General features: G+C 34.0%; 57 protein-coding genes and 1 pseudogene (1 of these 58 only partly in view). 25 read left to right on the forward strand and 33 right to left on the reverse strand.

The window, feature by feature from the left end; genetic code table 11:
• Positions 1-1,003, reverse strand: partial view of an acyl-CoA dehydrogenase family protein gene (locus tag OH814_RS12940; RefSeq protein WP_201133039.1) — the 5' portion only. 356 nt of this gene lie to the left of the window's left edge; 1,003 of the gene's 1,359 nt are visible here — the first part of the coding sequence; its start codon is at positions 1,001-1,003; its stop codon lies off the left edge, out of view.
• A gap of 201 nt (positions 1,004-1,204) precedes the next feature.
• Here OH814_RS12940 and OH814_RS12945 point away from each other — a divergent pair, with 201 nt between their 5' ends.
• From OH814_RS12945 to OH814_RS12995, 11 genes are all read left to right on the forward strand, one after another.
• Positions 1,205-2,107, forward strand: a complete 903-nt coding sequence (locus tag OH814_RS12945; protein WP_308828432.1) for a DUF4349 domain-containing protein — start codon at positions 1,205-1,207, stop codon at positions 2,105-2,107.
• A gap of 148 nt (positions 2,108-2,255) precedes the next feature.
• Positions 2,256-3,122 carry a hypothetical protein gene (locus OH814_RS12950; RefSeq protein WP_308828433.1) on the forward strand — a complete coding sequence of 289 codons (867 nt, stop codon included), beginning with the start codon at positions 2,256-2,258 and terminating at the stop codon, positions 3,120-3,122.
• Positions 3,123-3,244: 122 nt separating this feature from the next.
• Positions 3,245-4,885 (forward strand): glucose-6-phosphate isomerase, encoded by a 1,641-nt coding sequence (gene pgi, locus OH814_RS12955; protein ID WP_308828434.1) that lies wholly within the window; start codon positions 3,245-3,247, stop codon positions 4,883-4,885.
• Positions 4,886-4,925: 40 nt separating this feature from the next.
• Positions 4,926-5,144 (forward strand): hypothetical protein, encoded by a 219-nt coding sequence (locus tag OH814_RS12960; RefSeq protein WP_308828435.1) that lies wholly within the window; start codon positions 4,926-4,928, stop codon positions 5,142-5,144.
• A complete protein-coding gene (locus OH814_RS12965; protein ID WP_308828436.1) occupies positions 5,134-5,424 on the forward strand; it encodes a type II toxin-antitoxin system RelE/ParE family toxin in 291 nt (96 codons plus the stop codon). Before OH814_RS12960 ends, OH814_RS12965 begins: the two co-directional genes overlap by 11 nt.
• Positions 5,425-5,455: 31 nt before the next feature.
• Positions 5,456-6,340 carry a bifunctional 5,10-methylenetetrahydrofolate dehydrogenase/5,10-methenyltetrahydrofolate cyclohydrolase gene (locus tag OH814_RS12970; RefSeq protein ID WP_076562016.1) on the forward strand — a complete coding sequence of 295 codons (885 nt, stop codon included), beginning with the start codon at positions 5,456-5,458 and terminating at the stop codon, positions 6,338-6,340.
• A gap of 7 nt (positions 6,341-6,347) precedes the next feature.
• Positions 6,348-6,977 (forward strand): 7-carboxy-7-deazaguanine synthase QueE, encoded by a 630-nt coding sequence (locus OH814_RS12975; protein ID WP_201135481.1) that lies wholly within the window; start codon positions 6,348-6,350, stop codon positions 6,975-6,977.
• A gap of 36 nt (positions 6,978-7,013) precedes the next feature.
• A complete protein-coding gene (locus OH814_RS12980) occupies positions 7,014-8,384 on the forward strand; it encodes an exopolysaccharide biosynthesis polyprenyl glycosylphosphotransferase (protein ID WP_308828437.1) in 1,371 nt (456 codons plus the stop codon).
• 107 nt (positions 8,385-8,491) lie between these two features.
• Positions 8,492-9,244 (forward strand): ABC transporter permease, encoded by a 753-nt coding sequence (locus OH814_RS12985; RefSeq protein ID WP_201133027.1) that lies wholly within the window; start codon positions 8,492-8,494, stop codon positions 9,242-9,244.
• Positions 9,244-10,059, forward strand: coding sequence for an ABC transporter ATP-binding protein (locus OH814_RS12990; protein ID WP_076562020.1), 816 nt, complete (start codon positions 9,244-9,246; stop codon positions 10,057-10,059). Before OH814_RS12985 ends, OH814_RS12990 begins: the two co-directional genes overlap by 1 nt.
• A complete protein-coding gene (locus OH814_RS12995; RefSeq protein ID WP_076562021.1) occupies positions 10,043-10,681 on the forward strand; it encodes an outer membrane beta-barrel protein in 639 nt (212 codons plus the stop codon). The genes OH814_RS12990 and OH814_RS12995 overlap by 17 nt, the downstream gene beginning before the upstream one ends.
• Positions 10,682-10,714: 33 nt before the next feature.
• Here OH814_RS12995 and OH814_RS13000 read toward each other — a convergent pair whose 3' ends face one another.
• The gene (locus OH814_RS13000; RefSeq protein WP_308828438.1) at positions 10,715-11,032 is read right to left on the reverse strand and encodes a hypothetical protein; all 318 of its coding nucleotides are present in this window, start codon (positions 11,030-11,032) and stop codon (positions 10,715-10,717) included.
• 107 nt (positions 11,033-11,139) lie between these two features.
• Positions 11,140-11,946: a M48 family metallopeptidase gene (locus OH814_RS13005; RefSeq protein WP_201133025.1), complete on the reverse strand. Its 807-nt coding sequence runs from the start codon at positions 11,944-11,946 to the stop codon at positions 11,140-11,142.
• Between the two features lie 104 nt (positions 11,947-12,050).
• On the opposite strand from OH814_RS13005, the gene OH814_RS13010 reads away from it, so the two are divergent.
• Positions 12,051-12,590, forward strand: a complete 540-nt coding sequence (locus tag OH814_RS13010) for a DUF4251 domain-containing protein (RefSeq protein WP_308828439.1) — start codon at positions 12,051-12,053, stop codon at positions 12,588-12,590.
• 42 nt (positions 12,591-12,632) lie between these two features.
• Here OH814_RS13010 and meaB read toward each other — a convergent pair whose 3' ends face one another.
• Entirely contained in the window at positions 12,633-13,646 is a 1,014-nt protein-coding gene (gene meaB, locus OH814_RS13015) for a methylmalonyl Co-A mutase-associated GTPase MeaB (protein WP_308828440.1), read from the reverse strand.
• A gap of 177 nt (positions 13,647-13,823) precedes the next feature.
• On the opposite strand from meaB, the gene OH814_RS13020 reads away from it, so the two are divergent.
• Positions 13,824-14,117, forward strand: coding sequence for a cytochrome C (locus tag OH814_RS13020; protein ID WP_279196999.1), 294 nt, complete (start codon positions 13,824-13,826; stop codon positions 14,115-14,117).
• Between the two features lie 28 nt (positions 14,118-14,145).
• Positions 14,146-14,433, forward strand: coding sequence for a cytochrome C (locus OH814_RS13025; protein ID WP_308828441.1), 288 nt, complete (start codon positions 14,146-14,148; stop codon positions 14,431-14,433).
• Between the two features lie 187 nt (positions 14,434-14,620).
• On the opposite strand, the gene OH814_RS13030 is transcribed toward OH814_RS13025, so the two are convergent.
• From OH814_RS13030 to OH814_RS13085, 12 genes and pseudogenes are all read right to left on the reverse strand, one after another.
• Positions 14,621-15,613 carry an enolase C-terminal domain-like protein gene (locus OH814_RS13030; RefSeq protein ID WP_308828442.1) on the reverse strand — a complete coding sequence of 331 codons (993 nt, stop codon included), beginning with the start codon at positions 15,611-15,613 and terminating at the stop codon, positions 14,621-14,623.
• A 107-nt stretch (positions 15,614-15,720) separates the two neighbouring features.
• Positions 15,721-18,288: a T9SS-dependent M36 family metallopeptidase gene (locus OH814_RS13035; RefSeq protein WP_308828443.1), complete on the reverse strand. Its 2,568-nt coding sequence runs from the start codon at positions 18,286-18,288 to the stop codon at positions 15,721-15,723.
• 180 nt (positions 18,289-18,468) lie between these two features.
• A complete protein-coding gene (locus tag OH814_RS13040; protein WP_308828444.1) occupies positions 18,469-18,690 on the reverse strand; it encodes a hypothetical protein in 222 nt (73 codons plus the stop codon).
• A gap of 4 nt (positions 18,691-18,694) precedes the next feature.
• A complete protein-coding gene (locus tag OH814_RS13045; RefSeq protein WP_308828445.1) occupies positions 18,695-19,318 on the reverse strand; it encodes a hypothetical protein in 624 nt (207 codons plus the stop codon).
• 26 nt (positions 19,319-19,344) lie between these two features.
• The gene (locus tag OH814_RS13050; protein ID WP_308828446.1) at positions 19,345-19,857 is read right to left on the reverse strand and encodes a hypothetical protein; all 513 of its coding nucleotides are present in this window, start codon (positions 19,855-19,857) and stop codon (positions 19,345-19,347) included.
• On the reverse strand, positions 19,844-20,542 hold the full coding sequence (prfH, locus tag OH814_RS13055; RefSeq protein ID WP_308828447.1) for a peptide chain release factor H: 699 nt from the start codon (positions 20,540-20,542) through the stop codon (positions 19,844-19,846). The genes OH814_RS13050 and prfH overlap by 14 nt, the downstream gene beginning before the upstream one ends.
• 416 nt (positions 20,543-20,958) lie before the next feature.
• Positions 20,959-22,350 carry an RtcB family protein gene (locus tag OH814_RS13060; protein ID WP_308828448.1) on the reverse strand — a complete coding sequence of 464 codons (1,392 nt, stop codon included), beginning with the start codon at positions 22,348-22,350 and terminating at the stop codon, positions 20,959-20,961.
• 599 nt (positions 22,351-22,949) lie between these two features.
• A complete protein-coding gene (locus tag OH814_RS13065; protein WP_308828449.1) occupies positions 22,950-23,450 on the reverse strand; it encodes a hypothetical protein in 501 nt (166 codons plus the stop codon).
• Between the two features lie 86 nt (positions 23,451-23,536).
• Positions 23,537-24,046, reverse strand: coding sequence for a hypothetical protein (locus OH814_RS13070; protein WP_201133004.1), 510 nt, complete (start codon positions 24,044-24,046; stop codon positions 23,537-23,539).
• A gap of 4 nt (positions 24,047-24,050) precedes the next feature.
• Positions 24,051-26,168, reverse strand: a complete 2,118-nt coding sequence (scpA, locus tag OH814_RS13075) for a methylmalonyl-CoA mutase (RefSeq protein ID WP_308828450.1) — start codon at positions 26,166-26,168, stop codon at positions 24,051-24,053.
• Positions 26,169-26,434: 266 nt separating this feature from the next.
• Positions 26,435-28,480 carry a prolyl oligopeptidase family protein gene (locus OH814_RS13080; protein WP_374990576.1) on the reverse strand — a complete coding sequence of 682 codons (2,046 nt, stop codon included), beginning with the start codon at positions 28,478-28,480 and terminating at the stop codon, positions 26,435-26,437.
• Positions 28,481-28,850: 370 nt separating this feature from the next.
• A pseudogene (locus tag OH814_RS13085) lies at positions 28,851-28,961 on the reverse strand (isopenicillin N synthase family oxygenase); the annotation flags it as partial.
• 129 nt (positions 28,962-29,090) lie between these two features.
• Between OH814_RS13085 and OH814_RS13090 the strand changes: the two are divergent.
• Both OH814_RS13090 and OH814_RS13095 read left to right on the forward strand, forming a co-directional pair.
• Positions 29,091-29,234 carry a hypothetical protein gene (locus OH814_RS13090; protein WP_164463152.1) on the forward strand — a complete coding sequence of 48 codons (144 nt, stop codon included), beginning with the start codon at positions 29,091-29,093 and terminating at the stop codon, positions 29,232-29,234.
• Between the two features lie 89 nt (positions 29,235-29,323).
• Positions 29,324-30,172, forward strand: a complete 849-nt coding sequence (locus OH814_RS13095; protein ID WP_308828452.1) for a GLPGLI family protein — start codon at positions 29,324-29,326, stop codon at positions 30,170-30,172.
• 178 nt (positions 30,173-30,350) lie between these two features.
• On the opposite strand, the gene OH814_RS13100 is transcribed toward OH814_RS13095, so the two are convergent.
• The 3 genes from OH814_RS13100 to OH814_RS13110 form a co-directional block, all read right to left on the reverse strand.
• On the reverse strand, positions 30,351-31,301 hold the full coding sequence (locus OH814_RS13100; protein WP_308828453.1) for a 2-oxoglutarate and iron-dependent oxygenase domain-containing protein: 951 nt from the start codon (positions 31,299-31,301) through the stop codon (positions 30,351-30,353).
• Between the two features lie 128 nt (positions 31,302-31,429).
• Positions 31,430-32,005 carry a hypothetical protein gene (locus tag OH814_RS13105; protein WP_308828454.1) on the reverse strand — a complete coding sequence of 192 codons (576 nt, stop codon included), beginning with the start codon at positions 32,003-32,005 and terminating at the stop codon, positions 31,430-31,432.
• A 1-nt stretch (position 32,006) separates the two neighbouring features.
• Positions 32,007-33,926 (reverse strand): hypothetical protein, encoded by a 1,920-nt coding sequence (locus tag OH814_RS13110; protein ID WP_308828455.1) that lies wholly within the window; start codon positions 33,924-33,926, stop codon positions 32,007-32,009.
• A 121-nt stretch (positions 33,927-34,047) separates the two neighbouring features.
• Between OH814_RS13110 and menD the strand changes: the two genes are divergently transcribed.
• Complete coding sequence (gene menD, locus OH814_RS13115; protein WP_308828456.1) at positions 34,048-35,724, forward strand: 2-succinyl-5-enolpyruvyl-6-hydroxy-3-cyclohexene-1-carboxylic-acid synthase; 1,677 nt, start codon at positions 34,048-34,050, stop codon at positions 35,722-35,724.
• Between the two features lie 148 nt (positions 35,725-35,872).
• Here the strand turns inward: menD and OH814_RS13120 are convergent, their stop codons facing one another.
• Positions 35,873-36,499 carry an aminotransferase class IV gene (locus OH814_RS13120; protein ID WP_279196981.1) on the reverse strand — a complete coding sequence of 209 codons (627 nt, stop codon included), beginning with the start codon at positions 36,497-36,499 and terminating at the stop codon, positions 35,873-35,875.
• Positions 36,483-37,427, reverse strand: coding sequence for an aminodeoxychorismate synthase component I (locus OH814_RS13125; RefSeq protein WP_374990573.1), 945 nt, complete (start codon positions 37,425-37,427; stop codon positions 36,483-36,485). The genes OH814_RS13120 and OH814_RS13125 overlap by 17 nt, the downstream gene beginning before the upstream one ends.
• 52 nt (positions 37,428-37,479) lie before the next feature.
• On the opposite strand from OH814_RS13125, the gene OH814_RS13130 reads away from it, so the two are divergent.
• The 3 genes from OH814_RS13130 to OH814_RS13140 all read left to right on the forward strand — a co-directional run bounded on the left by OH814_RS13130 (position 37,480) and on the right by OH814_RS13140 (position 39,675).
• Positions 37,480-38,241, forward strand: coding sequence for a hypothetical protein (locus tag OH814_RS13130; RefSeq protein ID WP_228421396.1), 762 nt, complete (start codon positions 37,480-37,482; stop codon positions 38,239-38,241).
• A gap of 68 nt (positions 38,242-38,309) precedes the next feature.
• Complete coding sequence (locus OH814_RS13135) at positions 38,310-39,404, forward strand: AI-2E family transporter (RefSeq protein WP_076561531.1); 1,095 nt, start codon at positions 38,310-38,312, stop codon at positions 39,402-39,404.
• 16 nt (positions 39,405-39,420) lie between these two features.
• Positions 39,421-39,675 carry a DUF3820 family protein gene (locus tag OH814_RS13140; RefSeq protein WP_076561530.1) on the forward strand — a complete coding sequence of 85 codons (255 nt, stop codon included), beginning with the start codon at positions 39,421-39,423 and terminating at the stop codon, positions 39,673-39,675.
• Between the two features lie 65 nt (positions 39,676-39,740).
• On the opposite strand, the gene OH814_RS13145 is transcribed toward OH814_RS13140, so the two are convergent.
• The 4 genes from OH814_RS13145 to OH814_RS13160 all read right to left on the reverse strand — a co-directional run bounded on the left by OH814_RS13145 (position 39,741) and on the right by OH814_RS13160 (position 44,105).
• Positions 39,741-40,115 (reverse strand): VOC family protein, encoded by a 375-nt coding sequence (locus tag OH814_RS13145; RefSeq protein WP_308828457.1) that lies wholly within the window; start codon positions 40,113-40,115, stop codon positions 39,741-39,743.
• A gap of 27 nt (positions 40,116-40,142) precedes the next feature.
• Positions 40,143-42,134: an excinuclease ABC subunit UvrB gene (gene uvrB, locus OH814_RS13150; protein WP_076561505.1), complete on the reverse strand. Its 1,992-nt coding sequence runs from the start codon at positions 42,132-42,134 to the stop codon at positions 40,143-40,145.
• 181 nt (positions 42,135-42,315) lie between these two features.
• On the reverse strand, positions 42,316-43,731 hold the full coding sequence (locus OH814_RS13155) for a M56 family metallopeptidase (RefSeq protein ID WP_308828458.1): 1,416 nt from the start codon (positions 43,729-43,731) through the stop codon (positions 42,316-42,318).
• A 2-nt stretch (positions 43,732-43,733) separates the two neighbouring features.
• A complete protein-coding gene (locus tag OH814_RS13160) occupies positions 43,734-44,105 on the reverse strand; it encodes a BlaI/MecI/CopY family transcriptional regulator (RefSeq protein WP_201132989.1) in 372 nt (123 codons plus the stop codon).
• 108 nt (positions 44,106-44,213) lie between these two features.
• On the opposite strand from OH814_RS13160, the gene OH814_RS13165 reads away from it, so the two are divergent.
• The gene (locus OH814_RS13165) at positions 44,214-45,413 is read left to right on the forward strand and encodes a PQQ-dependent sugar dehydrogenase (protein ID WP_374990574.1); all 1,200 of its coding nucleotides are present in this window, start codon (positions 44,214-44,216) and stop codon (positions 45,411-45,413) included.
• 142 nt (positions 45,414-45,555) lie between these two features.
• Here the strand turns inward: OH814_RS13165 and OH814_RS13170 are convergent, their stop codons facing one another.
• The 5 genes from OH814_RS13170 to OH814_RS13190 all read right to left on the reverse strand — a co-directional run bounded on the left by OH814_RS13170 (position 45,556) and on the right by OH814_RS13190 (position 50,532).
• A complete protein-coding gene (locus tag OH814_RS13170) occupies positions 45,556-46,932 on the reverse strand; it encodes a tryptophanase (protein WP_279196974.1) in 1,377 nt (458 codons plus the stop codon).
• Positions 46,933-47,161: 229 nt separating this feature from the next.
• On the reverse strand, positions 47,162-47,779 hold the full coding sequence (locus OH814_RS13175) for a DUF502 domain-containing protein (RefSeq protein ID WP_076561500.1): 618 nt from the start codon (positions 47,777-47,779) through the stop codon (positions 47,162-47,164).
• Positions 47,780-47,786: 7 nt separating this feature from the next.
• On the reverse strand, positions 47,787-48,368 hold the full coding sequence (locus tag OH814_RS13180; protein ID WP_308828459.1) for a tRNA-(ms[2]io[6]A)-hydroxylase: 582 nt from the start codon (positions 48,366-48,368) through the stop codon (positions 47,787-47,789).
• Positions 48,369-48,442: 74 nt separating this feature from the next.
• Positions 48,443-49,537, reverse strand: coding sequence for an acyltransferase family protein (locus tag OH814_RS13185; RefSeq protein WP_308828460.1), 1,095 nt, complete (start codon positions 49,535-49,537; stop codon positions 48,443-48,445).
• Positions 49,538-49,647: 110 nt separating this feature from the next.
• On the reverse strand, positions 49,648-50,532 hold the full coding sequence (locus OH814_RS13190; protein ID WP_308828461.1) for a metalloprotease: 885 nt from the start codon (positions 50,530-50,532) through the stop codon (positions 49,648-49,650).
• Positions 50,533-50,894: 362 nt separating this feature from the next.
• Here OH814_RS13190 and OH814_RS13195 point away from each other — a divergent pair, with 362 nt between their 5' ends.
• The 4 genes from OH814_RS13195 to OH814_RS13210 all read left to right on the forward strand — a co-directional run bounded on the left by OH814_RS13195 (position 50,895) and on the right by OH814_RS13210 (position 52,882).
• Complete coding sequence (locus tag OH814_RS13195) at positions 50,895-51,788, forward strand: GLPGLI family protein (RefSeq protein WP_308828462.1); 894 nt, start codon at positions 50,895-50,897, stop codon at positions 51,786-51,788.
• A gap of 79 nt (positions 51,789-51,867) precedes the next feature.
• Positions 51,868-52,245 (forward strand): 50S ribosomal protein L21, encoded by a 378-nt coding sequence (gene rplU, locus OH814_RS13200; RefSeq protein ID WP_076561496.1) that lies wholly within the window; start codon positions 51,868-51,870, stop codon positions 52,243-52,245.
• 28 nt (positions 52,246-52,273) lie between these two features.
• A complete protein-coding gene (gene rpmA / locus OH814_RS13205; RefSeq protein ID WP_028121647.1) occupies positions 52,274-52,531 on the forward strand; it encodes a 50S ribosomal protein L27 in 258 nt (85 codons plus the stop codon).
• Positions 52,532-52,720: 189 nt separating this feature from the next.
• Positions 52,721-52,882, forward strand: a complete 162-nt coding sequence (locus OH814_RS13210; RefSeq protein WP_308828463.1) for a bacteriocin — start codon at positions 52,721-52,723, stop codon at positions 52,880-52,882.
• Between the two features lie 143 nt (positions 52,883-53,025).
• On the opposite strand, the gene OH814_RS13215 is transcribed toward OH814_RS13210, so the two are convergent.
• From OH814_RS13215 to OH814_RS13225, 3 genes are all read right to left on the reverse strand, one after another.
• Positions 53,026-55,551 carry a DUF5686 family protein gene (locus OH814_RS13215; protein WP_308828464.1) on the reverse strand — a complete coding sequence of 842 codons (2,526 nt, stop codon included), beginning with the start codon at positions 55,549-55,551 and terminating at the stop codon, positions 53,026-53,028.
• 268 nt (positions 55,552-55,819) lie between these two features.
• The gene (locus tag OH814_RS13220; protein ID WP_308828465.1) at positions 55,820-56,128 is read right to left on the reverse strand and encodes a GIY-YIG nuclease family protein; all 309 of its coding nucleotides are present in this window, start codon (positions 56,126-56,128) and stop codon (positions 55,820-55,822) included.
• A gap of 67 nt (positions 56,129-56,195) precedes the next feature.
• Positions 56,196-56,463 (reverse strand): GIY-YIG nuclease family protein (locus OH814_RS13225; RefSeq protein ID WP_308828466.1); only part of this gene is annotated, 268 nt, incomplete at its 5' end.

Below are 56,463 nucleotides of genomic sequence, written 5' to 3' on the forward strand. Positions count from 1 at the left end.
TTCTGGTATATGCTAATGCACTTTCATACGCTCCTCTTGCACAGCCAGTCGCCATCCACGCTACTCCGGCTCTTGTCATTCTGAGAACTTTTGCCGTGTCTTTGAATGAATTGGCATTTTGAAGCCTGTTTTCTTCTGTGATTAAACAATCTTTTAGTGTAATCAAACCATTTTGAACGATTCTGAGCGCCATTTTTCCTTTGATTTTCTCCACTGAAAAACCCGGATTGTCTTTTTCAACAATAAAACCCTTTACTTCGCCATCATCAAGATCTCTTGCCCAGATAATAATTACGTCTGCAAAAGTGGCATTTCCTATCCATTTTTTTTCACCGTTTAAAATCCAACCTTCCGGAGTTTTTTTGCAAGTTGCCGTCAAGCCTCCTGCAGCTCCAGAACCAACTTCAGGTTCAGTTAAGCCGAATGCACCAATTTTTTCAAACTTCTGCATTTGAGGAAGCCATTTTTGTTTTTGCTCTTCCGAACCGCATATATAAATAGAGCCCATTGCCAAGCCGGACTGTACCCCGAAAAAAGTAGCAATCGAAGCATCAATTCGTGCCATTTCCATTGCAATAACTCCTTCCATTAAAAATGGCATGCCTTTACAACCATACCCTTCGTAAGTAACTCCGCAAATATCTAATTTTTGAAATTTTGGAATCAGCTCGTGTGGAAACTCGTCCCGCAACCAATAATGATTTACCAAAGGCTTTACTTCTTTTTCCATAAATGCTCTTACTTTCAGCTGAACTTCTCTTTGCTCAGGCGTCAGTGTATGATAAATATCGTAGAAATCTCCATCAATTGGCGGTAACTCCTTCTTTTTCTTATTGGGATCGAGCATTTTCATCATTCCGCTGAGCTGCTTGTCATCAAGCTTGGAAAAATTTTCCATGAGCTTTGGGAGATTTACTTTCTGCGAAATTTCGCTAAGCTGATCAAAATCAATGGATTTAAATAATTCTATGGCGTTTCTGATTTTGGAAAAAGTTTTAGACATATTATTTGAGATTTAATTTGTAAAACATCAGCAAAAATCAATCCGAAATACCACACAAACAGTGCCTGCTCTTTTACAAAAAACTGAAATTCAATATTTTAAATTTAAATAAATATTTACAAAATGTTTACCTGCAATATTCAAACATTACAAACGATTCTGCGTGAACTTTGACCTAAGCAAACAATAAAAAATTAAAATATGAAAACGACTTACATCAGACTATCGATCGCAACAGCACTCTTAGCTGGCATCTACTCTTGCAAAAAAGGTGAAGCCACAACAAGTGACTACCAAACGACAGAATATAATAACGAGATTTCCGCTGACAGCATTTCTTCCGTAGCCACCATGTCTGTGAAAGACAAACAATTTGTAAAAACCGCCAATGTAAATATGGAAGTAAAAGATGTATATGATGCAACAATTTCTATAGAAAAATCGGTACAGGAGCTCGGCGGATTTGTTACCCACAGCAATTTACAGAGCAGGGTAATTTCTGAAGATACTTACAACACTTCAAATGAAGAAGCTATGCTGGTAAAAAAATATCAGACAGAAAACACATTGCAGGTAAGAGTGCCGACCTCAAAACTGGGCGAGCTATTAACCTTAATCAATGATAAAAAACTTTTCCTGAATTCTAGAATTATTAATGCAGAAGATGTTACTTCAAGCATTAAATATGCAGAAATGGAAGGCAAAAGAATTAAAAAAACCAGTGAAAATATTTCTGAGCTTAAAACCACAAAAGATAAAGTAAAAATGAGCGATGAAAATATGTCTGAAGAAAACCTGCAGCAATTGGCAAATCTTGATGTTACCGATAATCTGAAATACAGCACTGTTGATATCTACATTAAAGAACCCAAGCTCCGAATCGCAGAAATTGCAGTAACTAATTCTGAAAACATTGATAATAAATATAAATTCGACTTTTTCTACAGTGCAAAAAATGCTTTTGTTGAAGGATATTATTTAATTCAAAGAATTCTTATAGGATTGGTAACGATCTGGCCAATTGTAATTATCGCAGCTATTGCATTTTACTTTTATCGAAGAAATAAGTCTACTAAGAAATCAATCCCAGTCGACAAAGAATAAACTTGGCATCCTAACCTTCTGGTTATTTATATAAACATTACGAACCTCTACATTTGTGGAGGTTTTCTGTTTAAAGGAAGTAATGCAAAATATTGTTTCATTTCTCTTATCTTTCAATGAACTTTTCAAAAACATAAACAATAACACAATGATCAAAATTTTTATTACAACACTGCTTATTAAAAGCATGTTTGTCTATTCTCAAAATAGAATCAGAGTTTTAGATGCAGAAAATCACAAACCTATTCCTTACGCTAAACTCATTTTAAAAGACAAAGATTACTATAAAAATACTGAAGAAGATGGCGGAACAGTTTTAGATGAGAATGAAGACCTGTCAGAAATCCAATTTTTTGGATACGAGAATTTGAAAGTTGAGAAATTTCAGCAAACTTATTTATTACAGCCTAAATTTAATGAAATTAAAACTGTCGAAATTACGAAACCAAAGTTTGAAAAATCTTTTACTATAGGCACAATAAAGAAAAACGACATAGGTTTTTCTGCGTTAAAAAGGAGCTGGCTTGTCGTTGACTTGTTTAAAAGCGAGATTACTGACGAAAAAATTTATATTAAAAAGATAAAAATACCAACGCAGGTTCACAAAACAATAAAAGAAGCCACTTTTAACCTTGTTTTTTACGAAAATATCAACGGAAAACCCTCAGAAGAAAGAAGAAAAAATATTGTTGTTACTTGTAAGTCCGGCAAAAACATTACCGAAATTGATTTAACAAAAAATCCTATTCCTTTTCCAAAAGAAGGCTTGTTTATTGGTTTCGAATGGATTGTAAATAAGCAAAATACATATTCTTATGTCACTGATATTCATTATCCAGACGGAACAAAAAAAGAAAACGTATCACAGAAAGGGACAGCACCTACGTTTAAAGGTTATGAGTCTATAATTTCAAATGTCATGGCAAATGATAATGTAAACTGGCATAGCATTTTTACTGCAAAAACAAGAAAAACTGCTTACAGTATTTCTATGCAACTTGAGTTGACCAATTGATTTTTAATTCTCAATTAACATCATTGTACGAAAATTCCGTAAATTTGCAGATTGAAATTTAATAAATACGATTTTAGTGGATTTATTCGAAAAATTCCTAAATCATATAATCAATTCTACCTATGTTATCAAAAATAAACCCTACACACACAAATAGCTGGAAAGCCCTCGACGAACACTTTGGCAATAATGATTTTGAGTTGAGAAGCCTTTTCCAGTACAATCCAGATCGTTTTGAAGAGTTTTCTATCAAAAAAGATAATTTTCTCTTCGATTATTCTAAAAATTTAATCGATTCTAAAGCTAAAGAACTTCTTTTGAATCTTGCAGAAGAATGTCAGTTAAAAGATGCTATTTCTAAAATGTTTTCGGGAGATAAAATAAACGAAACAGAAGGAAGAGCGGTTTTACATACGGCATTAAGAGATTTTTCTGATAAAGAAATTTTGGTTGACGGTGAAAATATTAAGCCTCAGATTAAAAGAGTTTTGGAGCACATGAAATCTTTCTCAGAAAAAATTATTTCAGGAGAGCACAAAGGTTTCAGCGGAAAAGAAATTACGGATGTGGTGAACATCGGAATCGGTGGTTCAGATTTGGGACCGGTAATGGTAGTTTCTGCTTTGAAGCATTTCAAAACAAGATTGGATGTTCATTTCGTTTCAAACGTAGACGGAAACCATATTGCAGAAGTTGTAAAGAACTTAAATCCTGAAACCACTTTATTCATTATTGCCTCGAAAACGTTTACAACGCAGGAAACAATGACGAATGCGAATTCTGCAAAAGACTGGTTTTTAAAAGCAGGAAAACAGGAAGATGTAGCAAAACACTTTGTAGCTTTATCCACTAATGTTCAATCAGTTAAAGACTTCGGAATCGCAGAAGATAACATTTTCGAATTCTGGGATTGGGTTGGCGGAAGATATTCATTGTGGAGTGCAATTGGTTTAAGCATTGTTCTTGCGGTTGGATATGAAAACTTTGAGGAATTATTAAAAGGTGCCGAAAATACAGACCAACATTTCCAAACTGCTGAATTTTCAGAAAATATTCCTGTTTTGATGGGACTTTTAGGAATTTGGTATCGTAATTTTTATGCTGCGACGACTTATGCTATTTTACCTTACTCACAATATTTAGACAGATTTGCAGCGTATCTTCAGCAAGGAGATATGGAAAGCAATGGAAAATGTGTCGATAGAAACGGAGAGTTCGTAGAATATGAAACAGGTCCTATTATTTGGGGAGAACCTGGAACAAATGGGCAACACGCATTCTATCAATTGATTCACCAGGGAACAGAATTGATTCCGGCAGATTTTATTGCGTATGCAAAAAGTTCGAACAAAGTTTCTGATCATCAGGATAAACTTTTAGCTAACTTTTTCGCTCAGACCGAAGCTTTAGCTTTTGGTAAAAACGAAGAAGAAGTTGAATCTGAATTACAAGCATCAGGAAAATCTGATGAAGAAATTGATTTCTTATTAAACTATAAAGTCTTCCACGGAAACACGCCTACTAACTCAATCATATTCAATGAATTAACTCCATTTTCGCTAGGACAATTAATTGCAATGTATGAGCATAAAATTTTTGTACAGGGTGTGATTTGGAATATTTTCAGTTTTGATCAGTTTGGGGTAGAATTAGGAAAAGTTTTAGCCAATAAAATTTTACCGGAACTTGAAAATAATGAGACAATTAGCTCTCACGACAGCTCGACAAATGGATTGATTAATTATTATAAAGGAAATAAATAATTGTTGAAGATTTTCATTAATTTTAATCAAAAATAAAAATATGACACAAATTATCATAAACCTAAACAATAAGGAAGAAGAAACCTTTGTGGAAACTTTTTTGAAAAAAATGAAAATCAGTTTTGAAAAAAATGAAGATGATTTTGAGTTGACGGATGAAATGAAAAAGGTGATTGATCAAAGGAAATCAAAAAGCCACAAAGAGTTTACTCCAGCAAGGGATTTTTTAAAAAAAATAAAAAAGGATCATGGTATTTGAGATATTCCAATATCCTGAAGCGGATCAAGATATTTTGGCTGCAGTAAATTACTATAAAGAAATTTCAAATTCTACAACATCTAATTTTGAAAAACAGCTTTCAAAAGCTTATGACCAATTAGAAAGAAATCCTTTTTTTCAAGTTCGATATGATGATGTAAGAGTACTTCCTCTCAAAAAATTCCCTTATATCATTTTATTTCACATAGATGAAATCAAGAAAATAGTTTTTGTAATTTCCGTTTTGTGTACTCATCAGAATCCGGAAAAATATCCTTAAAATCTAATAATAAAAAGTAATAAAAGTAAAAATGGCAGAAATTCTTGACGGATTAAAAGTATCCAAAGAAATAAAAGCAGAAATCAAGGTTGAAGTTGATAAAATCATCGCAAGCAAAAGAAGAGCTCCTCACTTGGTAGCTATTCTTGTTGGGAACAACGGAGCAAGCAAGGCGTATGTAAATGCTAAAGTGAAAGACTGTGAAGAAGTAGGATTTCAATCTAGCTTGGTTAAATTTCCAAGTACAGTTTCTGAGTCTGAATTATTGGAAAAAATTGACGAACTTAATAAAGATAAATCAGTAGACGGTTTTATCGTCCAGTTACCTTTACCCGACCAGATTGATCAGGAGAAAATTATCAACGCTATCGATCCGAGAAAAGATGTCGATGGTTTCCACCCTACAAATTTCGGAAAAATGGCTTTAGAAATGGATACATTCTTACCTGCAACCCCTTTCGGAATCTTGACATTACTTGAAAGATACAATATTGAAACAAAAGGAAAAGACTGTGTCATCATCGGAAGAAGTAAAATCGTAGGAAGACCGATGAGTATTTTGATGGGAAGAAAAGATTTTCCCGGAAATTCAACGGTTACTTTGACTCACTCTTACACGAAAGACATTGAAGAATATACCAAAAAAGCAGACATCGTAATTACCGCTTTGGGTGATCCACACTTCTTAAAAGGTGAAATGATCAAAGACGGAGCCGTAATTGTTGATGTTGGTATCACAAGAGTAGACAACGATTCTCCAAAAGGATATTATCTGGCAGGTGATGTAGATTTTGACAGTTGTGCAGCAAAAGCAAGCTGGATCACGCCGGTTCCGGGAGGAGTAGGTCCAATGACAAGAGCGATGTTGATGAAAAACACCATCATTGCTTACAAAACTTCAGTCTATAACGACTAATTTTGAAATGAATAAAGAAGAAGATATATTATTAAAAGAAGGTAAAATGCTCCCTGTGATGGAGCATTTTTACACTATTCAGGGTGAAGGTGCGCATACAGGAAAAGCAGCTTACTTTATCAGACTGGGAGGTTGCGACGTGGGTTGCCACTGGTGTGATGTGAAAGAAAGCTGGGATCCTACACTACACCCCTTGATGAATGCTGAAGAAATTGCAGAAACTGCCGCAAAACACTGTAAAATTGTTGTTTTGACGGGCGGCGAACCATTAATGTGGAATTTAGATATCTTGACTTCTAAATTAAAAGAATTAGGATGCACCATCCATATTGAAACTTCAGGGGCATATCCTTTGAGCGGACAAATCGACTGGATTACACTTTCACCAAAGAAAACAGGACTTCCAAAAGAAGAAATTTATGCTAAAGCTCACGAGCTTAAAATGATTGTTTTTAATAATAATGATTTTAAGTTTGCCGACGAACAGGCATCAAAAGTTTCTGAAAATTGCAGACTATATCTTCAGAGCGAATGGAGCAAACGTGACGAGATGTATCCTAAAATTACCGATTTTATCCTTGCAAATCCGCGGTGGCAAGCATCGGTTCAGACTCATAAATATCTTAATATTCCGTAAATTGTTTATATTAGCTTCTGCCTTTCATTAGAGAAGATGCAAAGAATCCGATATTCCCGTTATTTAAAGTCAATTATCATATTGCTTGACCTTCTGGTTCTTGCAGCAGTATTTGTATTGTATTTTTTAAATACTTCACGAGGTTTGTCAGACAATCAGGAATTATGGTCGGAATCTGCTTTTCCTTTACTTCTCGTTATGTCTTTCTGGGTTTTACTAAGCGGAAGAACCAGAATTTACAACATATCCAGAAACCTTACCTACATACTTTTTGTAGAGCGAATTATCATTCATTTTCTCTTATTTATAATAGGCTTGGTATTGATTCGAAAAGTGAGCGGCAATCAATTTTTTGGTTCCGAACTTACCTGGCTTTCACTTTACCTTTTCGTTTTTATATTTACATTAAAATCTGCTGTTTACTTCTTGATAAGATATATCAGAACAATGGGAGTCAACCACCGGAATGTGATGTTTCTAAGTGAGAATAAATCAACGGATGTTTTAAAGAAAATTATTGAAGACAGAAAAGATTTTGGGTACAAAATATTTAATTATACTTCATCTGAGCTAGATACTGAAAACCTGGTTGAATTTTGGAAAAAAAATGGAATTCACACCTTATTTATTCCGACAGAAAATTCATTCACCAATGAGATGGAAGACAAGATGTTCAAATTGGCAGAAGCCAACAAAGTTCATATTTCTTTGATCCCGAGTATTTCGAAGAACAATTTTTTCTTTTATGATTTAGGATATATTCAAACCCAGCCCATTTTAACTCAGGCAAAGTATCCTTTAGATTATTATTCTAATTTTTTTCTGAAGAGAACTTTTGATATTATTTTTTCGGTCTTGGTTTTGCTATTAATTTGTTCGTGGCTATTTCCCATTATTGCAATTTTAATTAAAAGAAATTCTAAAGGACCTGTATTTTTTGTTCAGAAAAGATATGGTTTTCATGAGGAAGTTTTTAATTGTATTAAATTCAGAACAATGGTTGTCAATGAAGATTCTACATCAAAAACCACAGGTGTAAATGATTCAAGAATTACCAAAATAGGAAAGTTTTTAAGGAAAACCAGTCTTGACGAAATGCCGCAGTTTATCAATGTTTTGAAAGGTGAAATGTCTATTGTAGGACCCAGACCGCACATGCTGGCGGTTGATAATTATTACAAACCCAAAATAGGAAGATACAGCTTGAGAAGTTTGGTAAATCCCGGAATTACGGGCTTAGCTCAAGTAAATGGTTTAAGAGGCGATGCGGGAAATGTAGAAATAGAAATGAACAAGAGAATTCTTGCCGACGCATTCTACATTAGAAACTGGAGTTTTACTCTGGATATAGTCATTATTTTAAAAACCATTTTATTGGTAATTATAGGAGATAAAAATGCAAAATAAGACGAGGTTTTTGTTACAATCAATTTTAGATTTTTAGCATCAAAACAAAGGCTCAGCCTTAACCTCAATCTTAAATAAATTAAATAAAAATAGTCTAATTTAGCAGAATGTTAAAAAAGTTTTTTACAGCCATAGGAGAATACATGATTCTTATCGGTAAATCTCTTCAAAAGCCTCAGAAAATGAGAGTTTTTTGGAAGCTTTTTATGCGAGAAATCAATGATTTGGGAGTCAACTCTTTTGGGTTGGTTATATTCACTTCTATTTTCGTCGGAGCCGTAGTTGCCATTCAGATGTTTAACAATTTTGATGCATCATCATTTCCAATTCCTCCATCTTTTGTAGGATACGCGACGAAAGCAGTTTTAGTACTGGAATTTGCTCCTACTATTATCAGCTTAATTTTGGCGGGAAAAGTAGGTTCATATATTGCCTCTACCATTGGTACGATGCGTGTATCTGAGCAGATTGATGCTCTAGACATTATGGGAGTTAACTCACCCAATTTTTTAATTTTACCTAAAATTATAGCCTGTCTTATATTTAATCCGCTTTTAATTGCAATCAGTATCGTTTTCGGTATTGGTGGAGGTTATATCGCAGGAGTATTGACAGGTAACTGGACGACTGCAGATTATATTTCAGGTATCCAAATGTACATGCCAAACCTTTTCATTATTTATGCATTTACCAAAACTATTGTTTTTGCATTTGTGATCGCAACCGTTCCTTCTTACTTCGGTTATTTTGTGAAAGGGGGTTCACTGGAAGTCGGTAGAGCAAGTACACAAGCGGTGGTTTGGACGATGGTATTTATCATTATTTCCGAATTAATTTTAACACAATTAATATTAAGCTAATGATTGAGGTAAAAGATCTTAAAAAGAGTTTTGGTGATGTTGAAGTGCTTAAAGGAATTTCAACCACTTTTGAAAAAGGAAAAACGAATCTTATTATCGGCCAGAGTGGATCGGGGAAAACCGTTTTCCTAAAAAGTTTATTGAATGTTTATCAACCGTCATCAGGAGAAATTTTGTTTGATGGCAGAGATATAAATGTAATGAACCGTGAAGAAAAACAGCATTTAAGATCTGAAATCGGCACCCTATTTCAGGGAAGTGCTTTGTTTGATTCTTTGACTGTTGAAGAAAATATCATGTTTCCACTTGATATGTTTACCAATTTGACCTTCAGAGAAAAGAAAAGAAGAGTTTTTGAGGTTATCGGAAGAGTACATTTAGATAAAGCCAACAGAAAGTTTCCGTCTGAAATTTCCGGAGGGATGCAAAAACGTGTGGCGATTGCCAGAGCGATTGTGAACCACCCAAAATATCTGTTTTGTGATGAGCCAAATTCAGGATTAGATCCTTATACATCCAACGTAATTGATGATTTATTGCTTGAAATCACCAAAGAATACAATACCACAACCATCATCAACACCCACGATATGAACTCGGTAATGACCATTGGCGAGAAAATTGTATATCTGAGATTGGGCATAAAAGAATGGGAAGGTAATAAAGATATTCTGATTACTGCAGGCAATAAAAATCTGATCGATTTCGTTTATTCATCAGAATTATTCAAAGAATTGAGAGAATATCTATTGGAGAATAATAAGACAATTGAAAATACTATTACAAAAATAGACGACAATGAAAAAATTAATTAGTGCAGCATTTATAGGATTTTCTGTTTTTGCATCGGCGCAAATTTCACTGGCAGGGAAAGCAAATGTATTGATTCCTACAAGCTCAGCTTCTTGGAAGAATCTTAAAACAGCAGCAACTAATGCTGTAGAACAAAAAGGGAAAAACATTACTGGTTTTAACGTAGGTTTATCTTTAAAAATCGATTTGCCAACAGCTTTATACGTAATGCCGGAGATTTATTATACCAATTTCAGCAATGAAGTTACCGTACAAAATGACGTGAATGCAGCTCAAACGACCATTAAGGCCAAAAACAGCAGAGTAGATATTCCTGTTTTGGTTGGGGTGAATGTATTGGGAGATTTACTAAGTGCTTATGCCGGACCTGTTGGAAGTTTCAATTTAGCTAAAAGCGACAATTTTGATAACTTCGTACAGAAAGTAGACGCTAAAGAGTTTACAGTAGGTTACCAATTGGGTGTACAAAGTGAAATTAAGAAAATCATTCTTTCAGCAAGATACGAAGGAGCTTTTTCTAAAGACCAAAGAAAATTCATCAACAACGTTGCAGGATCAAGTCAGGAAATTAATTATGACAACAGATCAAGCTTATTTCTGTTAGGTTTAGGATATAAATTCTAATTAGAAATCATTTACACATAAAAAATCCTCAAATTAAATTTGAGGATTTTCTTGTTTATTTTCTCTTTCTATTTCTTCTTGTTTTTTAACAATTTCTGCAGCCTTTTTTTCTAACTCTTCTTTTTCCTGTTGAAGACGTTTAAATTCTCTTCTTTTTTCCTCAGCTTTTATAGCAGATCCTTTGCTGATATAACCGGTCATACCACCGATAATCAAGCCAATTCCTATGCCAGCCATTACGCCCATCATATGAGATAATGTAATTTTTTCAGCTGTAAAATCTGTTGTCAGGTAAAAAAGCAGCACAGATACTGCAAGAAGAACTAAGCCTGTAATCGAAATACTTTTCATAATCGTGTTTTTTAATGGTAAATATTCATTTTTATAAATTTAATAATAAATTCTGATAAAATACTCCGTTTAAACCATTATTATAATGAAAACTTAAAGTATTTACATTAAATCTTTCCTCCAGCAGATTTGTAATATTCCAACGCTTTAGGTAAATCTTTCTGAATATCTCCAACTCTGGTTCCCGGACTTGGGTGAGTTGATAAAAATTCCGGTTGTCTTGCTCCTGAAGATGACGCTTCCATTCTCTGCCAGAACGGTATCGCCTGACGTGGATCATATCCTGCAATTGCCATCAAATTTAATCCCATTTCGTCTGCTTCAGATTCCTGCGTTCTTCCGTACTTTAAAAGAGCGACTTGAGACCCAACAGGATACACTTGTTGAAAAACACTCGACCATTGTGCATTTGAAATCGTACTTCCTAATAGAGCGCCTCCATATTGTGCAACCATAGCCTGTGAAATTCTTTCGTTCCCGTGACCTGCCAAAGCATGAGAAACCTCGTGGCCCATTACCACTGCAAGACCAGTTTCATCTTTAGTAATTGGTAGAATACCGGTATAAACAGCTACTTTCCCACCAGGCATACACCATGCATTCACCTGATTATCCTGAAGAAGATTAAATTCCCATTGATAACCTGACAAATCTGAACTTCTGCCAATACTTGCGTAATATTTTTCGGCTGCTGTTTTTATTTTACCTCCAACTTTTTTTACCATTTGAGCCTGAGATCCTGTCACAACTTTCGATTCTTTCAGAGTTTGTTGATACTGCTGAACAGCTGTTGACGTTATTTGAGGATTAAGTGTTCCAATTTGCAAAGATTTTCTTCCTGTCATCGGGTTTGTTGTACACGCTGCAACTGCAAAAGCCGCTGCTCCAATACCTAATAGATGAGTAATTTTCATAATTATGCTTATTATAAATGAACCTTAACAATTTCTATTCCAAAAAATAATCTGAAATTTGTATTTGCATACATTTTGATATATAAATTACTAAATTTAATCTTATGAAAAATTATATAAAAATAATATCTCTTTTTGCTTTCATATTTCTATTTCAGAATTGTGTTTCGCAAAAGGTTGATCCACAAATAGTAAACAATTTGGTAAGTACTGATGAATTTACTTTTCATGCTGAGAAAGCAAATCCTATGAATTATGATGTGATCAATGTTGTAAATTCAATTCCAAATGCAGCTCAACTGCGTACATTTCAGATTTCAGGAGATAATTATGGCATTGAGATAAAAAAAGGAGTGATGGAAGTTACACTTCCTTATTTTGGCAGAGCTTTTACTTCCAGCTATGGGAATTCTGATAACAGCTACAGATTTACCTCAAAAGATTACACAGTCACAAAAACTCAGAGTAAAAAAGGAAATTGGGTGTACAAAATCAAACCCAATGATGTGAAGAATGTTTCTGATATTAATATTGAAATCTTTAAGAATGGAAGAGCATCTACATCAATAAGAAGTAACGACAGACAGCCGATTTCTTACGATGGATATATTTCTAAAAATGAAGAAACAAAAGAAAAACTTTAATTGGCTTCGTGATGCGAAATTTAATTCTCAAAAAAATAATTATTAAATATTCTCAGAATCTTTGAACTCGGATTTTGAGTCTCTTAAAAACTTTTCAACAAATAATTTTGCTTCGGTACTTGGATTGGAAATCAGGTCTGAAGCATTTTTTTTATGCTGAATATAAGCCTCCTCCACAGAGTCATTTTTTTTCATCATGGCTAAAATATATTCCTGAACCCAATATTCAAAGCGTTTTTCAGATTGCATTGTCCGTACTTTATCAAAACGAGCGGTATTCTTTTTTAATGAAATAAAATCATCGATTTTCTGATAAACCTCCTTTAGCCCTTCATTCTGTAAAGCGGAACCTAGTAAAACAGGCACTTTCCAGTCTTTTTCTTTGGAAGGAAGAAAATCTAATGCCCGTTTCAGTTCGAGTTTGGTATTTTTAGCTTTCTGCAGATTGCTTTCTTCTACTTTATTAATAAAAATAATATCCACCATTTCCATGATTCCGCGCTTGATTCCTTGAAGTTCATCTCCACCACCAATAATTTTTAAGAATAAAAAAACGTCGGTAATATCTGAAACCAAAACTTCAGACTGCCCTACTCCAACGGTTTCAATTAAAATATAATCGTAACCTGCAGCTTCGCAAATCATCATCGTTTCAAAAGTAGTATTGGCAACGCCTCCCAAAAATCCGGAACTTGGCGAAGGACGAATGAATGCATTTTCTTCTTTTGCCAATTCTTCCATTCTGGTTTTGTCTCCCAGAATACTGCCTTTATTAATCGCTGAACTGGGATCAATGGCTAAAACCGCTACTTTTTTATTATTTGCAATTGCTAGCCTGCCAAAGTTTTCTATAAATGTAGATTTTCCTGCTCCCGGAACTCCTGTAATCCCTACACGAATAGATTTTCCTGTTAATGGAAGTATCTTTTTTAAAAGTTCTTCGGCCTGGCTTCTATGTTCAGGCTTATTACTTTCAACTAGAGTAATGGCTTTTGCAATCAAACGTTTATTGCCTGATTTAATGCCATCGATAAAGTCTTCTGTTGAAATTTTCATCTGAATATTCCATTTTTAAGGAAAGATGTAACCTTTCGGTTTCATTCATTCAAAAATATAAAAATAACCTGCAAAATCCGAGAAAAAGAGTACTAATTTTAATGCTTCTAAATTATAAAGCTATGAACCAATCACCTGTAAAATTCGTTATTTTTGTTTTAAACAATTAAAAAAAATATGAAAAGTCTATTTGCAGCAGCAACATTTACCCTTGTCTTATTAGCATCTTGTACGCCGAAAGCAACACCCGTAGCGCAAGCTCCAAAATCAGCAACCAGTACGGCAGAACAACTAGCACAGGGAAAAACAATCTTCGAAACTGCATGCAAAAGATGTCATGATTTGCCAGAACCCACCAAATTTACTTCTGTGCAATGGGTAGGAATTATGAATTCTATGGCACCTAAAGCGAAACTAAGCGACGAACAACATCAGTGGGTTTATGATTATGTAGTGTCTGTTAAAAAATAAAAGATTCAACCAACAAAAAAATATCATCATGAAAAAAATAATTGTAAGTATGATTTTAGGATCTGCTTTTATGGCTTCATGTGGACCAAAAAGTACAGCAGTAACCGGTCCTAAATTTACCACAGCAGAACATTTAGCACAAGGGAAAACAGTTTTTGAAAACTCTTGCAACAGATGTCATGCGCTTCCAAATCCGGAAAAACATGACGACCAAGGCTGGATTAAAACCTTAAGTAGAATGGCGCCAAAAGCAAAATTGAACGATGAACAACATCAAATGGTGTACGATTATTTGATTTCTGTAAATAAAAAATAGACTTTCTTTTGAGAGTCTTTTTGTGTTTAAATCTCACCTCAATTCGAGTTGAGATTAGCAAAAGTTCGCGATACACTTTTCTCATTTCATTAAGATAAACGCCCGAACTAACAAACTCCTCGCTCAGATTAAACTTATAAAAATTGACAAGCAAAGCGAATTTACAATTGACAATTAACCGTTTAAATCACTTTAAATCAATTCCCAAGCCTGGTTTTCCGGATAGAGTAATTTTACCATTTTCCACAAAATTTCCGGTTGCATAATCATTGGAAATAAGTGTTGCTCCGTCTAAATCGGCGTAGTCTACAAGGCCTGCTAATAGACATCCTGCCGAAATCCCAACTGTGGATTCTGTCATACAGCCGATCATAATTTTATAGTTTAATTCTCTTGCTTTTTTTATCATATCTAAAGCGGGCGTCAATCCTCCACATTTCATCAGCTTAATGTTGATACTTTTATAATATGGAATAAGTTCCTCAAGTGAATCGATATCCTGACAATCTTCATCTGCCATCCAATTTGCAAAGCCTTCTTTTTGTAAAACTTTATAATTGTCGATCGGTCGAGGCTGTTCCAGATAAGAGAATTTTTGAATTTCATTATTTTTCTGAAGCCAACTACAATCTTCATCGGTGAAGCTTGCGTTGGAATCTAATGCGATATTTTTATTTAATTGTAACAGTTTCTCAACCTGCATTTTGTCTAATCCTTTACATTTCACTTTAAACTTATTCCATTCACTTTGACGAATTTTTTTTATCTGTTCTTTAATAGGCGCTACAGAAATTGTGATCGAGCTTTCAACCAAATTGTCCGAAGGAATTTTATTTAATTCAATAAAACTTTTATTCTCCAACTTTCCGAACAGATCCCAATACGCACAATCCAAAGCAGAAAGCAAAAACGGATGTAGATTTAAACCCACTAAAAAAGCAAAAAAATCTTTGGGATGAATGATATTATGCCCCTCAATTTCACGCTGAATTTCTTTTAATTTTAAAACAAAATCATTAAGATTAATCTGATAATAATCAATCGCCACACACTCGCCATAGCCTTTACAATTTTGATGAGATAGTTCAATGAGCAATGCATCGCGATGATCATAGTTCCCGTAAGCGATGGAGAATGTTTCTTTTAACCGTAACTTTTTTGTTGTGAAATTAATCTTCATATAGTTTTTGCTCTTTATCAGTAAATATAATGACTGTTTTTCTAATAAAGCTATAAAAAAAGGAAGCCAAAACTGACTCCCTTTCTTAAATAATTGTTTTAGATATTTTATTTTACGATCAGCTTTTCGGTCTGAACTTTTTCTCCCTGTTTGATATTTACCATATAAACTCCTTTTTGTAATCCTTTTGTTGAAAAGGCTTTTTTAGAAGTATTCTCTCTTGTATCAGACATTATGAGTTTTCCCGTCATATCAAAAAGCTTCACTTTAACTTCTTCATTTGACTTATCTATATTTCCAACAAAAAATTCATCATATGTAGGATTAGGGAACAATACAAATTTTATTTCTGAAAATCCGGATTCCTGAGTTGCCAATATACTATCACATTCTGCCGGATAGGTGAAATCTTCTACCTGATCTGTCCCAACTGTCTTGCTTCCTGCAGTAGCCGCAACTCCTAAGCCTCTTTTTGCAAAAGTTTTCCAAATCATACATTTGTCGGCACCTCCGGTTTTCACCATATCTGCCTGAATAATAGCATCTCTTCCGTCAATAAAAGTAGGGCTGCAAATCTGAAGTTTCAATCCATCAACTACCAATTGCAAAATTTTAGCATTCCCAGAATTCGGATCTGCTAAAACATCATTATTGTACCCATATTTTTCTGCATATTTCCAAGTAAGATCCCAAAGCATTGTCGCCCATATAAAACCTACGGTATGAACACTAGTCGTTGTGTTTGTATTTCCATATGTATAGTTGTTCACCGAAAAATCAGGAGAATATTTTGTGGGTCTTATTCCCGTTCCAGTAGTTGGCTGAGACTGTGAATAACTTGCTATCCCTCTGGCTAAAGCAGAAGTATCTCCAGGTCTTGTCGTAAGCATTAAAGCAAAAAAATCTGACCAGCCTTCACCCATCTGCTCGGTAGAATTGGTTGTTGAAAGACAAGAATATCCTTGTCCTGTTAATCTGTTTGAAATACCATGTCCATATTCATGAGCGATAATTCCGTTATCTAAACTTGAATGTCTAAAACCAGTAAAGTCATTTGCCAAAGTAGCATTGATTGTGCTTCCATTGGTGATTTCATTAACTAAAAATTCTCCTTCTGCTTTACCTAACATAATTGTAGGAATTGTAATTGTGGCATCTGTTCCGCCCATATCTACTGGTGTATTGTTTGACGGATGATATTGGATAACTCCTATAGCTCCCGCTTTCTGTAAATTTTTAGTTTTAACAGGAAAAGCACACGTAGAAGCTATCACTAAACCAATTTTTCCGGTCATACTTCCTGCAGCTAGCGCCGAGCAAGCATCTGCAGGGGTAGATAGAGCTAGGTCTCCGGTTACAGATTGACCTTCAAACAACAGTTTTCCAAACGCTGCTGATCCTGCCAACAGCTTAGGTCTGGTTGCTAATGTAGCAGGTGAATTATACTGGTATCTTGAAATCGGGTCTTGAGCACTCTGTGATCTCTTAAAAAGATACATCTGCATTCTTGGTGCAGCAATATATGTTACACCACTAATTACTGTTTCATAGCCAGAATTAAAGTTAGCATTATTAGTACCACTTCCATCAAAAGCCTCAGCCTTTACAGCATCACCTTCCATTCCGCCTTTGTTAAAATTATTTGTCTGATAATTTCTGGCAACCTCATCGAAACCAAACTTATAGAATATATCATGCATCACATTATTCATATAGAACAAATTCGTAATTGCCGCATCTCTGTAAGCAAAAGGGCTGTCATATCTTCCATCTGCATGTGGAAAATTGAAATTCAATGAAGTCCCGCCATCCGGTGAATATCCCGCAGTGTTTGTATTATTCTGATCTGAATATGCATAAACATTATTACCTCTTGTGTTTGTATAGTTGTTTACACCATCCGAATGCCATCCTTCAGGTGATGCAATAAGATCCCACGGATTGTTGACTATTGCAAATGAGCCAAATGTAGGAGCTTCTGTAGGTAATGGAAGAACATTATACGAAGCATCAGACGGAACCAATAATGAAGTATTTTTCTGAGTATCGACGTTTACGGTCTCATGTTGCGCTGGTTCAGAATAATGTACATCTGATTCTATATCAGTGTGTTCAAAATTACAACTCACTGTCATATTGTCTTTTGAAAAAATCTCACCCGATGAGGCATCAGCGATTATATGCCACATATCCGAAGATTTTTTATCTGAAACAAAAAGCTCTTTTGCTAAAATAAATACATTGTTTTTTTCAAAATAGACGTTGGGCAGATATTCTACTCCTGAGATTTCCTGTAAATTTAGATTCTGTTTAAGTATTTCTTCAGAAAACTTCTCCTTAAGATTTCCCTGATTACCGATTACAATTTCTTTTTTGAAATCATTTTTTTCTGAGATAATTTTTTCATCTCTTATAATCACTTTTCCAAGTGCGTTATATACTCTCAGACCATTATATGTCTGTTGAACGTTTACAATATTTGCACCTAAACTTTTAGAATGATCTTCATTAAGGATGATAAAACTAAGTTTATTATCAAAACTATTTTTCTGAGAAAGCTGTGCGTTCTTTTTATAATAATCCTGAATTAATACTTTAGAATTTTGCCCGCTCATTGTATTGAAGGCAAATACTACCGCAACAGAAAGCGGAATAATAGATAATTTTTTTTTCATACTAGTGCTTTTAACAAATCTAATCTTTTTTCTGAATGTTCAATAAAAAAATATAATATGTTAAATACAAACCTGTTACGCTTGCATTTTGTTTTTATTATTCGGCTTTTTCGAGCACTTTTATTTTTTCTTTTTTTTAAATTAGGTTATATTTTAGACACAAACTGATTTTTTGACTTCTCAAAATGGCCTCAAAACTTCTTGCTTTTGTAAAGTATGTTGAATTTCGTTTAATTTTAAAACAAAATCATTAAGGTTAATCTGATAATAATCAATCGCCACAAACTTGCCATAGCCTTTACATTTTTGATGAGATAGTTCAATGAGCAATGCATTGCGGTGATTATAGTTCCCGTAAGCAATGGAGAATGTTTCTTTTAGGTGAAGTTTTTTTATTTTCATAATACTAACTTACCCATTGGTCAAATGTTCTTAAAACAACCCATTTTCCATTCACTTTTTTATAGATCGAAGTTGAACCTCCACCGTATAATCGTCCACAAGACATTGAATTTTGTACAATGCAAACCGTTTTATTCTTATTAAAGAAAGGAACAGAAAAAGTTTGAATGCATTTATCTCCATATTTTTTTCGAAACTGTTTCCAAAAATTTCGTTCATATTTTATGCTTAAATTCAAAATTTCGTCGGTGGTTACAAAATCTAATTTATTCTTGATTCTACTTTTTTGGAGATGAAAATTTATTAAGTTTCTATCTTGATTTTTATAGTAAGATGAATCTTTCATTGCAAAAATTGAATCATATGAGAAATTCAACGCTAAAACAGGCGGCGGCGGTGGTTCGTTCTCATTTAATTCTTCAAAAAAAATCCTCTTAACTGCAATATTATAAATGTTATCATGTAAAATATCATTAATGCTGTCTTCTCTAATTTGGTCAGTAATAAGTTGATTCAAAACTTCGTACTTCAAGTCCAAAGTTTCATCTTTTTGGATTATTTCTTTTCTCGCTTCGTTCTTTTTGCAGGAAATCAATAGCAATAGAATCAAAAATAAATAGTCTTTCATAAATTAAATTTACAAAAAAAGGAGACTTATTTTGTCTCCTTCTTGTTTTTAGATTTTTTCTTTGGCATTTTAGACTTTATAAACTTCTTGCGGTCTTTTACAACGTCGAAACTGTACGCTGTGAAACAATATTTCTCTGCTTCAGTTAAAAATTTTAAAGCATTGGGAAAGCTTCCTCTCTTCTCAGAAAGCAGGGATCTGTAAAACCATATAGTCGCTTTATCAATTCCTTTTATTTTCAAAGAATAGGTAATCAGCTTTTCGGCTTCCTGCAAATCTTCATTATCCAAAAGACATTTGATGTAATATTTCGGCGTATTGAGATTCGTTACATCACATTGCATTGCCTCTTCAAAATAGAGTTTTGATTTTTCGTAATCGATGAGCATTTCGCTGTAGATTCTTCCCATTAAACAAAGAGAATCTGCATCTTCAGGATCGTATGACAGCGCATAATTCAACGCTTCCAGACAATCCGGCAAGCTGTAAGGATAATTATCTAAAGCCTCGAAGTAATACTTACTTTTAGTTAAGGTCATTTTTATATTTTTTTAATTCGTTTTTCAGGGTATTTCTTTGTTTTTTGAAAGATTTTTCCTGATAATTCTTTTTAAAATCTGTTCCCGAAAAAGTCCGGACAGAGTTTCCTCTCTGCACCTGCAGATGATTGCTCCATGTTTCCTGCATTTGCTTTTGAAGTTGAATAATATTTTGCTCCAATACTTTTTCTTTCAGTCTTTCAATCGAAAGTTTTTTATTCTCCAATTGCGAACGAGAATCCTGCACAAAAACACTTTTTCCGGTCTGAATATGAGTCGCACGAACAGCAGTATTTACTTTATTTACATTTTGTCCGCCACTTCCCTGGCTTCTCGTCGTCTGAAACTGAATATCTTTTTCGTTGAAACTAATTTTCTTCAATCCTTCCAGTTCAAAAACCCCAATAAACCAATTGCTTCTTTTGTGCAGTTTTCGGAATGTACTTTTCCCTATCCAACAAATACTTCCTAACCAATTTTTTAAAAATTCATTTACATTTTTTGATTTTAAAAGTAGGGTTACAGATTTCAATGTCAGATTTTCATCACCATTTTCGCGGTGTATGATTTCGTAATCTATATTATTATTTTTTGCTTCCTCAAGGAAAACCTTCAGAACTTTGGCAACTATCCATTGGCATTCTAAAGGTCCTCTTCCTGAGGTGATTTGTATTATTTTGTCCATTGTTTTTTAGGAGCTTAATCCCGCTTTCCGCTATATCTTTTTTGCCCTCGTTTTTTTCAAGCCAATGCAAAAAAAGGATGCCGCTGCAATCGAGGCTATGGTTTTTCTCCTTGTTATTACTATTTGTTATTACATTGAGTTTGATTAAAAATCACTTATTAAAATATTGAATATTACAGTTGAAAATTTATCAATTGCTTCGGGCTTTAGCCCGATGTAGATGATGCAGAATCAAAGGCTTTAGCCGAAACTTGTTATATATTTTGGCTAAAGCCAACTCTTCATCATCCTCAATAAAATGGGCTAAAGCCCATTCCTATTGATGTTTTAAAACTATTTTAACTATCAAACTCAGTTTATTAATTATTTTTGGCAGGCTCGTTGCCAACAACCGACAACTATAACCATCAACCATTTTACTTATCCATCCTCACAATTCTAGGCTGGAAAGTTCCAAGAATATCTACCAATTCACTTTGTGCATTCATGACTTCGTTGATGTCTTTGTACGCCATTGGTGCTTCTTCGGCATTTCCGCCAATCAAAGTGACATTTTTGAGTTTTAATTCTTTTTTGATGTCATTTTGAGTGAAAAGATTTCTGCATTCTCCTCTTGAAAAAGCTCGTCCTGCTCCGTGTGAAGCTGAGTTCAATGAATCCGGATTTCCTTTTCCGCGAACAATAAAACCTTTTGCGGTCATCGATCCGGGAATCATTCCCAATTCATTTTCATTTGCCGGAGTAGCACCTTTTCGGTGAACAATCACTTCTTTACCGTTATGGATTTCTTTCCAGGCGAAATTGTGATGGTTTTCAATTCTGGCTTTTACTCTTCCTCCAACAGCTTTTACCAATCTTCTGTGAATATCGTCGTGACAAGCCGAAGCGTAATCGCCTGCAAGGTTCATTGCCGTCCAGTATTCTAAGCCGAGATGCGTATTCAAATCTAGCCAGGCGAAGTTTTGGGCTTCTTTTGGCAACGGACATTGCTCTGTTGCAACTCTCGAATAATACTGAGCTATTTCTGCTCCCAAACCACGCGAGCCGCTGTGTGAAAGAATTCCGAGGTATTTTCCTTTCGGAAGATTGATTTGTTTGTCTTCTTCCGTAATTTCGACTTCTCCGAATTCTACAAAGTGATTTCCGCCGCCGGAACTTCCCATTTGTTTGATGGCTTTTCCTTTTAATCGTCTCAAAATCGGAATCATATCGAACGTTTCTCTGTCGAAAATTTCGTGATCGACGTGAGATTTATGCGTTTCATACATCCCGAATTTGGTGTGCTCGGCAAGCGCTTTTTCATATTTATCTCTTGCTCCGTCAAGATATGAAATTGGCGTATCCAAAATACTGAGCGACATTCTACAGCCGATATCCATGCCGACTCCGTAAGGAATTACAGCATTTTCTACGGCGAGAACTCCACCAATCGGAAGCCCGTAACCGCTGTGTGCATCAGGCATTAAAGCTCCATGCGTTGCAATTGGAAGTTTCAATGCGGTGTACAATTGATTCTTTGCTTCATCCGAAATATTATTTCCGAAAATCTGAAAAGAAGTTCTGTTTGTGTTGAGCATTCTTTTTTCTGTTTTCTTGGATGAAAGTAAGGCTTCTGCGATTTGTCCGAAGGTTAAATCTTTCTCAAAATTTTCCGGATTGACCAGAATTTCCTTTAAAAGAGATTTTACATGATGAATATTTTTCGTTGCAAAATTTCTTTTCATGACTTCCAAAGCGATGTTTACGCTTTGATTATTTGGATAGCCTAATTTTAATATATCTTTTCCTTTAAGTTTTAAATTTCCCATTGTTTTTTTAATAAAATGTTTAGATATCAGACGCTAGATGAAAGACATTTTTGCATCTGACATTTCACCAACTGAAATTTTAGTTGATCTTGTTTTTGACATCTTTTTGAAAGAGATCTTCCTTCGTGAGAATGACAATGTTATTCAAACCTCATAGGTTTTTGAAACCTATGAGGTTTTGATTGACAGGAGTTTATTAGCCCCGATGGAAACGGCATCCTTTTTTGCGTTGGCTTGAAAAAGCGTTGGCAAAAAAGATACAGTGGACAGCGGGATTAAGCTCCTAAAAAAAATGATTTCGGGGAAACGTTTTGAGTTTGAAATATTGCGCAATAAAAAACCCGAAATCTTACGACTTCGGGTTTTGATATTTCAATATACTGTTGTTCTATGAATGTACCAAACCACGAAGCCTCGCCTTTGCAAAAGGCAATCCTACTGATGAATGTTGATTGTATTTGAACATTGCTTCGTTGTTTTTTTAATGGTTAAACTTGATTTTCAGATGCAAAGATATACAATTTTCTGAAAAACAAAATTTTTTCACAAAAAAACCTGAATAATTTCTTATCCAGGCATTCTTTATTTTTTTCTTAAACTTAATCTTTAGATCCTAAACTATCCATTGTATCGCCCATTCCGTTGCTGTTTGGGGAATACACTCTTTCTTTATCTAGGAAATATACATCGTGCTTTGCTTTTGCAATAATTCCGTTGTAAACATCTTCCGGTAAACCTGCAGTCTCTGACTCATTCTGATTAACAGAAGGCTTATTGTAAATTTTTAACGCTCCATATTGATCGAGAATTTTTTTTGCGTTTTGGGCATCTGTAAGATTGGAAGCATAAACTACCAAGTTGATTTTCCCTACACTTTCTTTGCTGTAAGCCGCTAAAATCTCGTTATCATTCACAAAAACATGATTCCAAAAACTTTTTGTTTTTTCATCATCTTCGTATTCATTATTTAAAGACTCCTGATCAAACCTTGATTTCGAAACAATAATGTCTGCATCAAGAAATCCGTTATTTTTTAATTCTGATTTTATTTCCTCGGTATTCACATTTTCCGGAAATACTGAAACTACTGTATAGGCCATAACATTTTATTTTTGGTTATGTCTTACAGTACAAAAGCTGTGCAATTTGAAGTCTAATGAAATGTTAAATTACATTTCTGGGAAATTTATTTTAGATTTTCGAAATTTGCAATCCAAATTTTTGCCTCTTTTAAAACCGTCTCGTTAAAATTGCTAAAAGTGACATTTTGATAGTGGAAACTCATCTTAAAATCTTCTAAATCTCCCCATGAATAATATAATAAGTAAAACGGATAAACATTTTTTTCATACTCTGATTCTACACAAATTCTGGATAGTTTTTCGAGACAAGAAAGCACATCGTTCTCACCATTAACAATCTTCTGTATATAATAATAAGATCGACTTTGAACTGCTTTTTCCCCTTCAAATTCTTCAAGATTAAATTCTTTTAAAACTTTACTTACAAAAGGTTTAATTTCCCAAGTATCTGTAGGTTTAGAAAATGCGGAAAGCATTTGAATGTTATCCGTCACAATTTCTTTCTGCAGTAGATCTATCGCCCAATCTACACAAATATCATAATTAAATGGAGAAAACCCTTTATGAGACTGAACCAGCCACGTAACATCAGATTTCTCAATTAAAACATTCACTTGATTACGCTAAAAATTTATTCAAAATATCAACCGCACATTTAGGAAGATTTGTTCCGGGACCGAAAATGAAATCAGCTCCGTTTGCATACAAAAATTCGTAATCCTGTTGTGGAATTACTCCTCCCACAACGATCGTAATATCTTCGGCACCCAATTTCTTTAACTCTTCAACAACCTGCGGAACCAAAGTCTTATGACCAGCCGCCAAACTTGACACTCCTAAAATATGAATATCATTCTCAACCGCCTGCTTTGCAACCTCTTCCGGAGTCTGGAATAACGGCGCAACATCGACATCAAATCCCATGTCTGCAAAGGCAGTTGCTACCACTTTTGCACCACGGTCATGACCATCCTGCCCCATTTTTGCCACCATAATTCTTGGACGACGACCTTCTGCTTCTTCAAATTTTTGGGTAAGCTCAAGTGCTTTTCCAAAGTATTCATTTTTACCTGCATTCATAGCGTAAACTCCTTGTATCGTTCTGATATTGGCTTTGTAACGTCCGAAACTTTCTTCCATTGCATCGCTCATCTCGCCTAAAGTCACTCTCCTTCTTGCCGCTTCGATGCATAATGCCAAAAGATTTCCGTTTCCTGTTTTCGCAGATTCTCGGATTTCATTTAAAATCTGCTCTACAGCTTCGCTGTTTCTGTTTGATTTAATTGAATCTAATCTTTCAATCTGCTTTCTACGAACTTCAGTATTATCAATATCTAAAATATCGATTGGTGTTTGCTTTAAGCTGGATTTAAATGAATTGACACCAATGATAAATTCTTCACTGCTGTCAATTTTAGCTTGTTTTTTTGCAGCAGCTTCTTCAATTCTCATTTTTGGAATTCCGGCTTCGATGGCTTTCGTCATTCCGCCTTCTTTTTCTACCTCATCGATGAATTTCATCGCTTCTTCGATCATTTGCTGCGTAAGGCTTTCAACCAAATTACTTCCCCCCATCGGATCTACAACATCGCAGATTCCGCTTTCCTGCTGAAGAATAATCTGTGTATTTCTTGCAATTTTTGCCGAATAATCCGTAGGTAAAGCAATCGCTTCATCCAAAGCATTGGTATGAAGAGACTGAGTTCCGCCTAAAGCTGAAGACAAAGCTTCAATCGCTGTTCTCGTAATATTATTAAATGGTTCTTGCTCTGTTAAAGACCAACCTGAAGTTTGTGAATGCGTTCTTAAAGCTAAAGATTTTGGATTTTGAGGATTAAACTGCTTTAAAAGCGTTGCCCAAATATATCTCGCGGCACGCATTTTAGCAATTTCCATGAAATGATTCATCCCGATTGCCCAGAAAAAAGATAATCTTGGTGCGAAATCATCCACATTCATTCCTGCTTTAATTCCAGTTCTTACATATTCTAAACCATCAGCTAAAGTATAAGCCATTTCTAAAACGGGAGTTGCTCCAGCTTCCTGCATATGATATCCGGAAATTGAAATCGAGTTGAATTTCGGAATATTTCTCGAAGTGTATTCAAAAATATCAGCAATAATTTTCATGGACGGTGTTGGTGGATAAATGTACGTATTACGCACCATAAATTCTTTCAAAATATCATTCTGAATGGTTCCTGAAAGCTTATCCTGAGAAACACCCTGCTCTTCTGCCGCTACAATATAGAATGAAAGAATCGGCAAAACCGCCCCATTCATCGTCATGGAAACCGATATTTCATCTAAAGGAATTTCGTTGAATAAAATTTTCATGTCCTCAACAGAATCAATCGCAACACCAGCTTTACCAACATCTCCAACAACTCGTGCATGATCGGAATCGTAACCTCTGTGTGTCGCCAAATCGAAGGCAACGGAAAGTCCTTTTTGTCCGGCAGCTAAATTTCTTCTATAAAACGCATTAGATTCTTCAGCTGTAGAAAATCCTGCATATTGACGAACGGTCCAAGGTTTTTGAACATACATCGTCGAATAAGGACCTCTTAGAAAAGGTGCAATTCCCGGAGAGGCATCAGCGATATCTTTATTTTTTACATCTTCTGCTGTGTATTTTGATTTCAGCTCAAGTCCATCCTTTTCAAATTGGTAGATTTCCTGCTGATTTTCAGATATATTAAATTGAGGAATTTTATTCTTTATTTCCCTTCTCATTTCTTCAGATTTAAGATTTTAAAAATAAGCATTTTTGAGAGAATGTTTTGCGATTGATTTTTAGGAAGGAAAAGTAAGATTAAATGCTTAAAATAAAGAATCTTTTAACGTATAGCTCTTTAGGCTTTATCAACTTGTTTAATTTAATAGGACTTCATCCTATTCTTCGTTAAATCGTCCTTTCAGGACTTCTTAGTAACATAAAATACAAAAGCGAGACTGTACTATTACAATCTCGCTTTCATTTAAACCTAAATAAGTTTTGATTATTTATTTAGCTTTTTAATGCCCATTTCATATAAAGCGAAAGAAATCAAGTCAGCATTTTCACTGATTACCTGATCCGTTGCTCTTCCGGCACCATGACCTGCATTTTTCTCAATTCTTAGCAAAATAGGGTTTGCACATTTTTGTTTTTCCTGTAATTCTGCACCAAATTTGAATGAATGCGCCGGAACTACTCTGTCATCGTGATCACTTGTAATAATCATTGTTGACGGATAACAAGTTCCTGCTTTTACATTATGAACCGGTGAATATGATTTTAAATAATCAAACATTTCTTTGTTGTCTTCGGCAGTTCCGTAATCGTAAGACCAACCTGCTCCAGCAGTAAATTTGTTGTATCTCAACATATCTAAAACGCCCACTCCCGGGAAGGCAACTTTAGCCAAATCAGGACGCATCGTCATCGTTGCTCCAACTAACAGACCTCCGTTTGATCTTCCTGAAAGCGCCATATATTCTTTTGATGTATAACCTTTACTTTGCAAATATTCTCCAGCTGCGATGAAATCTTCAAATACATTCTTCTTCTGCATTTTCGTGCCTGCATCGTGCCATTTTTTACCGTATTCACCTCCGCCACGAATGTTTGGAACAGCGTAAATTCCGCCATTTTCCATCCAAATCGCATTAACTACGGAGAAAGATGGTTGTAAACTGATGTTGAAGCCACCGTAAGAATAAAGAATCGTAGGGTTTTTACCATTCAGTTTGATCCCCTTTTTATAATTGATCATCATCGGAACTTTGGTGCCGTCTTCTGATGTATAAAATACCTGCTCAGAAACATAATCTTCAGGATTAAATTTCACTTTCGGTTTTTGGTAAACTTCAGATTTTCCGGTATCTGCATTGAATTTGTACGTTGTTCCCGGAGTAATGTAATTGCTGAAAGAATAATACATTTCTTTCTCTGTTTCTTTACCTCCAAAACCACCGACATTACCTTTCCCAGGAAGAGAAATTTCTCTGATCAGCTTTCCTGTTTTGTCAAACTGTTTTACTTTATCAATCGCATCAACCATATAAGTAGCGAAGAAATAACCTCCGCCGCCGGAAATCCCCAACACATTTTCTGTTTCAGGAATAACATCTTGCCATGTTTCAGGAGATGGATTTTGAATGGTCGTTTTTACCAAACGCATATTCGGAGCATCTTTATCGGTAAAAATAAAAAGATTATCCCCTTCTGTATCAACAATATTTACATTGATATCAAAACCTTTGTTGACTTGAACGAAATCGCCTCCTTTCTTTAAATCTTTAACGTACAATTCATTTCCGTTGGTTGCATTTGCCGCTGAAATAATCAAATATCGTTGATCTTCAGAAACTCCAGCTCCCAAATATCGTCTTGGAGTTTTATCTCCACCAAAGATCAGTTGATCGGCAGATTGTTTTGTTCCTAATTTATGAAAGTACACTTTGTGCTTATCGGTCATTCCGGAAAGTACCGTTCCTTCTTTCGGCTTGTCGTAGCTTGAATAATAGAAACCTTCATCACCCTGCCAAGAAATTCCGCTGAACTTTACATCAACCAAAGTTTCATCGATCGGCTTTTTGGTAATGGCATCAATGATGATGATTTTATTCCAATCGCTTCCTCCTTCTGAAATTGAGTATGCTGCTAAATTTCCTTTTTTGTTGAAAGATAAGCTGGAAAGTGAAGTTGTTCCTTTGTCTGAAAACTTATTCGGGTCTAAGAAAACTTCTGTTGTTTTTGTTTTATTGTTGGTTCTATAGAGTACAGATTGCGCCTGCAAACCGTCATTTTTATAATAATATGTAAAATCTCCTTCTTTGAAAGGTGCACCAATCTTTTCGTAATTCCAAATATCTGTCAATTGCTTTTTAATCTGATCTCTGAAAGGAATTTTCGATAAATAATTTTGGCTGTAAGCAACCTCTTCATCTACCCATTTTTTGGTAGGGGCTGAATCATTTTCTAAATCTCTGTATGGATCTGCAACGCCTGTTCCGAAATAAGTATCTGTCTGATTTCCTTTGATCGCTTTAGGATAATTCATTTTTTGAGAATAAACTGTAGCCGAGAACAATACTCCGGCTGTTAAAAATATAGGTTTAAAATTCATTATGAAGGATTTTCTCAAAAATACGTAAAGTTGTGGGAATAAAAAAAGCTTCTGTATACCGACAGATTAAAGTCTCAGATTTTAAGCTAAATCAATCTTCACTAAGTTTAAAATACTGGTTTAAGCATTCTGTAAGTTTACAGAGAGTTTAAAATATCAGTTTAGATATTATGCAGATCTACGAAAAGTTTAATAGGATCGTATAGACTTTCTGTACGATGTATTTTTATCGCATCCAACTGTTTAGAGCAAAAAAACCTCTACGAATAGAGGTCTTTCTTAATTATATATTAGAATTTATAGATCAGATATATTTCTTGATTAATCCCAATTCAATTAATCTTTCATGCGAGAACTCTCCGGCTGTTGTATCTTCATACAACTTTGGATTGTTTTCGTCAACACAGTTTTCTAAAGAATATCGCTGAAACGATTCTAAATACTTTTAGTTTCTAGCAATTTATTTTCTAAAATTATCACAAGCTCTAAAAATAAGCAGAAAGAAATATTTTGATGAAAAAGAGCAGTTGTTTCTGAGAATTTATTGTCAAGTATTTCTGGCGGATTGGAAACTTCCTGTGGTGACGGAACAAGAAGTTTGCAGAATGATTTAAAAGATTTATCTTCAACACCTAGTGTTAATGTTCACAACCCTCCATCACCAGACAATAATACAGGTAAATTGTAATTTTTAAGAAATTATAGACTTTTACAAGATTAACCCATAGCTTTTTGGGGGTTAATGGTTTTTAATAAATGTAAATCAAATACTACTCAATGAAGAAATTTACTTATCTCGTCTTATTCCTGTTACCTTTTGTTTGTTATTCTCAAACTCATCGATTTATTTATTCATATAAATTTATTGCCGATTCAACAAAGATAGATAGTTTGCTATATGAAGAAACTAGGTTAGAAGTTTTTGATAACCATACTGAATTTGTTAGTAATATTGGCGCAAAGAGAGATTCAGCTATTGCGAACGCTATTAAAAATAATGAAAATCCAGCTAACATTAAACTCTCTAAAGGTCTATTTATTAATAATGTTTTTAAAAGTAAAAAAAGCACTTATTCTATTGAGTATGTTGGTATTCAACCATTTAAAGTTATACAGCAGCCGCTAACAAATTGGAAGCTTACAAAAGAAAAAAAAATAATACAAAACTACAATTGTCAAAAAGCTGAAATCAATTATGGCGGACGTACATGGGAAGCTTGGTTTACACAAGACATTTTAATACATGATGGTCCATATGTTTTTGCAAACCTTCCTGGTTTAATAGTTAAAATAAATGATTTACAAAACCAGCATTCTTTTTTATTAATAGCAAATTATAAAGTAGCAAACGCAGTAACAAATTTTATTTATAAACAGTATTTAACACCTATTCAAATAAATAAATCTGAATTTAATAAAATTTGGAATAATTTTAAAAGAAATCCAATGGGTGCCACCGAACAATTTATGAATATAAATCCTGGTCTTTTAAATGGTAAAAGTTTTGATAATAATGGAAATGAAATAGATTTTACGCAAAAGAAAAGAGAAGAAAAAAAGTATGTCGAAAAACAGATGTTAAAAAATAACAATTATATTGATTTACAATTATATAAAATAAATTAAATATTGCATATCAACAACTTACAAAGCATTACGAAATGGTTGAAAATCAACAAATAAAAGCTTAACTTAAAAAATCTGTGTCAATATGTGAAATCTGTGAAAAGTAATTCTTCCCACAGATAGACAAAAATGATACTGTTGAAAATAAAAAACCGAACTAAAAAGTTCGGTTTCAAAATTATTTTTTTATTAATCCTAATTCAATTAATCTTTCATGCAAGAACTCTCCGGCTGTTGTATCTTCATACAACTTTGGATTGTTTTCGTCAACACAGTTTTCTAAAGCATTCAGCGACATTTCGCTTACCGGATGCATAAAGAAAGGAATAGAATATCTTGAAGTTCCCCACAATTCTCTTGGCGGATTAACGACTCTGTGAATCGTAGATTTCAGTTTATTGTTGGTATGTCTCGAAAGCATATCTCCAACGTTGATCATTAATTCGTCGGGTTGTGCAATGGCATCGATCCATTCACCTTTGTGATTTTGTACCTGAAGACCTTTTCCCTGAGAACCCATCAAAAGAGTGATTAAGTTGATGTCTCCGTGAGCGGCAGCTCTTACTGCATCATCTGGTTCCTGAGTGATTGGAGGATAATGAATTGGTCGAAGAATGGAATTTCCTTCTGCAATTTTATCGTCAAAATAAAATTCATCAAGACCAAGATATAAAGCTAAAGCTCTCAAAACATATTTTCCTGTTTTTTCAAGCATTTGGTAGGATTCTTTACCTACCTCATTAAATTTTGGAAGCTCGTCAACGATTACATTGTCAGGATATTGGCTTTTGTATTTTGAGTCATCCGAAACATACTGTCCGAAATGCCAAAATTCTTTTAAATCACCTTTTTTAAAACCTTTTGCCGTTTCTTTACCAAAACCTACATACCCTCTTTGTCCCCCAATTCCTGGGATCTCATACTTTTGTTTGGTTTCTGTTGGAAGTTCAAAGAAGTTTTTTACTTCTCCATAAAGATCGTCTACGAGTTTATCATCAAGGAAATGTCCTTTTAAGGCTACAAAACCAATTTCTTCGTAAGCTTTTCCGATTTCATTTACAAATTTCTGTTTGCGTTCCGGGTTGTCCGAAAGGAAATCACGCAGGTCTACACTAGGTATTTTATCCATTTTATAGAAATTTTACGTGGGCTAATTTACAGATTTTTGTTATTAATTTATGCTTTTCCATTTCTTAAGTAGTAAAATTGGAAAAAGAGTTACTTGAAATTTTCTTGATAATAAAAATCGAAAAATTTTTAGATTGTTTTTATTTTCTCTTCTAACCAAGAAGATAATTCCTCTGGAGTATCTAATCGTTTTTTGCAACCATTCGTAATTAGACTTTGAGAATATTCTTTAAGTTCATTATATGAAATATTCCAAAAATCATCATACGTTTCCTTAAAAAAAGCTTCATCTTCAAAAAATAAACCAGAAAATTGAATTCCAAATTTAAAGCAATTTATTACGTGTTCTTTTGCAATTGTATCTTTTGCTTCAAATAACAATTCAAAGGGATTGATTTTTAAATATTTATTAAGTAGTTTTAAATCATCGAAACAATTAGTATTTATTAATTTAATATCAAAAGTTTCAAGGATATCTATTCTGTCAATACTTGTTAAAACTACTATCCAATCTGACTTATCAAAGTCTATCCATAATTCCTGATTTGATTGAAAAATAGACGTAATAATTCCTTCTTTTGTTGCATTAATAAAAGTTTCAATTTTAATACTCTTGGTTTCGTTTTTAAAATAATCTTTCAGAGTTTCGGTATAGTCAATTTTAGGATTTTCAATTATTGATTTTATATAATTTATTGTTTGCATATTATTTTATTTTTGTCGTTTTAAAAACAGGTTTATTATTTATTAACTCCATTGTTTCAAGGTATGCTTTTTCTAAATCTATACCTAAAGTTTTAAAAATTTCAGGAAACTGTGTAGCTTCATCAATTGATGGTGCATAATGTCCTGAAAAATTGCTTATGTTTAAGACTTTTCCTTTAACGATTTTTAAAGTTCCTGCTGCTAACACATCCTGAGCATTGCCTAAAAAATGATGTTTTTTTCCTAAAAGCAATTTTCCTTCTGTTGTAACTACAAAATCAACGGATCCATACTTTGGAATTATTTGTCCATCTATTTTAAGTAATCCGTTTTCCACTTCTACAATCCCATATAATTTACCATCTATTGGCATAGACTCATTTGGAACTGTGTTTTTTATTTTTGTAAACTTACGCAGTTTCTTTAGAAGTTCGCTTTCTTGTTTTAAATTTTTAAGAATGCTTCCAATTAATTTTGCCTCAATTTCAGGTAACAACCCTGCGGCAATATTATTCAAAACTATCCAAAACTCCTCATCTATTTTTTTATTAGTAAAATATTCAGCAACAAAACATGGGATATGTAAATCTTTTCCATCTAAAACCATTTTCATAGGACTAAAAGGCAACTCAATTTTATTTCCGATTTCCTTTTCATTATATGGCATTACAATAGAAGTGTTATCATACCCAAATAACGCTGTTCCAACTCTATACTTTTTTTCTTTTTCCAGATAATAAGCAAAACCAGTATACCTTATATATGGATCATTAACATCATCAGAAGGTTTATAATCTTTATAATCAACATCAAATTTCCATGCTTGTTCAAGTTCTTTAATTGCCCAGTTTTTATAGCCAATTCTCGAAAAAGTAGTAATTAATTCCTTAATATATTTATTATTAAATTTTTCAAATACTTTACGGACAGATTCAGGATTTTTATTAATTTGATTGTACCACCAATTTGGATTTTTTACTCCTTTCAATAAGTTAATAACCGAAAGATTCTCATTAGTACCATATACATTAATAGTTTTTTCAGAAAGGGAAATAAAATCTTTCCAAAGCATTTCATCAGTAAGAACTTCCAAAACAAAATCAGGAATATTTTCATATAAGCCATCAATAATATCAGGATTACCTTTTGCAGTTGCAAAGAAACCTTGATAATAATGGATAATAGATTTTCTCACTGATTCTACATTAGAATCTCCCTTAACAATTCGTAAAAACTCTAAAAGTGTATCAACACTTGATGTAAATAGCTTAATAGCTACGTATTCATCATTTAGCTTAAAGTCAGAAGGATTAGATGTTTGCTTAGTTTCTGCATCTTGAAATTTTTTATCTTCTCCATCTTTATAAATAAAGTTAAGATTATAAGTTATCTTATAGTTGTCAAAATAGATTCCAAAATTATAAGAACTGCTTAATAAATTCTTTCTGGTATTCAGCTTAGCTAAGTCAAAAGTTGCCTGAACTTTTTGCTCTCCTTTTTTATATACAAAAGATCTGTTGTTTTTAATACTACTGAATACAGGAATACCCATTGAAGACGAACCTGAATAAATAGCTTTGTCTCCTAAAAAGTAAATTTCCGGATCAAATAAAAATGCTTCTATCAACCCTAATTTCCCTTTTAAATGTTCTGCAAGAAGTTCATAATTAATTCCACCTGTGTAAAAATCTTCAGATAGTGTTTCGTAATCTTCAGTTGTGGGTTTATAAAAAGTACTTTTCTTTCCAAAAGGGGTGCTTAATGCATATTCGTTGGAAATTTCATCAAATGTTTTATTGGTTCTTATTCCTTCAAAAGGATCTTTTCCTTTCCCTAATATTCCTTTGCTTAAATCTTCTATGGAAATGATATTAAACTCCGAGAGATCATCGCTCCATTCGTCATTAAATAATTTTTTCATAAACTGTGCCTTAGTTAATATTTTAATTAAATGTTTCTAAAGCAAAACTAACCCTCAGTAACGCCAAAACTTGACGTATAAATTTATTTATCAAATCAATAAAAACCTTTAATTTTGCTATATGAAAAAATATTCTTCTAAAAGGAGTATTCAGGTACTTGCCAATATTCTTCATCAGTACAACATTGTAGACGTTGTGATATCTCCGGGATCAAGAAATGCTCCTCTGGCTATTCATTTTTCAGAAATGGATGATTTCAACTGTTTCAGCATTGTTGATGAAAGAAGCGCAGCTTTTGTTGCTCTCGGAATGGCAATGAGCGAGAAAAAACCTGTTGCAATTACCTGTACAAGCGGTTCTGCAGCAGCAAATTATTATCCTGCAGTTACCGAAGCTTTTTATCAGAATATTCCGTTATTGATTTTAACGGCAGACCGACCGACGGATTATGTCGATTTGTTTGATGGACAAACAATCAGACAAAACAATCTGTTTCATCAGCATTCTTACGGAGATTTTCAATTAGTTGAAGACAGTAAAGACGATGCCGAAAACATCAATTCAGACCTTATAAAAAAAGCAATTGAGCTTTGTTTTGAAAAACAAGGTCCGGTGCATATCAATATTCCGTTGGAAGAGCCTTTGTATGATTTGGTTTCAGAACTTCCAACTTTCCCTGAGGTGGAGAAAACCATTAAAAAGAAAGATTACGAGCTTCCTTCAAATTTAGTTGCAGACTGGAATACTTCACAGAGAATCATGATTCTTGTGGGCACCAAAGGCTACAGCGCAGAACTTGAAAACCAGCTCACGCAATTAGTTAAAAACCATTCGGTTGTCGTGTTAAGCGAAGCAAATTCGAATTTGTATCATGAGAAATTTTTCAGGCATATCGACCGATATATTTTTGCATTCACAGAAGAAGATTTTAAAACTTATGCTCCAGATTTATTAATTACTGTCGGGCAAAATGTGGTTTCTAAAAAGGTAAAGCAATTTTTAAGAAATGCACATCCGAAACAGCATTGGCATTTGGATGAGGTTTGGCAGCCCGATACTTATTTTTCTTTAACCCAGAAAATAGAAGTAAAGCCTGAACTATTCTTTTCTAAATTATTAAATTTCGTCAACTTAGAACCAAGGTCTTATTATAATCTTTGGGATGTTTTAAGAGATAAAAAAGATAAAAAACATAATGATTTCTTAAATCTAATTGAGTTTTCTGATTTTTATTTCTTTAATAAAGCTTCACAAAGCATTCCGGAGAATTACAATGTACACTTCAGTAATTCATCGGCGATACGCTACGCACAATTATTCGATTTTGGTAAAAGAAAAATGTACTGTAATCGCGGAACAAGCGGAATCGACGGTTGTACTTCCACGGCAATGGGCTTTGCTATTAAGAACAAAAACCCAACTTTATTGATTACAGGCGACTTAAGCTTTTTCTATGACATCAATGGTTTGTGGAATCAATACATTCCGCCGTTTACAAGAATTATCATTTTTAATAATGGTGAAGGAAATATTTTTAAAATAATTCCAGGCCCCGGAAATGCCAACTCAAATACGGTTGATGAATTCATTTCTACAAAGCATCATAAGAATGCTGAGTTTATGGCTAAACATTTTGGTTTTTCTTATGTAAAAGTAGATGATGACGGAACTTTGGACCGGGTTTTTGAAAATTTCTTCAAGCCGGATTTACAGCCTAAAATAATGGAAGTCAATACGCAAGGTCAAAATAATGCAGCTACACAAAAAGCTTATTTTAATTTTTTAAAGGAAGTTTAAAATAGATTTGAACCATTAAGAAGAATTAAGTTCTTGAGGAAGATTAAGAAAAAAGCCAAAACTTTAATGATAAAAAAGCAGATTTATTTAATTATAAATCTGCTTTTCTATTTAATCTCTGCGAAAAAGAATATTTTAAAGGAGTTATCTAAATATCTAGATAGTCATCATTCCCCGGGAGATTGGTGATTTTATGAATTGGGTAAATAAACATATCATCGAAGTCATTGAGTGCATTAATCAACTGAAAATGTGAAAATTCCTTAATATTCTGCAATGTAATTTCCGCTTCTTTTATTTTCTTTTTCTTTAAAAGATACTGTCTTTGAACTCCATTTAAAAGGTAAGTTGACGGTGTAAACCAGTCTTTTCCTTTCTGAAACAGAAGATTAGAAAAAGAAGTGTCTGTGATGTGATTATTTTTTACAATAATAATTTCCTCAGCTTTAGATTTCATTTTCATTTTCTCCAGCTCTTTGCGGTCTTCAAACTTAAAAGAGTAATCGTAGATGTTATTTTCTACCAACTGAAAATCCTGTATTTCGGGAATTGCGTAAGGAATCATCATCGTTCTGAATTTTTTATCCAAATCATACGTTAATCTTAATTTGTATAAACCATCTTCGTCATGATTGAGATTTTTAAAAATTTTCTCCAAATCGATAGAGCCTTCTTTCCCAAAATGGGCGAAAGTCTCGTTCACACGCTTCTGGTGAAATTCCAGCAGGAACATTTCCTGATCTTCTACTTTAATACTTTCAATGAATTGGGACATAAATTTTGTTTTTCATTTCCTGATACTCGTCTTCTAACCTGCTCATGTGGGTAATACCGCCACCGCTTTTGAAATACAGCTGATCGCCTTCTTTTTCGATAAAACGAATCATCACACAACTGTCTAGATTTTTACCATCAAACCAACCGCAAACTCCGGTATAAAAACCTCTTTCAAAGCCTTCCGCTTCAAGAATAATTTCTAAAGTTTTAGGTTTTGGAGCTCCTAAAATTGAGCCTGCAGGCAAAAGCTTTTGCATTATGCTTCCTACTTTTCCTTTAAATTCAGATTTTAAATTTCCCGAAATTTCAGAACTCATCGCATACAAATCTTTCTGTTTTGTTTTCAGAAAATCTATATGCTGAAATTTGTCAACCTTTACATCATCTGCCACCATGCTCAAATCATTTCTAAGCAAATCAACAACGGTATAATGTTCGGCTTTTTCTTTTTTATCGTTCTTCAAAACCTCTGCTGCATTCTCTACAGAAGCATCAATCGTGCCTTTCATCGGAAAAGTAAGGATTTTATCATTAACGATCTTCACAAAAGTTTCAGGAGAAAAAAATACGAAAAAATCTTTATATAAAACCTTATATTTTGCCTGAGAATGATGAAAAATTTCTTCTAAACTTAGATTGGTTTCAATTTTTGTTTTCCTTGTATAGTTGGTAAGATAAGAATTTCCCTGCCGAATATTTTTCTGAACGTGGTCAAAACCTTTTTTAAAGCTTTTCAATGATTCAGGAAATGACCTCCATTCTATTTCTTTTCTTAAAGCTTCCTGCTTCTTCACATTCGAAAAACCCTGATAATCAATCAATAAACCATTTTTACTAATTTCATCTTCTGTGAAAACCTCTACCTTATCAACCAGGAAGTCTATAATAAAGAAAAAGGGAACTTTCTGATGTGAAAGTTCGTCCATTTGAATAAATTTTTGATGATTCGCCAAAAACATTCCGCAAAAGTAGTTATTGATGTTTACTTTTGCACAAAATATTTTCATGCAGCAGCAATATCCACAAAAACCGGGAATCGATTTTATCTTAAAACAGGCTTTTTTTTATTGGAATAAGACTTTGATATACCAAATGATTTTTTCAGTTATTTATATGGCTTTATTTTCTACGGTATTCATGTACTTTTCGGGTCGATACGGAATTATGGATCAGTTTCTGGGTGCCATGTCTGATTATATGAAAATAGGACCTGCAGGGCTAGAAGCCTATAAAAATAATATTTCAACAATCATTTCTAGTGAAGGATTTCAGAACTTTTATCTTGGAATGGTAGGAACACTTATTTTTCTTTATCCTTTGAATTTAGGTTTTTTTCAGATTTTCAGAAAAATTGATCTTAAAGAGAATGTTGAGCTAAAAGATTTATTTGCAGGCTACAATGGTCTGAATTTCTTCAGATATGCAAGCTATTTTATATTCTGGTATTTTTTATATAGCATTATTGCTCAAACCCTCATCCTTCCTGTCATTTGGGTAATGATCACCTTGTTTGTAGCGCCACTAATGTTTTTTCAGAACAAAACTATTTTTGAGGGAATTGCATTAAACTGGAAAGCTTTAAAAATGTTTTTCATCGAAATATTAGTTTGTACAATCGTGGCAGTTTTATTTAAATACATTGGATTTGGAATCTTTTTGATCGGTGGATTATTCACCTTTCCATTTTGGAATGCGATGATTTATTCTCTTTATAAGACTATTTTCAAAGAGGAAGCATAATATGTAAGGCGTGGTATTGCTTTTGTTATGAGAAAGGTTAAATTTACTTCTAAATAAAAACTATGAAAATGCCACATAAAGAGAAACATATCAGCAGCATTGCCATCAAACAGGTCTTTTTGCTAACCATTATTTTAGTTTTAGGGGGTTTAATCTGTTTTAATCTTGCGCTTTTCATTCCTTCAGTTTTGGGAGCGATAACAATTTACGTAGTCTGCCGCAAATATAATTTTTACCTGCAAGAAGAGCGAAAATGGAAACCCTGGGCTTCATCTCTGGTGCTCATGCTGGCCAGTTTAATTATAATTATTCTTCCCGTCTATTTAATCGTTGATTTATTGATCGAAAAGCTTGGTAATGCACAGGCTTATATGGAAAAGTTTAACATTTTTATTGCTAAAATTCATGATTTCATTGATAAAGAAACAGGTATAAATATTCTTAGCAAAGAAAACATGGCAAAGGTCAAAGAATTTGCCGGAAAATATTCTACCTCAGCATTAAGCGGAACTTTTAATACTCTGACAGTGGTGATGTCGATGTATTTCATTCTTTACTTTATGTTTGAAAAACCAAGATTTTTTGAAAGAATTTTGGCATCAGCTGCTCCTTTAAAAAGAGCAAATGTTTCTTTAATTGGCGAAAAAATGCGCAAACTGATTATGGCCAATGCTATTGGTCTTCCAGTTGTTGCTTTAGGACAAGGTATTATCGCATTAATTGGTTACTTTATCTTTGGTGCACCAAGCCCTATTTTATTGTTTGCATTAACTGCTGCTGCATCGATGATTCCGATTGTGGGAGCGGCTATAGTATATGCCCCAATCTGTATTTTTATGATAGCTGAAGGCCAGACAGGACCCGGAATTGGTCTTGGATTGTATTGTGTAATTGTTGTGGGATTAACGGATAATGTACTTCGTTTCACATTGCTTAAGAAATTGGAAGATATTCACCCTTTAAATACCGTTTTCGGAATTATTATGGGGATGAATCTTTTTGGGTTTATGGGATTAATTTTCGGGCCCATTCTAGTATCATTTACATTACTGCTTATTCAGGTATATAGAAATGAGTTTTCTGATGATGAAACTCCTGAACTTCAACTTTCAGAAAAAGACCGTGAAGAAGAATTAGAAAATAAAATTGATTTAATAGTTTAAAAAAATGGAGCAGGGAATAAATCCTGAAATTTTACAGGAAATATGTGTTGTAAAAATGCCTTTCGGAAAATATAAAGACACCGTTTTGGCTGATCTTCCAATCAGTTATCTGGAATGGTTTCACCGTCAAGGTATGCCGCCAGGAAAATTGGGAATGCAGCTTTCTACGATTTACGAAATAAAACTAAATGGTTTGATGGATTTGCTTACACCTCTTCGTGGTGGAAAAGTAAGTTATGAAAAACCTAAAACTAAGATTTATAAGTTTTAAAAGACTTTGCAAAACTTCGGCGGTACTTTTGGTACCGCCGAAGTTTTAGTTATGTAATGATTAAATTATTTCGGTTCCCACAATTCAACTTTATTTCCTTCCAAATCGAGAATGTGAACAAATTTTCCAAAATCGTACACTGCAATTTCGTCAAGAATTGTTACTCCTTCTTTTTGTAATTCTTCAACCAATGTTTCTAAATTTTCAACAGTATAATTAATCATAAATTCTTTTGTAGAAGGCTCGAAATAATCTGTTGTTTCTTTAGTTGGGCTCCAAGTCAATGATCCTTTTGCATCAGAATCAGACATTTGTTTCCAATCGAAAGTTGCTCCGTAGTCATTGGTATCAATCCCTAAATGAATTTTGTACCATTCTTTCAATTTGATAGGATCTTTACATTTGAAGAAAATGCCTCCAATTCCTGTAACTCTTTTCATGATATAGTTTTAAAGTAATTTAACTTCTTACGCTCTTAAAGCAGCAATTTCGTCTCTAAGTTTTGCAGCTTTTATGAAATCTAGATTCTTTGCAGCAGCTTCCATCTCTTTTTGCTTCTGCCCAATCATTTTCTCGATATCTTCAGTTGCGTAAGATGCTTTTACTTCTGCAACTTTCTGAGTAATTTCTTTCTGAGTATATCTTTCATCAGGGAAATCTTTACTTCGTCCGACAAGGTTTTCTGAGATTTTCTTGTTCAATGCCATCGGAACTTTACCATGTTCTTCATTATACTGCATTTGTTTTGCACGACGATATTCGGTTTCATCTAAAGTTGCCTGCATTGATTTGGTGATTTTATCGGCATACATAATGGCTCTACCATTGATGTTTCTTGCTGCACGACCCACTGTTTGAATCATAGATCTTCTGCTTCTCAACATTCCCTCTTTATCGGCATCTAAAATAGCAACCAATGAAACTTCAGGTAAATCAAGACCTTCTCTCAATAAATTGACACCAATTAAGACATCAAAAACTCCAAGACGCAAATCCTGCATAATCTGAATACGCTCCAAAGTCTCAACATCCGAGTGAATATATCTCGTTCTGATTCCGAATTTTGTGAAATATTTTGTGAGTTCTTCCGCCATTTTCTTGGTTAAAGTGGTCACCAAAACTCTTTCGTCAATTTCAGCACGCTTATTTATTTCTTCCATTAAATCATCAATCTGATTTAAGGAAGGTCTTATTTCAATTATTGGATCTAAAAGTCCTGTCGGACGGATAATCTGTTCAATATATTCTCCACCGGTTTTTTCCAGTTCGTAATCTGCCGGGGTTGCCGAAACATAAATAACCTGATTTTGAATCGCCTCAAATTCTTCAAACTTTAAAGGTCTATTGTCCATCGCTGCGGGCAGTCGGAAACCATATTCCACCAAAGCTTCCTTTCGGCTTCTGTCACCACCATACATCGCATGAACCTGTGGAACCGTAACGTGGCTTTCATCAATTACCATTAAGAAATCTTTTGGAAAATAATCTAAAAGACAGAACGGGCGAGATCCCGGAAGCCTTCCGTCGAGATAACGTGAATAGTTTTCTATTCCTGAGCAATAACCGAGCTCTTTGATCATTTCAAGGTCTAGTTCTGTTCTTTCCTGTAGTCTTTTCGATTCTAAAGGCTTACCGATTTCGGAAAAGAAGTCGACCTGTTTTACCATATCATCCTGAATGTTTTTTATCGCACCATTCAATGTTTCTTTTGTGGTTACGAAAAGATTGGCAGGATAAATCTGAATCTGGTCAAAATTGGAAGTTACATTTCCGGAAACAGGATCAAAACTCTGAATTTTTTCGATTTCGTCCCCAAAAAACTGAACTCTTATTCCATTGTCTGCATACGCAGGAAATATATCGATGACATCCCCTTTTACACGAAACGTCCCACGCTGGAAGTCCGCCAACGTTCTTGAATACAACGCATTAACTAAAGAATGAAGTAACGCCGTTCGGGTAGTTTTTTCACCAATCTGAAGAGAAATTAAAGATTTATGGAACTCAGCAGGGTTTCCGACACCGTAAATACATGATACTGAGGCTACAATCAAAATATCTCTTCTTCCTGAAAGTAAACTTGCAATTGCCGAAAGACGTAATTTTTCTACCTCTTCGTTGATACTTAAATCTTTTTCTATGTAAGTTCCTGAACTTGCAATATAAGCTTCAGGTTGATAGTAATCATAGTAACTTACGAAATACTCCACAGCATTTTCAGGAAAAAATTCTTTAAATTCCATAAAAAGCTGAGCTGCCAGAGTCTTGTTGTGCGCTAAAACCAAAGTTGGTTTCTGAACATTGTTCACAACATTGGCAACGGTAAAAGTTTTACCGGAACCTGTTACACCAAGCAATGTTTGATATTTTTCGCCGATTTCTATTCCATCGGTCAATTTTTCAATTGCTTTGGGCTGATCTCCTGTAGGTTTATATTCTGATTGAAGTTTGAATTGCATGTAACAAATTTAGGAAATAAAAAAATGCGAAGATGAAGAGTGAAGTCATAAAATTATGATTTCTCAATTGAAGAAGCTTATTAAAAAATAACTATTCTGATAAATCATTAATGCATCAAAAAACCGCAAAGTATAATACTTTACGGTTGGTTGTAATATCACTAAGTGAGATTATTTATATTTATTGTGTTTTATCATTGGGCGCAAATTGCATTGCTAAAGGAATTTTATATCTATATCTTACGGCCAGTCCATCTTTTGTAGCGGGAGTCCATGTTACGTTTTCATTAGCCAATTTAGCTACTCTTATTGCCTCATTGTTGAATTTTTCGTTTTCACCGACTGCACTTATACCGCTTGCCTTCCCATTTTCATCGACTATAATAAAAACATCTCCTTTAATTATGCTATTTTGATGATCTAAAGTACTTGAATCAAAATTATAAGCCATTTTTTTCCTAAGTTCATTATTTCCTCCGGGATATTCAGCTGGCACCAAGTCTGCAGCAACTCCTTCCACTGCTGTCGAAATATCTTGAACAGGTTTTTCATCTAACTTACCATCTACGTTTTTTTTAATAGGAATTGTATCTTGTCCTATAGTGGAAGATCTTCCTTTAGAGCCCATAACTACACCTTCCCTTTCATTACTGTAATTGGTCATTAAATTGTCCTGGCCAGTTTCAGAGGGTGTCTTATTTATTACATTTTCCTTTTCCTGATTTAGGTTTTCAATACTTTCCTTTGCATATGTTTTTTCTGCAAAAACTATTGCTAAAACGGCAAATGCGGGAACTGCAAGATAATTTTTCATCTTCGCAAATTTTGAATTTTTATTGGTCATCATTATAAATCGTTTTTTTGTGTTATTAAAATTAAACTGATGTATCAATGCTAGATTCTGTTGTTTTAAAATCTCCTGCAGAATCAGTTCCTGATAACTTTTTATGTTTTTTTTCTTACGAATTACACGGTCATCAGCAATAAACTCATGATTATTAACCATCGCTTTCTTATAAAAATAAAGGAATGGATTAAGCCAAAAAACAGCTTTTAAAATCTCTACAAAAAGAATATCAGCAGAATATTTCTGTTTTACATGAATTTCTTCGTGCAGAAATACAGAGTCCTGAATCTTGGAATCTTTAAAATAAGTTTCAGAAAGATAAATTGTATTCCAAAAACTGAAAGGAGCGAGGTCTTGATTCAGCAGAAAAACAGTTCTGTTTTGATACCTAATTTTTCTTCCTTTTAATTTTTTGATTCTTATAACAGAATATCCAATTTTTAAAATTAAAATCCCTGAAACAATACAATATGCAATTAAAAGAGCCTGTGTATAATCAAAACTTTCTTGCTGAACAATTGGAGTTTGTAAAATAGGTTGTTGAATTTCCCCTACAAAAACAGTTTCCGGAATTTCTTTTTCAACCTGTTTTGTTTCTATTGTTGCAAATGGGATTGAAAATGAAAATAGTAAAGCTGAAATCAGGTAAAACCGATTGAAAATAAAAGTCCGTTCTTTTACCAGAACCAAATGATACAATGCGAGCAGAATTCCTGAGCACAGAATCATTTTTAAAACTATTGTTAACATGATTATTTTTTTATCTGTTGATCAATAATATCACGAAGTTCTTTCAATTGCTTTTGCGACAGTTTAGAATTTGAAGTAAAAAACGAAGCAAACTGCGTTACAGAGCTATTAAAAAAACGGTCAATCATAGAAGTCATTTCATCATTGAAATATTCTCCTTTTGCTACTTTTGGAAAATATTCTCGAGAATTTCCAAAAAGTTTAAAACCTACCAAATCTTTATTCTGCATTCTTTTAAGTACTGTTGCAACGGTAGTTGTTGCCGGTTTAGGATCAGGATAGGATTCTAAAATATCCTTCAAAAATGCTTTTTCTTTTTCCCAAAGAATTTCCATTACTATTTTTTCGGAATTCGTGAGTTTTATTTCATCCATATTCTACATAATTAAAATCTACTCTACAAATGTAGAATAAAATTTTAATTGTGCAACTTTTTTGTGGCATTATTTTTCCTCTCATCTCTGAACCACTAAATTTTAATTATGAAAAAACTACTATTACCCATTTTACTGGCATCCGCAACCACTATGATTTCTTGTCAGGGAAAAGGAAAGCCAAGCGAGCCTTCTGCAAAAGAAGAAAAACCAAATACCAGTTATAAGCCTGCATTTAAAGAACAAACACGTATTGCTCCAATAAAAACATCAACTCCATATAATGTTGAAGTTCTAACTAAAGACTTAGGTAAACCATGGGGAATCATTAATCTGCCTGACGGAAAATTCTTGATTACTGAAAAGTCAGGCTTTATCAATGTAGTTTCTACCGATGGAAAACAAATTTCTAAAATTGAAGGCTTTCCGAAGGTAGATTCAAAAGGACAAGGCGGAATGCTCGATGTTGCACTCGATCCTGATTTTAAAACCAATAATATTATCTATTTCAGTTATTCTGAACCTTATGAAGGGGGAAATCATACAGCCGTTGCCAAAGGAAAACTTTCTCCAGACTTGAAGAACATTTCAGAGGTAAAAGTGATTTTCCGTGCGACGCCAACTTATAATGGTGATAAACACTACGGAAGCCGATTGGTTTTTGATAAAGACGGAAATCTTTTTGTGAGCACCGGCGAAAGATCAGATAAGGAAACTCGTGTTTATGCTCAGAAAACCGATAATTATTTAGGTAAAATTTTAAAAATAACCAAAGACGGAAAACCCGCTCCGGGAAATCCTTTCATCGGTAAAACCGGTTACAAACCTGAAATTTATGCTTTCGGAATAAGAAATCCTCAAGGTTTAGCGATGGATGAAAAAGGCCAGCTTTGGGATATTGAAATGGGACCAAGAGGCGGAGATGAAATTAATTTAATTCAACCGGGGAAAAATTACGGTTGGGGTGATGTAACTTATGGAATTGAATATTCCGGAGATAAAATCAACAACGGAACGACGCAAAAAGAAGGAACCGAGCAGCCCGTTTATTATTGGGATCCTGTAGTTTCACCAAGTGGAGTAACTTTCTACACCGGAAATATTGACGAATGGAAAAATAATCTATTTATCGCCTGTTTGAGTGGTCAACACATCAACAGAATTGTGATGAAAGACAATAAAGTGGTTGGCGAAGAGCGTTTGCTTTTGGATCACAAAGAAAGATTCAGAGATGTTTTGAACGGTTCTGACGGTAATCTTTACGGAATTACCGACAGCGGAAAATTATATAAAATATCTAAGAAATAACTTTAAAAATAAAGAGTGCTGAAAGGACGATTTAACAAAGAATAGGATAAAATCCTATCAAAAAAACATTATTAAAAATGGTTTGGGCGCAAAATTGAAGATTTTGCGCCCAAACTTATCAATTATTCTAACAATTATTTTCTTAAGCCTCTTCTAAATGAACCGTAAAGTGTCTTAAAATTTCAGGTTCCCAAGTAATGTTATAACCTTTTGAGATTTCATTTCTTCTTTCGTAAACGTTTTTCACTGCAGCAGCGATGTAATCCATGTGATTATTGGTGTACGTTCTTCTAGGAATCGCCAAACGAACCAATTCCAGTTTCGGATAACGATTTTCTCTGGTTTCAGGATCTCTGTCTGCTAACAAAGTTCCGATTTCAACCGTTCTGATTCCTGCTTCTTTGTAGATCTCAAGGCCTAAAGTCTGTGCCGGATATTCTGCACGGGAAACATTTGGTAAGAAGTTCAACGAATCAATAAAAACCGCATGTCCGCCGATTGGCTTTTGTACAGGAATTCCGTATTCAATTAATTTATTTCCAAGATATTCTACCTGAGAAATTCTGCTTTCCAGATAAGCAAATTCAGTTGCTTCATCAAGACCAACAGCCAAAGCAGCCATATCTCTTCCTGCCATTCCACCATACGTGATGAATCCTTCATAAATAATTGTAAAGTTTGATGCTTTTCTGAAAACATCTTCATTATTTAAAGCAATAAATCCACCGATATTTACTAAACCGTCTTTTTTAGAACTCATCGTCATTCCTTCACCGTAAGAAAACATTTCTTTACAGATATCTTTAATGCTTCTGTTTTCCTGACCTGCTTCTCTTTTTTTGATGAAATAAGCATTTTCAGCAAATCTTGCTGAATCAAAAAATACTGGAATTCCGTATTGGTCTGAAAGCGCTTTTACCGCCTTCATGTTTTCAAGAGAAACTGGTTGACCTCCTGAAGAATTACAAGTAATAGTAACCAAACAGAAAGGAATTTGTTCTTTGGGATGAGATTTGTAAACTTCTTCTAATTTTTCAAGGTTGATATTTCCTTTGAAAGGATGAAGGTCATTAATGTCAAAAGCCTCATCAATCGTACAGTCGATTGCGTGTGCTTTTCTGATTTCGATGTGACCTTTTGTAGTGTCAAAATGTGAGTTTCCAGGAACCACATCACCATCTTTTACCAAAACCGAAAACAAAACATTTTCAGCAGCTCTTCCCTGATGTGTTGGCAATAGATATTTAAAACCTGTAATGCTTTGTACAGTATTGTGCAATTGCTCAAAGGAACGAGAACCGGCATAGCTTTCGTCTCCGGTCATCAAAGCGCCCCATTGTCTGTCTGACATTGCTCCAGTTCCGGAATCTGTCAAAAGATCGATATAAACCTGCGAAGATTTTAGATTAAATAAATTGAACTTAGCGTCTTTCAGCCATTGTTCTCTTTCTTCTCTTGTAGATTGACGGATTTCTTCCACCATTTTAATACGAAACGGTTCTGCATATGGTAATTCCATGTGATATTTTTTTAGATTTTATTAAAGAAAAATTAATTTGAAATTGATTTTCAAATCATCAGATGTATTTTTGATACTGTTTAAAATTTAACCATTAAGATTAAATTAAGATGTTGAGTTTAATTAAGAAAAACATTAAAAAATGTTATAAAGCGCTATGCTTTAACTTTTTGAAAGTGTCAAATTCTTAACGTTTAAAATCAGACAGTTTAAAGTGAGTAAAAGAAGTTTACTCGGGAGCTTTAAATATATTTTCATCTGAATGAAAACCTGCCACACCGCCGCTTACCGCAAATTTCATTGCCGTAGCTGCAGACATTCCTACAACAGGTTTTATATTTTTTTCTTCAGTTACAATCACCCAGCCAGAAATTGCATAAGAATGCGGAAGGTAAACTGCTACAAAATTATCTTTATGTACATCAGCCATCTCTCTTTGCGTAAGAAAACCAATTCTCCAAATTTCAGGATTTTCATTAGTTTTTACCCAGACCGGATCACTGAACTTTTTCTTATCTCCTACAAACGAAGACATTACATCTTTTGTAGGCGAATAAATATGCTTGATACCAGGCGTTTTTTCTAATAATCTATCGATAGAATCTACAAAGAATCTTCCGACCACAAATTTGTTACCCAGATAACCTAGTAATGCTGTAATAAGCAATGTTGAAATGAAAACCAACCCCGGAATTTGCCTTGCCACAGACGGAATAATATTGTCTATAGACGTAATAACAGACCAGATAACAAAAATGGTCAATCCGATGGGACCAATAATTAATAATCCCTGAAAAAAGTTTTTCAGGAAAAAATTAGTCAGATTTTCAAAAGTCGGCTTTTTCAATTTATTTTTATCCGTGTATAGTTTCTTTATTTCCGTAAGATTTTATAATGCCTGCTTCATATTCCAGCCATTCTTCCCATCTCTGGTTTACTTTTTCAGGGTCGCCAAGCTGTCTTGCAAACCCGATAAAGGTAGTGTAATGATTGGCTTCAGAAATCATCAATTCTTTATAGAAAGTTTTTAGTTCTTCGTCTTTTATATTTTCTGTTAAAACTTTAAATCTCTCACAACTTCTGGCTTCGATCATTGCTGCAAAAAGCATTTTATCGACAATTAAAGTATCTCTGTGCCCTCCTTTTTGAATAAAGCTGACCAATTCGTTGACGTAATCATCTTTTCTGGTTCGCCCAAAAGTGTAGCCCCGTTTTGTAATAATCTCAAGAACCTGCCCAAAATGTTCCAATTCTTCCTGAGCAATTGCTAAAAGTTCTTTTACAATATCCGGACGTTCCGGAAGCATTGTAATTAATCCAATCGCATTGGTAGCAGCTTTTTGTTCGCACCATGCATGATCGGTTAAAATTTCTTGAATGTTATCCTCCGCAATATTTGCCCACCTTGGATCGGTAGGAAGTTTCAATTTAAACATAATTTAAAAATTTCTGTAAATTTAAAATAAATTGCGATAAGAATTATCGTTTTGTTTCAAATTCCGTAGCTGATTTAGTTTGGAGAAGCGGTTTTCTTTCTTAAAACTTCTAAAACATTCCACCCAAAAGCATCAAATTTCTTTAAACCAGTTGCAATGATAAAAGCCAAAGCAACATTAATGATGTAAATAATGACCATTAAAACCCACCAAGGCATCAATTCTTTCATCGGAACAACAAGAAAATAAACCAATGAAGAGCTAATTCCCTGACCAAAATAAAAGAAGATTGCGTTTTTACCAATATGCGTTACAAAATTTTCTTTTGTAATTTTTAATCTGTTGTACAAAACGAACAAAGTCGTCAGAGAAAAGAAAGTCCAGATAATATATGGCGTTTGCGGCGGAAACTTTTGCTTATTGATTTTAAAAAATATTTCGTTTCCAAAGTACCAAAACATCCAAACTAACGCCAAGGCCACCAATCCGTAAAGAACAGGAATCATTTTTGTCGGTATTTTTTTACCTCTCATTCTGTTTCCGACAAGGAAAACTGTCATATAAAAAGCAACATATCCTACTTGCCCACTTGGATAAATTTCCGGGAAAATATTAAATATTAAAGTTAACGCAATGCAAAGTCCGATAAACCAATTGACATGTTTGGGGAAAAATTTTAAAATTAAAACTCCAAAAACGGTTAAAATAAAATAGACTTTAAGATACCAAAAACTTCCCATCACAACAGGGAAAGTATCGGCATTGCTGTATTCGTGAAGATACCAATTCCCTAAATTCTGCCATTGCGGAGCTGTTGAAATACTTGTTGCCGAATACTTTGAGCCAAATGTTGAGTAAAAACTTTGCAGCCATTCGAGCGAGAAAAAGGTGAGCCCGAATATTTTGAAAAAATAATCTAAAAAGAACAAAAGGGTTACAAAAATCATGTACGTTATCTGCAATTTTAGTAAACGGTAAAGCGTTTTCTCGATATTATTTCCCGAGGTAATCCCGCTTAAAGCATAAAAAAGTGCAACATCAAAAACCAAAGAAAACACCCGGATTTCCGGAATGATGTAAAACTGCCCCGACCAAAATGCCGTGTGAATAAATATAATGGAAAGTGTGGCTAAACCTTTCGCAAAATCAATGTAGAGATCTCTGTTCATCTAAATGTGGATTATTTTTCAAAAGTAATTAAACTTTATCAATATTCTATACAAAGAAAAAGAGGCAAGAACAATGTCTTACCTCTCATTAAAAATATTAAAATAAATGCTTATTTAAGTTCTTTAAACTCTTCAGCAGAAATTTCTCCTGACTGAATTTTTTTCAGCTCATCAAGATATTGGCTCATGTAAGCATCCAACTCAGGATATTTTGAGTTTTTTGCCATTTTGTAAGTTCCGTTTAAAACTCCCTGATAATAATAAAAGAAGTTGTAATCAAAATCTGCTGCAGAAAGGTCGTACTGTCCTAAAAGAAAACCTAAACGTACTGCAGATCTCCTTTGAGGCGGCGTTCCGTGATGTCCTGCACTGGTTGTCTGATAATCGCCAATACTTTGGGCAAACTCATATGCTGCTGCAATCTGGGCAAATGATGTTTGATTGTATCCATTGGGTCTTCTTAAATAATATCCTGCAAAACCGTCTGCTTCCAACTCGTTTGGTCTCGCCGTGGATTCGCTTACAGAAGGAAGTCCGAAAATATACTGCAACTGGTGACCATATTCATGAGCCAGAATCATTGCATTAACAATATTTCCGCCTTTGTTTTTTGCATCGGCATAAATTGCATATCCATAATAGATCTTTCCAGTGGAATACGAAATCGCATTATACGTAGAATTTGGACTGGACGGATCATTTACGAAACGTAATGTCGGATTACTCCTTCCCCATAAACTGGCGATTTTTGTCATCTGAGCATTCATAAAACTCGTGTCTGTAGAGCTCGGTAATGATGTCGTTAATACGGCACTTGAGCTCCAGTACTGGTCTACATAATAACAGATTTTTTCGAGATCGCCTGGTTGCTCAGGTTTTAAGTTTTCTTTTTGAGTTTCAGATACAGGAGTTTCCATTGTATCGTCGTTACATGCTGATAATGAGAATACAGCAAATGCTCCTGCTAGTAAGCAGAAATTAAAGTTTCTTTTCATATTGAAATATTTTGGTGAAAGCGAAGATATACAATAATGTGAAATAATTCACTAATTCATACCGAAAAAAAGCTATGCTATGCAGGTCGAAAATATTTTTTACTATTTGATAAAGATGCAGTTGTGTTTAAGCATCAAAAAATAAAGTACCAAAACCAAAAAATATGCACCTTTTTGGAAGGGTATAAAAACTCTTTGCTAAAGAGGCTTTATGAATAAGATCTGATGTGGAAATATTGCTCAATTTGTGGTAAAAATCATTGTAAAGAACTCACTTCATCTAAATGTGGAATATTTTTTAAAAGTAAGAATAAAACAAAAGCAATTTAATTTCTATATTTGAAACAACCAATCATAAAAATATGAAACTTAAATACGCTCTTATTTTGGCTATTTTTGCCATTCTCAATTTGTCTGCGCAAGGAAATCGTTTCACTTATGAATATCAGTTCAGAATTGACTCCACGAAAACAGACAGCCTGAAAAAAGAATTTGTGAATTTGGATATTTTCCCGACCAAATCTTACTTTTATGGTCAGGCTAAATTTGCGAGTGATTCTATCACGAACAATTCGATCATTGAGCAAAGAAAGTCTACTCCGAATAGTTTAAGCTATTCTTCCACCACAGAAGATTGGAATACCTCTTATTTAATAGAAAAGTCATATCCGAGTTTTAAAACTAATTGGTTTACAAATATTGAGCAGACCAATATGATCGTAGAGGAAACTCCTGTGATAAAATGGCAGATTCTTCCAGAAACACAAAAAATTGAAAACTACAATTGTCAGAAAGCGACAGCAAATTTTGGAGGAAGAATTTGGGAAGCATGGTTTTCAAAAGATCTGACTTTTCCCGACGGACCTTACAAGTTTCACGGTTTGCCCGGTTTGATTGTGAAATTAGAAGATAAAACCAAGTCACATCAGTTTTTATTAAAAGGAAACAAGAAACTGGAAGCTGAAGATCATTCTTGGGATTATATTTTAGCACTTCAAAAAGAAGCTAAACATGAATTTGAAGGAGTAAAAGTAAATCCGGCTCAATACAAAAAGTTATTTATGACGTACAAAAATGATCCTGCAAAAGATATTAAACTCGATTTGGCGAATCCTAATCATTCGATGACCGTTACTACAGGAGAAGGTAAAAAATTAACCAACAACGCAGAAATCATAAAGTTTTTCGAAGAATTATCAGCCAGGAAATATAAATCGAACAATAATCAGCTGGAATTAAATCTACACCGAAAGTAGAAAATTTCTCAAAATCATATTGTTACTAAAAAAATAATCAGTACATTTGCACCTCGAATTAACTAAAAATTTATAGACAATGTTTGCAATTGTAGAAATAGCAGGGCTTCAATATAAAGTTGAGCAAGACCAGAAGTTGTTTGTGAACCGTTTGAAAGGAGATAAAGGAGGAAAAGTATCTTTCGATAAAATCTTACTTACTGTAAACGGAGCAATCACTGTAGGCGCCCCAGCTGTAAGCGGTATCACTGTAGAGGCAGAGATCCTTGACCACGTAAAAGCTGATAAAGTAATCATCTTCAAGAAGAAAAGAAGAAAAGGTTATGAAGTTAAAAACGGTCACAGACAATCTTTAACTCAAATCAAAATCACTGGAATCACAGGATTTGAAGGAAAAAAAGCAGAGAAGCCTGCTAAAAAAACAACTAAAAAAGCTGACGCTGAAAGCGCAGAATAATTGTTTAACCAAAAAACCTTAAAATAAAATGGCACATAAGAAAGGAGTTGGTAGTTCCAAAAACGGTAGAGAATCTCATTCTAAAAGATTAGGTGTGAAGATTTTCGGTGGACAAGACGCTATTGCTGGTAACATTATTATCAGACAAAGAGGTACTCAACATCACCCAGGTGAAAATGTTGGTATGGGTAAAGATCACACTTTGCACGCTCTTGTTGACGGTAAAGTTGTTTTCAGAAAGAAAGCAAACAACAGATCATTCGTATCTATTGAACCAAACGCATAATTAAATTAGCGTTTTATAAAATAAAATCCTCAGCATTTTTGTTGAGGATTTTTTGCGCTTAAAATTAAATTATTAAAATCATTAAAAATATCTCCCCGGTTATAGAATTTTTTTATATTTGTTATAACCAAATAAAACTGCGATAGCCGAAAAGCATATAGAGTAGGCAACAAATTAAAACAAAATTCTATGAAAAATCTGAAAAAACTATCAAAAAAACAACTTAAATCAATTGAGGGTGGTGCAGCCTTTTGCCCACCTCCAGCAACTACATGTGCAGAATGGGCTACATGGACACCAAGACAACAACAAATATGTCAAAACTGGATTCTAGATCCAGATCCATGTTAATTGTACTAGTTGCAGTATAAAAAATAATCCTCAGCATTTTTGTTGAGGATTTTTATACTTATAATTTGAGCTTCTTTTTTTTCTCTCAAATAATTGAAGAAAAAACGTTCTACAGATTTACTTAATAAATAATATTGTTAAAATTAAAATCCAAACTGAAAACCAGCCTTAATTCCAAATTTGGAAACATCCGGACGGTCAAGATAATTTCCTCTCCAGTTGAAGTCTACACGGAAAATTCTGATGTTTCCGAAACCTATATTTTCAAGCCCAAATCCGTATTCATAATATATTTGCTGATCGGGTGCAGAATATTTTAAATTATCAACATTGATATTTTTTGAAGCATCGCTTAATGATCCGTAAGCACCTCTGATGAACGCAACTTCTCTTAACTTCAATTTTTTAATAAGTGGAATATAAGAAAGTATTTTACCATTGAAATGATGTTCTATATGAAGCGTAGAATAGGTATCTGCAACAAACTCATAGTAATTTAACTGAGCAAACGTATTCGGAACAATTCCGTACGACTGGTTTCCAGGAATAATATTCTGCAGTGCCAAAGGAACGGTATCAAAGTTTTTTCCGGCTTCAAAATTCAGCAATGTTTTTCCCCAACTTCCCAAAAGAATCGGCTTGTAAAACATAAACTGCAATTTGTTATAATTAAAATCCGCATTAAACAACCCTTCAATACCACGTGTATATTTTAAAACAATGGTCGGAGCCAAAGTTCCATGCTCATATCGGTCAACTCCGGTTTGAGAAAAAGTAGCGCCCGGTCTTGCAATCAAACTAATCGTAACATGCGAATCATTGGTCGTCTTTCTTAAGTCACCATTTCTGAAATACATCAAACTAAAACCTGAAGGATTGGCAGATTTAATGCTTTGCATCGTCCCGTCAACTCTTACCTGAAAGTTTTTCCAAGGCTCAATAGAAGTAAAAACACTCGTTTGATTGACCGAACTTAAAGAAGCATTTTCTCCTCTGGCAAAAACTGTCGAAGAAGCAAATGAACGCGACAGAATACCGTCTTCTGTTGTAAGCTGCACACCCAATTGTGTAATATCTCTTTTGGTTCCGGCTCCCACCATAAAACGATTGACTCTATTGAACATATATCGACCTTCAACCCCATATTTGAATTGTTGGTCTTTAAAACCATAGGCATTATAAAACTCAACTCTCCAAGGGTCATTTTGCGTAAAATAGGTTCTCGCCCCCAATCTTATTCTATCACCTTCCACTTCATTTTTCCCGTAGACTGAGGTTATCGGACCTAAATCGATGCCTTTAGTAACATTATAATATCGAGAAGCAAGCGTTTCTGTAAGTTTAAGAATTCTATTGAATTTTGGAGTCTGTTGTAATCTGTCAAGCATTTCGTAGACCCCTTTTTCTTCTTTTGATAGAGAGTCTGGCCTTGCTTTCACCCAAAAAGCATCATCCTTGTCTACAAAGCGATCGTCATATTCTTCTTTTCTCCTTGTGAAAACAGTATCTGCTAGAGGTTTATTAAAATCATAATCAGAATAATCTACAGACCGTTTTGCAATAATGCTTTTTGCTGTCTTCTTTTTGGAAAAAGGGGTCATTTCAATTTCTGTGACGTATTTTTTTGGCAAAAATGTTTCATCATCAGGATTGTCATATTCTAATTCTGTAGAAATAGCGTTGATGAAATTGACATTAATTTTATTTGTAGACTTTAAAGTAGCTTCTAAAACCGCATAAGAATCGGTGTCGATATAAAGATATCCTTGGAAAGCCAAAACCTCAGATCTTCTAGGCTGATAACGTATTTTATACGCCTGTTCTCCCCGAATGGAGACTGTATCAGTCAAATTATAATCATATGTGCTAAAACCATCCGTTCCTACTGGGCTCGGAAACCCGATATCAAAATAATTTAAGGTATTATCATAAATATTGATGTCACGGTAAAGGTTTTTAGCGGTAATTGCAATCACCTGATTATCCTGAAATCCAGATGTTTTCTGAGCAACTAAAAGCTTTTTAGTCTTTTTATTGGGTTTGTTTTCCCCGAAATGGTTGTAGATTGATTCATTTAAGAAAATAGGCAATGCCATTTTTCCTCTTGCAGTAGAATCGGCGTAATCAAAAATAAAGTCTAATTTATTGAAGATTTTCCTGTTCATAAAAGCACTGTCGAGATTATTGGCATCAAACTGAATCTTTTCGTATTCTTTATACGTGTAGGTATCAAATTTATCAAGACCATTATTTCTCTTGCGCTTCCACACTTCCTGCATAATTCTGTATGCCGGATTTTCTTTTTTATTTTTAAATTTTGTTTTCTCGTTGTGAATAACAACTTCTTCAATGCTGCTTACTTTTTCAGACGACAGTTTAATAAGAAGATTATTGCTGCTGTCGGGAGTAATATCTACACTTTCCAACGCATAGTTTTTTTTCTGAAATCTTAATTTGTAAATAATACTGTCAGATTGTATAGTAAAGCTTCCTGAAGCAGTGGTAAGAACAGGCGTATCGCTTTCATTAATGAAAACCTCAACAGCACTGACCTCTTTATTGGTTTTAGCATCTACAATCTTTCCGCTTGCTGTGTTTTGAGCATGAAAAAGACTGGTTATAAAAAGGGATATATATAGGAAACCGTATTTTAATTGATTGGTTGACATCATTCGTATCTTCGAGCAATAGCTTAAACAAAAACTATGCTGTTTTATTATTAAATTTTAAAAGTTTTTTACAGACTTTGATGTTTATCTGTAAACCTGCAAATGTAACGAAAATAAAGCTATGAATATTGCGCTCAGAGAAAGCTTAAAGCTGATATTTAATAAAAAACAAAAGTTATATTTTGAGAGGAAATAAAATAAAAAAAAGACCCACATTTCTGTAAGTCTTTTTGCTCCTCCTGCTGGGCTCGAACCAGCGACCCTCTGATTAATCCCGAAGATTCGGGACTCTAACCAACTGAGCTAAAATTCCAGACAGTTGGTGATTTTCATCACAAAGCATCTCTATAAATTTCCTTGATTTTTGTCTCTTAATAAACCTTTCGACAGCAATGACATTAGCTTTATCTTCCGAAACCTCAAAAAGAGCAACTATTTTCCACGGACGGAATTTTCGAGTGAATGTATTAAAGCTTTCTTGCTGATTATGTTTCAAAAGTCTTTCATTCGGAAATTGTGAATATCTGATGTAATATTTATCTGCTGATTCTGAAAACAAAATGTAAATATAATACATAAAAAAACCGTAATCTAAGTGACTACGGTTTGCTCCTCCTGCTGGGCTCGAACCAGCGACCCTCTGATTAATCCCGAAGGTTCGGGACTCTAACCAACTGAGCTAAAATTCCAGACAGTTGGTGATTTTCATCACAAAGCATCTCTATAAATTTCCTTGATTTTTGTCTTTTAATAAACCTTTCGACAGCAATGACATTAGCTTTATCTTCCGAAACCTCAAAAAGAGTAACTATTTTCCACGGACGAAATTTTCGAGTGAATGTATTAAAGTTTTCCTGCCGATTATGTTTCAAAAGTCTTTCATTCGGAAATTGTGAATATCCGACGTAGTAT

The organism is Chryseobacterium sp. CFS15, assembly GCF_031118795.1.
Classification (GTDB): domain Bacteria; phylum Bacteroidota; class Bacteroidia; order Flavobacteriales; family Weeksellaceae; genus Chryseobacterium; species Chryseobacterium indoltheticum.

What these genes read in the sequence shown, in the direction of transcription:
- OH814_RS12970 (WP_076562016.1), top strand. Translation starts at nt 5,456, where the DNA reads ATGGCAGAAATTCTTGACGGATTAAAAGTATCCAAAGAAATAAAAGCA.
- OH814_RS13105 (WP_308828454.1), bottom strand. Translation starts at nt 32,005, where the DNA reads ATGCAAACAATAAATTATATAAAATCAATAATTGAAAATCCTAAAATT.
- OH814_RS13210 (WP_308828463.1), top strand. Translation starts at nt 52,721, where the DNA reads ATGAAAAATCTGAAAAAACTATCAAAAAAACAACTTAAATCAATTGAG.
- pgi (WP_308828434.1), top strand. Translation starts at nt 3,245, where the DNA reads ATGTTATCAAAAATAAACCCTACACACACAAATAGCTGGAAAGCCCTC.
- OH814_RS13095 (WP_308828452.1), top strand. Translation starts at nt 29,324, where the DNA reads ATGAAGAAATTTACTTATCTCGTCTTATTCCTGTTACCTTTTGTTTGT.
- OH814_RS13120 (WP_279196981.1), bottom strand. Translation starts at nt 36,499, where the DNA reads ATGTCCCAATTCATTGAAAGTATTAAAGTAGAAGATCAGGAAATGTTC.
- rpmA (WP_028121647.1), top strand. Translation starts at nt 52,274, where the DNA reads ATGGCACATAAGAAAGGAGTTGGTAGTTCCAAAAACGGTAGAGAATCT.
- OH814_RS13065 (WP_308828449.1), bottom strand. Translation starts at nt 23,450, where the DNA reads ATGGCCTATACAGTAGTTTCAGTATTTCCGGAAAATGTGAATACCGAG.
- OH814_RS13110 (WP_308828455.1), bottom strand. Translation starts at nt 33,926, where the DNA reads ATGAAAAAATTATTTAATGACGAATGGAGCGATGATCTCTCGGAGTTT.
- OH814_RS13145 (WP_308828457.1), bottom strand. Translation starts at nt 40,115, where the DNA reads ATGAAAAGAGTTACAGGAATTGGAGGCATTTTCTTCAAATGTAAAGAT.
- OH814_RS13185 (WP_308828460.1), bottom strand. Translation starts at nt 49,537, where the DNA reads ATGAACAGAGATCTCTACATTGATTTTGCGAAAGGTTTAGCCACACTT.
- OH814_RS13130 (WP_228421396.1), top strand. Translation starts at nt 37,480, where the DNA reads ATGTTTACTTTTGCACAAAATATTTTCATGCAGCAGCAATATCCACAA.
- OH814_RS13135 (WP_076561531.1), top strand. Translation starts at nt 38,310, where the DNA reads ATGCCACATAAAGAGAAACATATCAGCAGCATTGCCATCAAACAGGTC.
- OH814_RS13040 (WP_308828444.1), bottom strand. Translation starts at nt 18,690, where the DNA reads ATGAAAATAAAAAAACTTCACCTAAAAGAAACATTCTCCATTGCTTAC.
- OH814_RS13190 (WP_308828461.1), bottom strand. Translation starts at nt 50,532, where the DNA reads ATGAAAAGAAACTTTAATTTCTGCTTACTAGCAGGAGCATTTGCTGTA.
- meaB (WP_308828440.1), bottom strand. Translation starts at nt 13,646, where the DNA reads ATGAAAATTTCAACAGAAGACTTTATCGATGGCATTAAATCAGGCAAT.
- OH814_RS13100 (WP_308828453.1), bottom strand. Translation starts at nt 31,301, where the DNA reads ATGGATAAAATACCTAGTGTAGACCTGCGTGATTTCCTTTCGGACAAC.
- OH814_RS13020 (WP_279196999.1), top strand. Translation starts at nt 13,824, where the DNA reads ATGAAAAGTCTATTTGCAGCAGCAACATTTACCCTTGTCTTATTAGCA.
- OH814_RS12965 (WP_308828436.1), top strand. Translation starts at nt 5,134, where the DNA reads ATGGTATTTGAGATATTCCAATATCCTGAAGCGGATCAAGATATTTTG.
- OH814_RS13025 (WP_308828441.1), top strand. Translation starts at nt 14,146, where the DNA reads ATGAAAAAAATAATTGTAAGTATGATTTTAGGATCTGCTTTTATGGCT.
- OH814_RS12975 (WP_201135481.1), top strand. Translation starts at nt 6,348, where the DNA reads ATGAATAAAGAAGAAGATATATTATTAAAAGAAGGTAAAATGCTCCCT.
- OH814_RS13160 (WP_201132989.1), bottom strand. Translation starts at nt 44,105, where the DNA reads ATGGATGAAATAAAACTCACGAATTCCGAAAAAATAGTAATGGAAATT.
- OH814_RS13165 (WP_374990574.1), top strand. Translation starts at nt 44,214, where the DNA reads ATGAAAAAACTACTATTACCCATTTTACTGGCATCCGCAACCACTATG.
- OH814_RS12985 (WP_201133027.1), top strand. Translation starts at nt 8,492, where the DNA reads ATGTTAAAAAAGTTTTTTACAGCCATAGGAGAATACATGATTCTTATC.
- prfH (WP_308828447.1), bottom strand. Translation starts at nt 20,542, where the DNA reads ATGGACAAAATAATACAAATCACCTCAGGAAGAGGACCTTTAGAATGC.
- uvrB (WP_076561505.1), bottom strand. Translation starts at nt 42,134, where the DNA reads ATGCAATTCAAACTTCAATCAGAATATAAACCTACAGGAGATCAGCCC.
- menD (WP_308828456.1), top strand. Translation starts at nt 34,048, where the DNA reads ATGAAAAAATATTCTTCTAAAAGGAGTATTCAGGTACTTGCCAATATT.
- OH814_RS13060 (WP_308828448.1), bottom strand. Translation starts at nt 22,350, where the DNA reads ATGGGAAATTTAAAACTTAAAGGAAAAGATATATTAAAATTAGGCTAT.
- OH814_RS13215 (WP_308828464.1), bottom strand. Translation starts at nt 55,551, where the DNA reads ATGTCAACCAATCAATTAAAATACGGTTTCCTATATATATCCCTTTTT.
- OH814_RS13195 (WP_308828462.1), top strand. Translation starts at nt 50,895, where the DNA reads ATGAAACTTAAATACGCTCTTATTTTGGCTATTTTTGCCATTCTCAAT.
- OH814_RS12950 (WP_308828433.1), top strand. Translation starts at nt 2,256, where the DNA reads ATGATCAAAATTTTTATTACAACACTGCTTATTAAAAGCATGTTTGTC.
- OH814_RS13220 (WP_308828465.1), bottom strand. Translation starts at nt 56,128, where the DNA reads ATGTATTATATTTACATTTTGTTTTCAGAATCAGCAGATAAATATTAC.
- OH814_RS13000 (WP_308828438.1), bottom strand. Translation starts at nt 11,032, where the DNA reads ATGAAAAGTATTTCGATTACAGGCTTAGTTCTTCTTGCAGTATCTGTG.
- OH814_RS13005 (WP_201133025.1), bottom strand. Translation starts at nt 11,946, where the DNA reads ATGAAAATTACTCATCTATTAGGTATTGGAGCAGCGGCTTTTGCAGTT.
- OH814_RS13045 (WP_308828445.1), bottom strand. Translation starts at nt 19,318, where the DNA reads ATGAAAGACTATTTATTTTTGATTCTATTGCTATTGATTTCCTGCAAA.
- OH814_RS13030 (WP_308828442.1), bottom strand. Translation starts at nt 15,613, where the DNA reads ATGAAGATTAATTTCACAACAAAAAAGTTACGGTTAAAAGAAACATTC.
- OH814_RS13080 (WP_374990576.1), bottom strand. Translation starts at nt 28,480, where the DNA reads ATGAATTATCCTAAAGCGATCAAAGGAAATCAGACAGATACTTATTTC.
- OH814_RS12960 (WP_308828435.1), top strand. Translation starts at nt 4,926, where the DNA reads ATGACACAAATTATCATAAACCTAAACAATAAGGAAGAAGAAACCTTT.
- OH814_RS13180 (WP_308828459.1), bottom strand. Translation starts at nt 48,368, where the DNA reads ATGTTTAAATTGAAACTTCCTACCGATCCAAGGTGGGCAAATATTGCG.
- scpA (WP_308828450.1), bottom strand. Translation starts at nt 26,168, where the DNA reads ATGAGAAGGGAAATAAAGAATAAAATTCCTCAATTTAATATATCTGAA.
- OH814_RS13035 (WP_308828443.1), bottom strand. Translation starts at nt 18,288, where the DNA reads ATGAAAAAAAAATTATCTATTATTCCGCTTTCTGTTGCGGTAGTATTT.
- OH814_RS13155 (WP_308828458.1), bottom strand. Translation starts at nt 43,731, where the DNA reads ATGTTAACAATAGTTTTAAAAATGATTCTGTGCTCAGGAATTCTGCTC.
- OH814_RS13170 (WP_279196974.1), bottom strand. Translation starts at nt 46,932, where the DNA reads ATGGAATTACCATATGCAGAACCGTTTCGTATTAAAATGGTGGAAGAA.
- OH814_RS12980 (WP_308828437.1), top strand. Translation starts at nt 7,014, where the DNA reads ATGCAAAGAATCCGATATTCCCGTTATTTAAAGTCAATTATCATATTG.
- OH814_RS12990 (WP_076562020.1), top strand. Translation starts at nt 9,244, where the DNA reads ATGATTGAGGTAAAAGATCTTAAAAAGAGTTTTGGTGATGTTGAAGTG.
- OH814_RS13050 (WP_308828446.1), bottom strand. Translation starts at nt 19,857, where the DNA reads ATGACCTTAACTAAAAGTAAGTATTACTTCGAGGCTTTAGATAATTAT.
- OH814_RS13010 (WP_308828439.1), top strand. Translation starts at nt 12,051, where the DNA reads ATGAAAAATTATATAAAAATAATATCTCTTTTTGCTTTCATATTTCTA.
- OH814_RS13125 (WP_374990573.1), bottom strand. Translation starts at nt 37,427, where the DNA reads ATGGACGAACTTTCACATCAGAAAGTTCCCTTTTTCTTTATTATAGAC.
- rplU (WP_076561496.1), top strand. Translation starts at nt 51,868, where the DNA reads ATGTTTGCAATTGTAGAAATAGCAGGGCTTCAATATAAAGTTGAGCAA.
- OH814_RS12995 (WP_076562021.1), top strand. Translation starts at nt 10,043, where the DNA reads ATGAAAAAATTAATTAGTGCAGCATTTATAGGATTTTCTGTTTTTGCA.
- OH814_RS12945 (WP_308828432.1), top strand. Translation starts at nt 1,205, where the DNA reads ATGAAAACGACTTACATCAGACTATCGATCGCAACAGCACTCTTAGCT.